General features: G+C 73.3%; 38 protein-coding genes. 11 read left to right on the top strand and 27 right to left on the bottom strand.

The window, feature by feature from the left end; all coding sequences use genetic code 11:
- Positions 1 to 135: 135 nt before the first annotated feature.
- From AC0682_RS12660 to AC0682_RS12650, 3 genes are all read right to left on the bottom strand, one after another.
- Positions 136 to 795 (bottom strand): HAD family hydrolase, encoded by a 660-nt coding sequence (locus tag AC0682_RS12660; RefSeq protein ID WP_478532686.1) that lies wholly within the window; start codon positions 793 to 795, stop codon positions 136 to 138.
- Positions 796 to 862: 67 nt separating this feature from the next.
- Positions 863 to 1,327 (bottom strand): DUF5709 domain-containing protein, encoded by a 465-nt coding sequence (locus tag AC0682_RS12655; RefSeq protein WP_478532685.1) that lies wholly within the window; start codon positions 1,325 to 1,327, stop codon positions 863 to 865.
- 78 nt (positions 1,328 to 1,405) lie between these two features.
- A complete protein-coding gene (locus tag AC0682_RS12650; protein ID WP_478532684.1) occupies positions 1,406 to 1,732 on the bottom strand; it encodes a plasmid stabilization protein in 327 nt (108 codons plus the stop codon).
- Positions 1,733 to 2,247: 515 nt separating this feature from the next.
- On the opposite strand from AC0682_RS12650, the gene AC0682_RS12645 reads away from it, so the two are divergent.
- Positions 2,248 to 2,472, top strand: coding sequence for a DUF5133 domain-containing protein (locus tag AC0682_RS12645; RefSeq protein WP_478532839.1), 225 nt, complete (start codon positions 2,248 to 2,250; stop codon positions 2,470 to 2,472).
- A gap of 18 nt (positions 2,473 to 2,490) precedes the next feature.
- Here AC0682_RS12645 and AC0682_RS12640 read toward each other — a convergent pair whose 3' ends face one another.
- The gene (locus AC0682_RS12640; RefSeq protein ID WP_478532682.1) at positions 2,491 to 3,222 is read right to left on the bottom strand and encodes a GAF and ANTAR domain-containing protein; all 732 of its coding nucleotides are present in this window, start codon (positions 3,220 to 3,222) and stop codon (positions 2,491 to 2,493) included.
- A gap of 209 nt (positions 3,223 to 3,431) precedes the next feature.
- Between AC0682_RS12640 and AC0682_RS12635 the strand changes: the two genes are divergently transcribed.
- Positions 3,432 to 3,950: an STAS domain-containing protein gene (locus AC0682_RS12635; RefSeq protein ID WP_478532681.1), complete on the top strand. Its 519-nt coding sequence runs from the start codon at positions 3,432 to 3,434 to the stop codon at positions 3,948 to 3,950.
- 504 nt (positions 3,951 to 4,454) lie between these two features.
- Entirely contained in the window at positions 4,455 to 5,183 is a 729-nt protein-coding gene (locus AC0682_RS12630) for a GAF and ANTAR domain-containing protein (RefSeq protein WP_478532679.1), read from the top strand.
- Between the two features lie 41 nt (positions 5,184 to 5,224).
- Here AC0682_RS12630 and AC0682_RS12625 read toward each other — a convergent pair whose 3' ends face one another.
- Positions 5,225 to 5,824, bottom strand: a complete 600-nt coding sequence (locus AC0682_RS12625) for a flavodoxin family protein (RefSeq protein WP_478532678.1) — start codon at positions 5,822 to 5,824, stop codon at positions 5,225 to 5,227.
- Positions 5,825 to 6,067: 243 nt separating this feature from the next.
- On the opposite strand from AC0682_RS12625, the gene AC0682_RS12620 reads away from it, so the two are divergent.
- Positions 6,068 to 7,342: a cation:proton antiporter gene (locus AC0682_RS12620; RefSeq protein ID WP_478532677.1), complete on the top strand. Its 1,275-nt coding sequence runs from the start codon at positions 6,068 to 6,070 to the stop codon at positions 7,340 to 7,342.
- Between the two features lie 12 nt (positions 7,343 to 7,354).
- Here AC0682_RS12620 and AC0682_RS12615 read toward each other — a convergent pair whose 3' ends face one another.
- The 4 genes from AC0682_RS12615 to AC0682_RS12600 all read right to left on the bottom strand — a co-directional run bounded on the left by AC0682_RS12615 (position 7,355) and on the right by AC0682_RS12600 (position 11,018).
- Positions 7,355 to 8,836 carry an aminotransferase class I/II-fold pyridoxal phosphate-dependent enzyme gene (locus AC0682_RS12615; RefSeq protein WP_478532675.1) on the bottom strand — a complete coding sequence of 494 codons (1,482 nt, stop codon included), beginning with the start codon at positions 8,834 to 8,836 and terminating at the stop codon, positions 7,355 to 7,357.
- A gap of 39 nt (positions 8,837 to 8,875) precedes the next feature.
- The gene (locus AC0682_RS12610) at positions 8,876 to 9,763 is read right to left on the bottom strand and encodes an SDR family oxidoreductase (protein ID WP_478532673.1); all 888 of its coding nucleotides are present in this window, start codon (positions 9,761 to 9,763) and stop codon (positions 8,876 to 8,878) included.
- A 125-nt stretch (positions 9,764 to 9,888) separates the two neighbouring features.
- Positions 9,889 to 10,083: a hypothetical protein gene (locus AC0682_RS12605; protein ID WP_478532672.1), complete on the bottom strand. Its 195-nt coding sequence runs from the start codon at positions 10,081 to 10,083 to the stop codon at positions 9,889 to 9,891.
- 98 nt (positions 10,084 to 10,181) lie between these two features.
- A complete protein-coding gene (locus AC0682_RS12600; protein ID WP_478532671.1) occupies positions 10,182 to 11,018 on the bottom strand; it encodes a pentapeptide repeat-containing protein in 837 nt (278 codons plus the stop codon).
- A gap of 235 nt (positions 11,019 to 11,253) precedes the next feature.
- Between AC0682_RS12600 and AC0682_RS12595 the strand changes: the two genes are divergently transcribed.
- On the top strand, positions 11,254 to 11,826 hold the full coding sequence (locus AC0682_RS12595; protein WP_478532669.1) for a PadR family transcriptional regulator: 573 nt from the start codon (positions 11,254 to 11,256) through the stop codon (positions 11,824 to 11,826).
- A gap of 84 nt (positions 11,827 to 11,910) precedes the next feature.
- On the top strand, positions 11,911 to 13,635 hold the full coding sequence (locus AC0682_RS12590; RefSeq protein WP_478532668.1) for an acyl-CoA dehydrogenase family protein: 1,725 nt from the start codon (positions 11,911 to 11,913) through the stop codon (positions 13,633 to 13,635).
- Positions 13,636 to 13,656: 21 nt separating this feature from the next.
- Here AC0682_RS12590 and AC0682_RS12585 read toward each other — a convergent pair whose 3' ends face one another.
- From AC0682_RS12585 to pgfA, 14 genes are all read right to left on the bottom strand, one after another.
- Positions 13,657 to 14,415, bottom strand: a complete 759-nt coding sequence (locus tag AC0682_RS12585; RefSeq protein ID WP_478532667.1) for an IclR family transcriptional regulator — start codon at positions 14,413 to 14,415, stop codon at positions 13,657 to 13,659.
- Between the two features lie 122 nt (positions 14,416 to 14,537).
- The gene (locus tag AC0682_RS12580) at positions 14,538 to 16,631 is read right to left on the bottom strand and encodes a neutral/alkaline ceramidase (RefSeq protein ID WP_478532666.1); all 2,094 of its coding nucleotides are present in this window, start codon (positions 16,629 to 16,631) and stop codon (positions 14,538 to 14,540) included.
- A 160-nt stretch (positions 16,632 to 16,791) separates the two neighbouring features.
- Positions 16,792 to 18,525, bottom strand: a complete 1,734-nt coding sequence (locus AC0682_RS12575; protein ID WP_478532665.1) for an alpha/beta hydrolase — start codon at positions 18,523 to 18,525, stop codon at positions 16,792 to 16,794.
- Between the two features lie 39 nt (positions 18,526 to 18,564).
- The gene (locus AC0682_RS12570; protein ID WP_478532663.1) at positions 18,565 to 19,923 is read right to left on the bottom strand and encodes a sensor histidine kinase; all 1,359 of its coding nucleotides are present in this window, start codon (positions 19,921 to 19,923) and stop codon (positions 18,565 to 18,567) included.
- A gap of 50 nt (positions 19,924 to 19,973) precedes the next feature.
- Positions 19,974 to 20,639, bottom strand: coding sequence for a winged helix-turn-helix domain-containing protein (locus AC0682_RS12565; RefSeq protein WP_478532837.1), 666 nt, complete (start codon positions 20,637 to 20,639; stop codon positions 19,974 to 19,976).
- A gap of 41 nt (positions 20,640 to 20,680) precedes the next feature.
- Positions 20,681 to 21,463 (bottom strand): FkbM family methyltransferase, encoded by a 783-nt coding sequence (locus AC0682_RS12560; RefSeq protein ID WP_478532662.1) that lies wholly within the window; start codon positions 21,461 to 21,463, stop codon positions 20,681 to 20,683.
- Positions 21,460 to 21,678 (bottom strand): Trm112 family protein, encoded by a 219-nt coding sequence (locus tag AC0682_RS12555; protein WP_478532661.1) that lies wholly within the window; start codon positions 21,676 to 21,678, stop codon positions 21,460 to 21,462. The genes AC0682_RS12560 and AC0682_RS12555 overlap by 4 nt, the downstream gene beginning before the upstream one ends.
- The gene (locus AC0682_RS12550) at positions 21,675 to 22,655 is read right to left on the bottom strand and encodes a hypothetical protein (RefSeq protein WP_478532660.1); all 981 of its coding nucleotides are present in this window, start codon (positions 22,653 to 22,655) and stop codon (positions 21,675 to 21,677) included. The genes AC0682_RS12555 and AC0682_RS12550 overlap by 4 nt, the downstream gene beginning before the upstream one ends.
- Before the next feature lie 4 nt (positions 22,656 to 22,659).
- Positions 22,660 to 23,448, bottom strand: coding sequence for a class I SAM-dependent methyltransferase (locus AC0682_RS12545; protein ID WP_478532659.1), 789 nt, complete (start codon positions 23,446 to 23,448; stop codon positions 22,660 to 22,662).
- Positions 23,445 to 24,746, bottom strand: a complete 1,302-nt coding sequence (locus tag AC0682_RS12540) for a condensation protein (RefSeq protein ID WP_478532658.1) — start codon at positions 24,744 to 24,746, stop codon at positions 23,445 to 23,447. The genes AC0682_RS12545 and AC0682_RS12540 overlap by 4 nt, the downstream gene beginning before the upstream one ends.
- The gene (locus tag AC0682_RS12535; RefSeq protein ID WP_478532656.1) at positions 24,743 to 29,164 is read right to left on the bottom strand and encodes an alpha-(1->3)-arabinofuranosyltransferase domain-containing protein; all 4,422 of its coding nucleotides are present in this window, start codon (positions 29,162 to 29,164) and stop codon (positions 24,743 to 24,745) included. Before AC0682_RS12535 ends, AC0682_RS12540 begins: the two co-directional genes overlap by 4 nt.
- Entirely contained in the window at positions 29,161 to 29,889 is a 729-nt protein-coding gene (locus AC0682_RS12530; RefSeq protein WP_254813092.1) for a class I SAM-dependent methyltransferase, read from the bottom strand. Before AC0682_RS12530 ends, AC0682_RS12535 begins: the two co-directional genes overlap by 4 nt.
- On the bottom strand, positions 29,886 to 31,055 hold the full coding sequence (locus AC0682_RS12525; RefSeq protein ID WP_254813093.1) for a glycosyltransferase family 4 protein: 1,170 nt from the start codon (positions 31,053 to 31,055) through the stop codon (positions 29,886 to 29,888). Before AC0682_RS12525 ends, AC0682_RS12530 begins: the two co-directional genes overlap by 4 nt.
- A 268-nt stretch (positions 31,056 to 31,323) precedes the next feature.
- Positions 31,324 to 32,307, bottom strand: coding sequence for a cell envelope lipid trafficking protein PgfA (gene pgfA, locus AC0682_RS12520; protein WP_254813094.1), 984 nt, complete (start codon positions 32,305 to 32,307; stop codon positions 31,324 to 31,326).
- A gap of 187 nt (positions 32,308 to 32,494) precedes the next feature.
- Here pgfA and AC0682_RS12515 point away from each other — a divergent pair, with 187 nt between their 5' ends.
- The gene (locus AC0682_RS12515; protein ID WP_254813095.1) at positions 32,495 to 32,647 is read left to right on the top strand and encodes a hypothetical protein; all 153 of its coding nucleotides are present in this window, start codon (positions 32,495 to 32,497) and stop codon (positions 32,645 to 32,647) included.
- Positions 32,644 to 33,852, top strand: a complete 1,209-nt coding sequence (locus AC0682_RS12510) for a PucR-like N-terminal domain-containing protein (protein WP_478532654.1) — start codon at positions 32,644 to 32,646, stop codon at positions 33,850 to 33,852. Before AC0682_RS12515 ends, AC0682_RS12510 begins: the two co-directional genes overlap by 4 nt.
- A 22-nt stretch (positions 33,853 to 33,874) precedes the next feature.
- Here the strand turns inward: AC0682_RS12510 and AC0682_RS12505 are convergent, their stop codons facing one another.
- Genes AC0682_RS12505 through AC0682_RS12495 form a run of 3 tightly spaced genes read right to left on the bottom strand, consistent with a single transcriptional unit; the run spans position 33,875 to position 37,455 of the window.
- Positions 33,875 to 34,660, bottom strand: coding sequence for a 3-oxoacyl-ACP reductase (locus tag AC0682_RS12505; protein ID WP_478532653.1), 786 nt, complete (start codon positions 34,658 to 34,660; stop codon positions 33,875 to 33,877).
- Between the two features lie 5 nt (positions 34,661 to 34,665).
- Entirely contained in the window at positions 34,666 to 36,060 is a 1,395-nt protein-coding gene (locus tag AC0682_RS12500) for an aldehyde dehydrogenase family protein (protein ID WP_478532652.1), read from the bottom strand.
- A 30-nt stretch (positions 36,061 to 36,090) separates the two neighbouring features.
- On the bottom strand, positions 36,091 to 37,455 hold the full coding sequence (locus tag AC0682_RS12495) for a glutamine synthetase family protein (RefSeq protein WP_478532651.1): 1,365 nt from the start codon (positions 37,453 to 37,455) through the stop codon (positions 36,091 to 36,093).
- A gap of 73 nt (positions 37,456 to 37,528) precedes the next feature.
- On the opposite strand from AC0682_RS12495, the gene AC0682_RS12490 reads away from it, so the two are divergent.
- From AC0682_RS12490 to AC0682_RS12480, 3 genes are all read left to right on the top strand, one after another.
- Complete coding sequence (locus tag AC0682_RS12490; protein WP_478532650.1) at positions 37,529 to 38,329, top strand: FadR/GntR family transcriptional regulator; 801 nt, start codon at positions 37,529 to 37,531, stop codon at positions 38,327 to 38,329.
- Positions 38,330 to 38,470: 141 nt separating this feature from the next.
- Complete coding sequence (eat, locus tag AC0682_RS12485; RefSeq protein WP_478532648.1) at positions 38,471 to 39,967, top strand: ethanolamine permease; 1,497 nt, start codon at positions 38,471 to 38,473, stop codon at positions 39,965 to 39,967.
- A 48-nt stretch (positions 39,968 to 40,015) separates the two neighbouring features.
- Positions 40,016 to 40,723 carry a gamma-glutamyl-gamma-aminobutyrate hydrolase family protein gene (locus AC0682_RS12480; protein WP_478532647.1) on the top strand — a complete coding sequence of 236 codons (708 nt, stop codon included), beginning with the start codon at positions 40,016 to 40,018 and terminating at the stop codon, positions 40,721 to 40,723.
- A 94-nt stretch (positions 40,724 to 40,817) separates the two neighbouring features.
- Here the strand turns inward: AC0682_RS12480 and AC0682_RS12475 are convergent, their stop codons facing one another.
- Positions 40,818 to 41,627 carry a hypothetical protein gene (locus AC0682_RS12475; protein WP_478532646.1) on the bottom strand — a complete coding sequence of 270 codons (810 nt, stop codon included), beginning with the start codon at positions 41,625 to 41,627 and terminating at the stop codon, positions 40,818 to 40,820.
- Positions 41,628 to 41,767 lie beyond the last annotated feature (140 nt).

Raw genomic sequence — 41,767 nt, 5'->3', positions numbered from 1 at the left:
TCGATCGCAGCATATGGGAGACGGTAGGCGCCGCTTTTACCATCGGCGTCACCCCCCCCCCCCCCCCCTCCCCCCGCCCCCCCCCCCCCCCCCCCCCCCCCCCCCCTTCCGGATCGGGCTCGGCGCACCGTACGTCTACGCGAACGGGCTCTCTTCCAGCCGGGCGTGCAGATCGGCCACGTCCCGGAAGACCGCGTCCGCCCCCGCCCGCTCCAGGTCCGCCCGGGGGATGCCGCCCGACAGCAGCGCCACCGACCGCACCCCGGCACGGCTCGCCGCCTCCATGTCCCACACCGTGTCCCCCACGAACACCGCCTGCCCCGGCTCGGCACCGGCCAGCTCCAGAGCCAGCTGTACGGGCTCCGGGGACGGCTTGCCCTCGTCCACGTCGTCCGAACTCGCCGTGTCGACCATGGCCTCGTCCGCGTCGACCGCCCGACGCAGGGCCGCCAGCTCCGGCCCGCTCGCCGAGGTGGCCAGCACCACGCGCCAGCCGCGCCCGGCCAGGGCGCGCAGCAGATCGCCCGCCCTCTCGAAGGCGGGGAGGCGGTCGAAGTACGTGCCGTAGAGCGTTCCGTGCGCGGAGCTGATGGAGGAGTCCTGGTCACGGTCGCGGTCCGGGCCGAGCAGCCGCTCGATCAGATCGCCCGAGCCGAGCCCGACCGCCCGGTGGATGTCCGGCATCGGCACGGTGTGCCCCGCCTGCCGGAACGCCTCCCACCACGCCACCACGTGCAGATGGTTGGTGTCGGTCAGAGTGCCGTCCACGTCGAAGACCGCCGCGCGCGCTGTCATGTGCACCTGATTCCTTGTTCCTTCGCTGCCGTGCCGTGTCCGTTCGCAAGGTCGGGGGGCCGGGGGTTCAGGTGCCCCCGCCGTCCTCGTCGGCCACGTGCACGGCCGCCTCCTCCGCCGACGCGGCCCCACCGTCGATGCCGACGTCCTCGGCGAAGATGTCGCTGTGCCGCCCGGTCGCGTCGTCCGCCTCGGTGAGCCGCCCGGCGCGGGCGTCGCCCTCGATCCGCTCCTGCGGTTCGCCCTCGCCCTGCGGGAGGTCGCCGATGCCGTCACCGGTCGGCGGCTCCACGTCCGCGACCTCCTGGGCGAGCCGCTGGTCGAGCGATTCGCCCTCTCGCTCCTCCGCGCCCGTGGTGCCGAACTTCGTCACACCCAGCGGACGCTCCGGCGGGGAGTACCCCTCTTCCATCCGGTCGTCCAGGCCTCGTTCGTCGAGTGTGTTCTCCAGATCGAGATCGTCGTTCGGGGGGTCCTGGCCGTCGTCCTGCTGCGGCTGGTACACATCGTCGCCGCGCGCCTGGTCACTCATGGAACTCCTCTGCTCAGGGGTGCTTCGGTGCTTCCCGCCGCTTCGGCGGGCGGGGGAGACCCCGCGGCCCGGGACGGGTCAGCGCCCGAGGGCCTTCTTCAACTCCGCCTTGTTCATCGAGGAGCGCCCGTCGATGTTCTTCTTCTTGGCCTCCTCGTAGAGCTGGTCCTTCGTCGGACCCTGCGCGCCTCGGTGCGAACGCTCGCCCCCGCGTTCGTACGCGGACTTCCTGTCCCGCGTCGACGTCCTGCTCGCCGTCTTCGACTCACCGGAGCGTGCCCGCTCCTTGTTCACCGTCCGGGCGGCGATCTCCTTGGCGCGCTTCTCGGAGGCGCCCCGCTCCTCCTGGCTCTCCTTGATGTGCTCGTACTGGCGTTCACGCTTCGCATTCGATCCAGCAGGCATGAGCTTCTCCTTTTCCGGGCTGCCCGCCCGCGCTCCCGGGGGGCCGCCACCCGCGTTTCCCGTACGAGCCCCAATAAACAGCGCGGAAGGGCGGGCGGCACGCCCGGCCCGTGGTCGCACGGCCACTGGAGTGACCCGCCTGTGCCCGCTTTTCCCGCCTAGGACCGGGCAGCGCCGGGGGCTGCTTTCCGAACCTTCCGGCGCCTGAGTTCCGCGTACGTCGGATACCTGCCAGGTGAGTACCCATGGCCCGGAGGCTAAACGTGTGAGGGCGAAGCTCCCACGCTTGCATGAATCGCACACGGCTGGGCACAGTTATATGGCTGGGTCAGGAAGCGGCCGACTCGATTCCGTCCGCGTTCCCCCAAGTGGGCCGTGTTGTCTCCGGGTCACTCCCGGCTATTTCTTTTCCTCCGCCGTACCCGTGCCGTATGCGTCATGCGCCGCCGAACGCGTGCTGTCCGTGTGCCCGTGGTTCGCCATGGGAGTCCGTCATGAGAGAAAGGCAGAGCACCATGCTGATGGCCCACCCCGCGGTACTCGAAGAGCTGCTGCGCCGTTACGAAGAACTCCGGACCCGGCACGGCGAGGGCGGCGAAGGGGCGGCCCGACGGCTGGAGGACGTCAGCTATACGCTCTGCGTCTCGACCGGGACCCGTGACATCGTCTCCGCGCTCACCGCGGCCCGGGAGCAGGTGCGCCGCTCCGCCCGCAGGCGGGACGACGTGGTCTCCGCCTGAGCGGCCGACCGGGACGGCTCAGGGGCGGGGGCGCAACGGGGGGCCGCCCGGCGGCATGCTCCCCGAGAGGGAACCCACGAGCTGCGCGCAGAGGTCGCGCAGCTTGACGTTGCGGTGCTGCGAGGCGCTTCGCAGGATCCGGAGCGCCTCCTCCGGGGTGCAGCGGCGCTGGTTCATGACGATGCCGGCCGCCTGGTCGATCACCGCACGCGACCGCAGCGCGGCCTGGAGGTCGGTGGTGAACGTCCGGGCGTCGGAGAGCCGCTGGGCCAGGGCGATCGCCCCCGTCGCCTGGGCCGCCAGGGCGCGCAGACCGCCGAGGTCGGCCTCCGCGAAGCCGTTCGTCTTGGGGGAGTACAGATTCAGGGCGCCCGCCGTGTGGGAGCGGGCGGCGACCGGCAGCGAGAGCGACGACCGGGTCCCGGCGGCGACGGCGAAGGCCGGATAGCCGTTCCAGCGGCTCTCCGCCGTCATGTCACCGACGCTGACCTCGTGCCCTTCCCGCAGGGCCTCCAGGCACGGGCCGTCGTCCTGCCCGTACTGCGCCTCGTCCAGCGGCGGTGCGCTCACCCCGGCGCTGACCACGGTCAGCGGCCGGTTCTCCCGCTCCAGGGTGATGCCGCAGCCGTCGGCTGCCGGCGCCTTGAGGAGGGCGCTCTCGGCGAGGACCTGGAGGAAGTCGTCCAGCGTGTCACTGTCGAGGAGAAGAGAGATCAGGTCGGGTGTCCCGGGGGTGAGGCCGTCGGTCATCGTCGCTCCCTTCCGGGCCGGAGCCCTCGCGGCCAGCATGGCACGATACGGGCGGCGATGCCGTAGCCCCCTTCCGTGCCGGTCCGTCCGCACCCGGCCCCTCGGCCGGAGAACGGCGGCGGAAGGGGTGTGGAGAGCGCGGGGGAGGGAAGACGCGCAGCGAGGTCAGGAAGCGGCCTTCTCTTCAGCCTGCTTCCAGGGAGTACGCGATGGTCCTGCTCAGCTACCACCTCGACGACGCCCACCTCGTCGTCGAACTGTCCGACGCCGTCGACCTCGACAACGAGGCGGCGATCGAGCGGGAGCTGCTGGGACTCGTGCCGTCCTGCGGCCCCAGCACCCTCATCGTGGACGTCGTCACCCCCTTGCTCACGGCGCGCGCCCTGGGTGTCCTGCTGCGGGTGCGCGCCGAGGCCGAGCAGCGCGGTGTGGCGATGGCGGTGGTGGCCAGATTCGAGACGGCCCGGGAGGTCCTCCGCGCCGCCGCGCTCAACCGGATCCTGCGCGTCGCGCACACCCTCGCGGGCGCGGAACTCCGCAGCCGGGGATGCCTGCCGGACGCGGAGGCACCCGGGGAGGACCGCCGTACGGGCGGGCGGCCCGGACGGCTGCGGCACGCCATCCGGACCGTGTACGGGGCCGCCGCCCCCGGCGCCCGCGCCGTCGGACCGTACGCCGCCACATCCCTGCCCCGCCTCCCCGGGCGCCGCACCCCCCGGCAGCGATGACGGCGCGGGCGGACCGGCGACACGGCGGACGGACGGCGTTCTCCGCTCGTCCCGCGGCGGCGCCTTCCGCCCACCGGGCGGGCCGGGCCGGGTGAGAGGGCATAATGGCGGGCTGGAGGTCAGGAAGCGGCCCTTGAGATTTCCTCCTGCCTCCGTGGAGTTCCCGTGAACCGCTCTCCCTTCCGTCGCCCTGCTGCCGCGGCCCCCGCCGCCGTCGCCTCCCGCGCCGCGTGTGCGACCGCCCCGACGGTCCCCGCCCGAGGCCGCCCGCCCGCCACCGGTCGCAGCAGAACCCCCAGCAGTCCTCTGAGCACGGCCGACGGCGCGCCTCCCGTACGGCGTCCGCTCATTCACCTCTGACCTCCCCCCACCGCACGCGCCGGAGCCCGTCCCAGGCACCCGTGCGGCGGTCGGACTCGCCCTGTCCCAGCGGCCCCGGACTGCGCCGCGCCAGCTCTGCCCCGCCCTTTCGGGAGGCGGGTCACCGCCCAGAACGAGATGAACATGACTGACAGGCCCGTGGCCGAGGCGCCGGACACGACCGCTCTGCTCCTGGAGACGGAGTCCCTGGACGACTTCCTCCAGGCGCTCGCCCGCAGCGCCCTCGCCCTGGTGGAGGAGGCCGACGGATGCGGCATCACGGTGCAGCGGCAGGGCCGCCCCGTGACCGTGTCCAGCGCGGGCGCCATCGCCACGAAGCTCGACGAGGCGCAGTACGGCCAGGACGACGGCCCCTGTCTCCAGGCGATGCGCACCGGTCTGGAGGTCAGCGTGCCCGACACGCTCGGGGAGAGCCGCTGGGCCGACTACCCCGCCTACGCGGCCGTCTGCGGCGCCCGGTCCTCGCTGTCGCTGCCCATCGCCCCGCACAGCCACACCGCCGGAGCCCTCAACCTGTACGCTCCCGTCCCGGGCGCCTTCGAGAACGCCGACCTGACAGCCCTGCGGCTGCTCACCGCCCAGGCCACCGGAGCCATCGCCCTGGCCCAGCGCATCGCCGACACCGAGGAGTTCGCCGCCGACCTGGAGGCCGCCCTGCGGTCCCGTACGGTCATCGACCAGGCGATCGGCGTGGTGATCGGCCAGCAGCGCTGCACCCCGGAGAAGGCCTTCGAGGTGCTCCGTACGGCCTCCCAGCACCGCAACGTCAAACTCCGCGACCTCTGCGCCGAGCTGATCGCGAGCATCACGGGCGAGACACCTCCCGAGGCGCGGTTCCAGCCCCGGGGGTGACACGGCGCCGGGTGGGCGTCCCACCGGACCAGGTGAGCGGATCAGGACGGGGAGTACGGGGCGTCGGCGAGCAGCCGGGCCAGATGGACGGCGTTGGCGGCGAGCGCCCGGGTCGTCGAGGCGACGGCCTCGGGCGTCTCGTCCAGATCCTGGTAGTCGGTGCCCTGCATCGCCTCGCCCACCCAGTACGTCACCGCCTGGGCGGCCAGCGAGAAGCCGACGTCGTTCAGCCCCTGGAAGACGTCGGCGCTCACCTTGTGCGCCCCGTCCTCGTTGCCCACGACGGCCACGGCGCCGACCTTGCCGTAGACGAGCGGGCGACCCTCGTCGTCGGTCTCGGACGACTCGGCGTTCAGGCGCTCCAGGACCCGCTGGCAGACGCTGGAGGGGTGGCCGAGCCAGATGGGCGTGGCGATCAGCAGGATGTCCGCCGCCAGGACCTTCTCCCGGATCGCGGGCCAGGCGTCGCCGTCACCGAGGTCCACGCCGATCCCCGGCCGCACGTCGTGGTCGGCCACCCGGACGATCTCGCCCCGCACCCCGTGGCTCTCGAGCTCGGTCATGACCTGCCGGGCGAGGTGGTGGCTGCTGGAGGAGGCGGGCGAGGCGTTGAGCGTACAGACGAGGGCGAGTGCGCGCATGACGAGGTGTCTCCTTGGACGAGGTGTGGGGTGTGCGGAACAGGGGTGCCGGTCGGGGCACGGCGGCACTGGTGCCCCGTCACCTCCCCTCGTACGCACGGCCACCGGGGAATTCCCCGAAAGGAAGTGGTCCGGCGTCCCCGGTGGCAGACGGGTTCCCGTTTGGACCCCGGCTCAGGGGTACACGGGGCAGAGCGTGCTCGCGGTGGTACGAGAGCGGATCGCGCGGGAAGGAGACCGGACGTGTCCATCACCACCGAAGGCGCGGTGTACGGGTGCCTCGGCATCGGAGCCTTCCTCGCGGCGGCGCTGCCCCGGCTGCTCTCCCGTCTCCCGGTCTCCGTGCCGATCGTGTTCCTCGCCGCCGGAGTGCTCCTCTACCTCACACCGCTGCCGCTGCCCGCGATCGATCCGGTCGCGGACCGGGTCTGGGCGCAGCACCTCGCCGAGCTCTGCGTGATCATCTCGCTGACGGGGGCCGGCCTCGCGATCAACCGCCCGTTCGGGTGGCGGTCCTGGGCCGCCACCTGGCGGCTTCTCGGCGTGACGATGCCGCTGACGATCGGAGCGACGGCGCTCGCCGCCTGGTGGCTGCTCGGCTGGCCGGCCTCCGCGGCGCTCCTGGTGGCCGCGGTCCTCGCGCCGACTGACCCCGTCCTCGCCTCCGAGGTGAGGGTGGGGGAGCCTTCCGACGACGCGGAGGACGAGGACGAGGTCCGCTTCGCCCTGACCAGTGAGGCCGGACTCAACGACGGGCTCGCCTTCCCCTTCGTCGCCGCCGCGGTCGCCCTGGCCGCGGCCGGGGACGTCTGGGCGGGGGGCTGGATGGTGCATTGGGTCTGGGACGACCTGCTCCTCCGCGTCGGGGTGGGCGTGGCGGTGGGGGTGGCCGTCGGGCTGTTGCTGGGGCGGGTACTCTTCCGGGCCCGGTCACGGTCGCTGCGGCTCGCCGAACACGGTGACGGCTTTGTGGCGCTGGCCGCGATGTGCCTGTCGTACGGCGTCGCCGAGATCCTGCACGGCTACGGCTTCCTCGCCGTCTTCGCCACGGCCTGCGCCCTGCGCAGGTCGGAGCACAGCCATGGTTACCACAAGGTGATGCACGCCTTCGTGGAGCAGGTCGAGCGGCTGCTGATGGCCGTGCTCCTGCTCGGCGTGGGCGCCTTCGTGGCGTCGGGCGGCCTGGCCTCCCTCACGTGGAGGGGCGCGGCGGTCGGGGTGCTGCTGCACCTTCTGATCCGTCCGGCATCAGGATGGCTCGCCCAGGTGCGCGGTCCGGGCACGCCTGCCGAGCGCGCGGCCACCGCCTTCTTCGGTATCCGCGGGATCGGCTCGTTCTTCTACCTCGCCTACGCCTTCGGGAAGGGGAGCTTCGGGCCCCACGAGGAGGAGATGTGGGCGGTCGTGGTCTTCGCCGTCCTGATCTCCGTGGTGGTCCACGGGGTGGCGGCCACCCCGGTCACCGCCTACCTCGACCGACGCGCGGCCAAGGCCGCGGACGGCAGCGGTAACTCCTGAAGCGGCGGGCCGTCACGGGCCTTCGCCCTCGACGCAGACCCGGATGCTCTCCAGCTCCGGATCGGCGGGATCGGGAACGTTCATGCCCGCGGCGACGCCCGAACGCAGGTAGCGCAGCAGCGGCTCGGTGATGCGCTCACCCGGCAGCACGGCCGGGATGCCGGGCGGGTAGGGCGTCATCATCTCGGCGGCGACGCGGCCCACCGCCCGCCCGGCCGGCACGTCCTCGGTGCGGGAGAAGTAGGCGTCGCGGGGCAGGCACACCTGGTCGGGACGGAGCTGGTCCGGTGTCGGGACGTGCACCTCGGGGGCGGGGCGCAGGGTGTGCGCCTCGCGTGACAGGTGGCGCAGGGAGGTCAGCAGCCGGGCCGCGGTGGACACGTCGTCTGCATGGGTGAACTGGGCGCTGATCCGGCGGTGGTCCACCAGGTGCATGTCGATACGGTGGTGCTCGCGCAGCCAGTCGGCGGCCCGGTAGCCGGTGGTGCCGAGCCCCGTGACGTCGATGATCACCGGCAGGGGATCGAACTCCGCGGACGCGTCCGGCCCGCAGAAGTCGTCCTCGCCGTTGACGTGCAGGCCCTCGATCTCCTCGATGCGCTCACGGACCGACCGGGTCAGTTCCAGCGCCCGGCCGAGCAGGTCGTGCCCGTCCAGGGCCATCTGGCGGCGCCAGCCGTCGATGCCCGCGTAGAGCAGCACGGAGGGGCTGGTGGTGCCCAGCAGGTCGGCACGGGAGGCGAGGGTGTCGTGGTCCACCAGGTCGCCCTGGAGGTGGAAGACCGAGCCCTGCTCAAGACCGCTGCCCATCTTGTGGATGCTGGTGACACAGACATCGGCGCCCGCGTCCATCGCCCAGGACGGCAGCTCCGGATGGAACGGCAGATGCGCGCCCCACGCCTCGTCCACGATCAGCGGCTTCGACCTGCGGTGGCAGACGTCGGCGATCGCCCGCAGGTCCGCCGCCGTCCCGTACGGGGTCGGGCTGGTCACCAGCGCGCCCCGGGCGTCCGGGTGCGCGGCGAAGGCCCGCTCCACGGCCTGGGCCGACGGCGGGTGCGCGAGGTGCCGCTCCGGGTCCCACTGCGGCTCCACCCAGACGGGCTCGACGCCCGACAGGATGAGCCCCGCGATCACCGACTTGTGGGCGTCCCGGCCGACCAGCAGCTTCTGGTGCGGGGCGGCGACGCTGAGCATGGCCGCCTTGACCGAGAGGGAGGAGCCGCAGGTGGAGAAGAAGGTGTGCTCCGCATGGACGGCGTCGGCCATCAGCTCCTCGGCCCGCCGCAGCACGGCCGACTTCTCCCGCCGGTCCTCCAGCCCGCCGGTCGCCAGGACGTCCCCGAGGAAGACGGCGTCCCCGAGCACGGCCCGTACGGCCGGGGAGGCGCCCCGGGCCTGCTTGTGCCCGGGCGGGGAGAACCCCACCTCGCCCCGGTCCTGGTAGGCGGCGAGGGCATCGAGAACGGGTGCTTCATGGTGGTTCAGGGGCATTCTCGAGGTGTTCCCGGCCGTGACGTCGGTCAACCAGGGTCACGGCAGCGGTGTGCCGCCCGTGGCGTTCATGATCTCGCCCGTGATGAACGACGCGTTGGCGGAGGCGAGGAAGACATAGGCGGGCGCCATCTCGGCCGGCTGCGCCGGGCGCCCCAGCGGGCTCTGCTTCCCGAACTCCGTGGTGTCCGGCAGGGTCGCGGGGATGAGCGGCGTCCACACGGGGCCCGGGGCCACCGCGTTGACGCGGATCCCGTCGGAGGCCAGCATCTGGGCGAGCCCCTGGGTGAACGTGACGATCGCGCCCTTGGTCATGGCGTAGTCCAGCAGGTGGGGACTGGGTTTGTACGCCTGCACCGAGGTGGTGTTGATGATCGAGCCGCCCGACGGGATGTGCGGCAGGGCGAACTTGGAGAGCCAGAACATCCCGTACAGGTTGGTCCGCACCACCCGGTCGAACTGCTCGGTCGGGATCGCGGAGATCCCGTCGGGCTGGGACATCTGGTACGCCGCGTTGTTGACCAGGACGTCGATCCGGCCGAAGTCGGAGACGGCCCGCTCGACGAGGGCCCGGCACTGCTTCTCGTCCCGGATGTCACAGGGGACGGTGACCGCCGTGCGGCCCGCCTCCCGAACCAGGCGGGCGGTCTCGCGCGCCTCCTTCTCCTCCTCCGCGAGGTGGGTCACCAGCACGTCCGCGCCCTCCCGGGCGAAGGCCAGCGCCACGGCCCGCCCGATACCGGAGTCGCCCCCGGTGATCACCGCCTTGCGGTCGGTCAGGAGCCCCGAGCCGCGGTAGGACTCCTCGCCGTGGTCGGGCGGCGGGTCCATGGGACCGGTCCAGCCAGGGGGCTCCTGGTCCTGCTGGGGGAGGTCGGGGCGGGGGTGGAGCCGGTTCGGGTCCTCGGGCTGTTCGCTCCGCGTCATGGCGGCCTCTCTGCTCGGGGGTGGCGTGGCGTGAGACGGTGTCCGGACCGGGCGGGGGCGGAGGGGGTGCCCGCTCGCCCGGCCCGGCCGGTCCGGTCGGCCGGACTGTCCCGGCCGCCGGGCCGCTACGGGTGGTCGGCTCGCTCCTCGGGCGGTGTGCCGCCGCCGGGCCCGCCACCCTTGCCGCCCTTGTCCGTACCGTGCGCGCGGCCGCTGCCCCGGGGTGTCCCCGGCTGCCTGGCCTTCAGCTCGGCACTGTCCTGGGGCGTGGCTCCGCCCTTGTCGCTGCGCCGCTGTTCCGGCTGTTGCGGGTTGGCCATGACGGACGCTCCCTCGCTCTGTGGGGTACGGATGGTCGCGCCGGACGAGTGCCCGTGAAGGTGAGACCGAAACACCCCTTTTCGCCGGAGCCCTCCTCTCAGGCGGCCCAGTGCCCCGGCCGCCGCAGACCGGCCGGGATCCGGGTGGCCGCGTCGCCCCGGGCAGCGTTCAGCTGCGGCTGGGTCAGGAAGAGGGCGCCGGTCAGATCGGCGCCGCACAGGTCGGCGTCGCGCAGGTCCGCGCCGATCAGGTCGGCCTGGCGCAGATCGGCGCCGGAGAGGTCGGCGGCGATCAGGCAGGCGCCGCGCAGGGTGGCCCCGCGCAGCTGCGCGCCGCGCAGCCGGGCGCCCAGGAGATCGGCGCCCCGGTGGTTCTTCCTCCGGCCCGGCACCGTGGCGCGGGCCAGCTCGCCGGCGCGCAGGAGATGGGCGTTCACCTCGGCGCGCAGGGCCGGTACGTCGACGGCGAGCAGGGTGTCGGCGCTCTCCCGGGTCAGGGCGTCGATCCGGGCGCGGGCCTCGCGCAGCTCCGGGTGGACCGCCTTGGCCGCGGGCAGGTCCAGGGCCTCGGCGGCGTACCGCAGCAGCTCGTGCAGCTGCCGCACCACGGGGAAGACCTCGTACATCGCCTGGGCCGAGCCCGGCTCCGCACGCCAGCTGCGCCCGCCGAAGGTGACCTGGGAGACCTTCTGGCCCGCCCCGAAGCAGTCGAAGACCGTGCAGCCCGCGTAGCCGCGCTCGCGCAGCCGGTCATGGGTTCGGCAGCCGAAGTCCTCCCGGAGGTTCCCGCACGGGGCCCCCGCCGCCTTGTCCGCGGCGAAGTCCGCCGAGCGGGCGAAGGGCAGCGCCACACAGCACAGGCCGAAGCAGCTGCCGCAGTCGGCCTGGAGGTCGGGGTGGTCGGCGTGTGGGGTCCGCGGGGGCGAGGGGGGCAAGGCGGTGGTGCTCCTGACGGACGAGCGGACGAGTGGACCGGCGGGCGGGTGCGGGGTGCCGGGGTGCGTGCCGGGTGCCGGGCTGGGCGTGCCGGTGCCGGGTGTGTGCCGTCCATTGTGCCCGGGGGGTGGCGCACCTTGATCGCGGGGCCACGGCCGGGGACACCGGGTGAGCCGTGTCTCACCGGGCCGCCGCGACTTGCCTATGCAACGAGTTGCATAGAAGGATCGCGGTATGGCGCTCGAACACGCGATCCTCGTCTCCCTGCTGGAGAAGCCCGGCTCCGGCTATGAGCTGGCCCGGCGTTTCGAGCGGTCCATCGGCTACTTCTGGACCGCCAGCCACCAGCAGATCTACCGTGTCCTCGCCCGGATGGAGGCCGACGGCCGACTCCTCGTGCGCGAGGTCGAGCAGCAGGGCCGGCCGGACAAGAAGGAGTACTCCGTCGCCGGGCCCGGCCGCGCCGCCCTCGCCGAGTGGCTGCACAAGCCGATCGAGCCCGAGAGCCTGCGCCACGACCTCGCCGTCAAGATCCGGGGCGCCGCCTTCGACGACCCGGCCGCCCTGGTCCGCGAGGTCGAACGCCACCATCAGGCCCACCGCGAGCGCCTCGCCCACTATCTGGCCGGGGAGGCGCGCGACTTCACCGGGCCCCAGGCGCCCGCCCCCCTCGACCCCGGCCAGGAACTCCAGCACGTCGTGCTGCGCGGCGGCATCGCGTACGAGCGCATGACGATCGCCTGGCTCGACGACGTACTCGACACCCTGCACCGGCTGGCCGGCCCACCGCCGGGCCCTGGCGCCTGACGGCACCGGCCGCGCCGCCCCCCCCGTGCCCCTCCCTCCGTACCGCCGAACAACCCGCAACCCTCTCTCCGGAAGGCGATCTCCATGGCCGAGCCCGCGTCCCTCCTCTTCAACCCGCGCACCTACGACCCCCAGCACTTCGACCCGGAGACCCGCAGGCTGCTACGCGCCACCGTCGACTGGTTCGAGGAGCGGGGCAAGCGCCGGCTGATCGAGGACTACCGCTCCCGCGCCTGGCTGGGCGACTTCCTCGCCTTCGCCGCGAAGGAGGGCCTGTTCGCCACCTTCCTCACCCCGGCCGCCGCCGCGAAGGAGACCGGCCGGCGCTGGGACACCGCCCGGATCGCCGCCCTCAACGAGATCTTCGGGTTCTACGGGCTCGACTACTGGTACGCCTGGCAGGTGACCATCCTCGGACTCGGCCCCGTCTGGCAGAGCGACAACGCCGAGGCCCGCGCCCGGGCCGCCGAACTCCTCGCCCAGGGAGAGGTGTTCGCCTTCGGTCTCTCCGAGAAGACCCACGGCGCCGACATCTACTCCACGGACATGCTGCTGACCCCCGACGGCGACGGCGGTTTCCTGGCCTCCGGCTCCAAGTACTACATCGGCAACGGCAACGCCGCCGGTCTCGTCTCCGTCTTCGGCCGCCGCACCGACGTCGAGGGCCCCGACGGCTATGTCTTCTTCGCCGCCGACAGCCGCCACGACGCCTACCACCTGGTGAAGAACGTCGTCGACTCCTCCAAGTACGTCAGTGAGTTCCGCCTCGCGGACTACCCGGTGAAGCCCGCCGACATCCTGCACACCGGCCGCGCCGCCTTCGACGCCGCGCTCAACACCGTCAACGTCGGCAAGTTCAACCTCTGCACCGCCTCCATCGGCATCTGCGAGCACGCGATGTACGAGGCCGTCACCCACGCGAGCAACCGCATCCTCTACGGCCGCCCCGTCACCGCCTTCCCGCACGTGCGCCGCGAACTGACCGACGCCTACGTCCGGCTCGTCGGGATGAAGCTCTTCAGCGACCGCGCCGTCGACTACTTCCGCTCCGCCGGGCCCGACGACCGCCGCTACCTCCTCTTCAACCCGATGACGAAGATGAAGGTCACCACGGAGGGCGAGAAGGTCATCGACCTGATGTGGGACGTCATCGCGGCCAAGGGCTTCGAGAAGGACGACTACTTCGCCCAGGCCGCGGTCGAGATCCGGGGCCTGCCGAAGCTGGAGGGCACGGTCCACGTCAACCTCGCGCTGATCCTGAAGTTCATGCGCAACCACCTGCTGAACCCGGTGGAGTACCCGGCCGTCCCCTCCCGCCTCGACGCGGCCGACGACGACTTCCTGTTCCGGCAGGGACCGGCCCGGGGGCTCGGCTCCGTACGCTTCCACGACTGGCGCCCCGCCTTCGACGCGTACGCGGAGGTCCCCAACGTCGCCCGGTTCCGCGAGCAGGCCGACGCCCTGTGCACCTTCGTCGAGACCGCCGCCCCCGACGAGGAGCAGAGCCGCGACCTGGACCTCCTCCTCGCCGTCGGCCAGCTCTTCGCCCTCGTCGTCCACGGCCAGCTCATCCTGGAGCAGGCCCGGCTGACCGGCCTGGACGAGGACCTGCTGGACGAACTGTTCGCCGTCCTCGTACGCGACTTCTCCGCGCACTCCGTCGAGCTGCACGGCAAGGACTCCGCCACGCGGGCGCAGCAGGAGTGGGCGCTCGGTGCCGTACGGCGTCCCGTCGTCGACGCCGGGCGTTCGGCCCGGATCTGGGAGCGCGTGGAGGCGCTGTCGGGGGCGTACGAGATGGCCGAGTAGACCCCGGACGAGCCCCCCGGGTCACTCCGGGATCGTCAGTCGGCGGGTGACGCGCAGCGCCGAGGACAGGAGCTGGTCCCTGACCTCGCTGGTCCGGTACATCCGGTCCGAGCGGAAGGAGATGCCGAGCGAGCCGACCTGGTCGCCGCTGTACACGCGCACGGCGATGCAGGTCGTGCCGCGGCGGTACTCCTCCCGGTCCCTGGCCAGCGGGGCCATCGGCGGCACCTCCAGCTCCCGGAGCAGCTCCTCGCGGCGGGTGATGGTGTGGGACGTGAGATCGGCCAGGGGGTGGCGGGAGAGGTAGTTGGCGCGGGCCTCCTCGTCCAGGCCGCCCAGCACGCTCTTGCCCAGAGCTGTGGCGTGTGCGGCGTCCTCGAAGCCGACCCACAGGTCCACCCGGGGCGCCCGGGGGCTGTCGACGATCTGGAGGACCCGGATCTCCCCCTCGTCGTACAGCGTCAGGTACGCGGCGGCGGACAGGTCGTCGCGCAGGGAGGTCAGCAGCGGGCGCAGGCGCTGGGCCCAGGTGTCGTCGCCGCTCGCGGTGAGCGGGGGCGGGCCCTGGTCGGGCAGGGCGTACGCCCCGTCGTCCAGCTCCCGCAGATAGCCGTCCTGGACCAGCGCCCGCAGGTGCTCCTCGGCCACGGGGCGCGGCAGCCCGGCATCCCGGGCCAGCCGCTCCGCGGGTGCGCCCGCCGGGTGCGCCCCCGCGGACTCCAGCAGCCGGAGGTCCCGCCGGACGGACTCGGAAGGCTCGGGGCCGGCCTGGTCACCCATGCCACCAGCATGGACCCGGTGCCGGGGCGCGGCATCCCGGGTAGCGGAACCCGCCGTGGCGGGTGGACGGCGCCCGGCCCACCCGCCACGGTCTCACCTCACCCCGTCACAGGGAACGCACCTCACCCGGTCACGGTGAACGCGGAGGACGTGCCCGTGAACGGGGTGATCTTCCCCAGCAGGTTCTTCGCGTCCCCGTGGTGCACGATCCGGTAGGTGCCGGGTGCGCTCCGCGCCCCGATCTTCCAGGTGACCGTGGCCTTCGACGTCCCCGTCAGGCCGTTGATCCTGGTCCAGCGGTACGTGGTCTCCCAGTCGCCGTCGTCCAGCACCCGCGTCCACCGCCCGTCGGCCTCCAGGCGCTGGACCTCCAGGAAGGTGCCGCCCCGGCGGAGGTTGTTCTTCGGGTGGCCGGTGGCGAACTCGACGGTGGCCGTGGAGCCGCGGGCGTAAGAGGAGGCCGGGGCGGTCAGGACCGAGCCGAACGACGTGCCGAGCGGCGGGTTGTCGTAGACCACGCCCGTCTGGAACGTGAACTGCCGGGCCGACTCGTCCGGCGGCAGCGTGCCCCGCTCCACCGGGGTGCCCCGGCGCAGGGCAGCCGCGACCCGGGCGTACTCCTGCTGGTACGCGGGGAGCGTGTGGCGGCCGTAGAGCGTGGAGCCGCCCTCGTAGTTCTGGGTGTCGTACTCCTCCGGCGTCGTCACGTACTGGCTGTAGGCGTTGGCGTACCCCTGGAGCAGCACCCGCTCCAGCGGTACCCCCAGCTCCTGGGCCACGGTCCGGCGGACCCGCAGCCCGGCGGTGATCGTGAACTCACCCGGCCCGGCCACCAGGTACAGCTCCCCGATCCGCATGATCTGGAGCGGCAGGATCCTCGGGGTCACCGGGTGGACGTTGCTCAGCAGCCCCGTCGGGATCAGGCTCGCCTTGGGGTACTGGCAGGTCGCGAGCCAGGACGGGGTGTCGAGGCGCAGCGCGTCGATGATGGACGCCACCGGGGTGCGCATCCCCTCCTCGAAGCCGGGGATCGCCGGGCCGTCCTCCACACTGCCCGCGAGCGTGGAGGCGCCCACGACGGCCGGACAGGTGCGGGCCTCCTTCCCGTCGCTCGTGTACTGACCGCGTACGGTGACGTTCTCCATGTCCACATAGGTGAGGCGGGCGTCCACCCCGCCGGAGACCGGCCGCGCGTCCCGGTAGACCTCGCGGGCCTTGTCGAGCTGGCGCTCACCGATGATGCGGGCGTTCTCGAACTCCTCCTCCGTGGGCCCCGATCCGGGCTCGAGGTTGAGGTTGGGGGACATGTCGCCCGCGTTGGTGTTGGGGAACGCGGCGACGAATCCGGGAGTGTTGTCGAGATAGCGCACGCCCTCGTGGTCGTGCTCCCACGCGTAGGAGGCATAGCCCTTGTTGTCCGGGCTGATCAGCGTGTTCTTGTTGGTGATCGAGGTGTTGTGGGTGGCGAACCAGCTGATCGCGCCCGCGTCCGTGTCGCCCTGCCGGAACCGCAGCACGGTCATCGCCGGGTCGATCCCGTCGGGGAAGGCCGCCCGGTCGGCCGCCGGGTTGCGGTCGAAGGCCTCCCGGGAGCGGTTGACGCTGGCGTTGGTGAGGGTGCCGGTGCCCAGGCTGATGGAGCCGGGCTTCAGGTCGTCGTGCGCCTTGGCCACGGACTGCGCGATGCCGTCGACGACCGCCCGGTAGGTGCCGTTCTGGAAGCCGAGCACGGAGAGGTTGTACGCCACGTGATGGGAGTACCCGCCGGGGCCGGAGTGGGTGTGGGTGGCCGAGAGGAGGACGTTCTCCTCCCCGTACAGGCTGCCGTACCGCTCCTGGAGGCGGGCGAGGACGCCCTGGCGCACCGACTGGAAGATCATCGCCAGGTCGGCGTTGACGTAGACCACACGCTTGCCGCTCGCCCGGTCCACCACGACGTACGCGCGCGACCGCTGGCGCTGGTGGACGCCGGATGTCTTCTGGTCGAAGCTGGAGTAGCCCATCATCCCGGTCTCGGCGGCCTCCCCGGTGACATCGGCGATGCCGCGTCCGACGAGGTACTCCGCTTCGGCGGTGGGGGCCTGCGAGGTCGAGGCGGCCTGCGAGGCCGCAGCAGGGGAGGGGGCGCCGAGCGTGACGGCTCCCAGGGCGGCGGCGAGCGCGAGGACGGAGAGCCTGCGGCGGGAGCGCGGGAAGCGGCTGAGGGGCGGTGGCATCGGACCTCCTGGGGCGGGAGACGTGCGGATGCCCGGGACCCGGTCGGCGGCTCACCGACATCGGCGGGGCCCGGGGCGCTGCCCCGACGGTAGAGGGGCACGACCTGCGCCGCATAGGCCTCTACCGACGGGTAGATGAACAAACCTCAGGAACGAGCCGTCAATTCTGGTCCTGCCCCTGATCCGCCCGGCAGCCGGTGCCGGGAGCGACCCGCTCCAGCTTCACCAGGTAGGCGTCGACCTTCGCGGTGACGCAGGCGTCGCCCCGGCCGTACGCGGTGTGGCCCAGCCCCTCGTACGTCAGCAGCATCCCGGCCGGGAACTGCTTCGCCAGGCTCACCGCCTCCGCGTACGGCGTGGACGGGTCGCCTGTCGTCCCCACGACCAGGACCGGCGGCACACCCTTGGCCGCCACCTCGTGGGGCCGCCGCTCGCCGGACGGCCAGTCGCGGCAGGTGAGTTCGGCGGTCACCCCGGCGGTGCCGTACACCCCGGCGGCTTTGTCGGCGGGGGCGAGGGCGTCCCAGTAGGGGCGGACCGAGCGGGGGTGGGGGACGTCCAGGCAGTTGATGGCGGTGAGGGCGGCGTCGCTGTTGTCGGCGGGGACTTCGGGGGTCCCGTCCTCCTCCGACGCCTCGGCAGTGGGGTCGGTGCCCTCGGACCCGGTCTCGGGCTCCTCCTCGTCGCCCAGCGCGCCCAGCTTCGTCGCGTCGCCCCGGTCCGCCTCCCGCAGCGCCTCCGACAGCGGCTCCCACTGGTCCTCCGGCGTGTACATCGCCATCGAGACCGCGTCCAGTACGGCGGTCGCGTCCATGCCCCCGTACTCCGCGTACGAACTGTCCTCTGCGACCGGCAGCGGCTCGCGCTCCGCCCGCTGGTAGAGGCGCTCGATCAGCGCCCGTATCTCCCCGGGGGTCCGGCCGGGACAGCGGTCACCGGCGATCTCCGCACACCGCTCGGCGTAGTCGTCCACGCTCCGGCGGAACCCGGCCGACTGGCTGATCACCCGCTGCCGCCAGTCCAGCGACGGATCGATCGCACCGTCCAGGACCATCGCGCGGACCCGGCGCGGGAACTGCTCCGCATACGAGGTGCCCAGGCTCGTCCCGTACGACCAGCCCAGATAGGTGAGCTTCCGCTCTCCCAGAGCCGCACGCAGGATGTCCAGGTCACGGGCGGAGTCGTCGGTGCCGACGTGACGGAGGATGGGGCCGCTGTGCTTCGCGCAGCCCTCGGCCGCCGTCCGGGCGCCCGCGGCGGCGGCCGAGCGGTCGGCCTCCGTACGGGGGTAGAGGGGAGCAGCGCCGCCGGGGGATTCTTCCGCCGCTTCCTCCCCGGTGCTCTCCTCCTCCGTCTCCTCCTCCGTCTTCTCCTCCGCCGGTTCGCAGGTGAGGGCCGGCACGCTGCCCCCGACGCCGCGCGGGTCGAAGCCGACGATGTCGAAGCGGGCCCGCACCGCCGGGCCGAACGACTCGTCCATCCCCTCCTCCAGGGCCCCGGCCCCGGCCGCACCGGGCCCGCCCGGGTTGAAGACGAGCGAGCCGATGCGCTGTCCCGGTCCCTTCGCGGCGGCGCGCGCCACCGGGAGCACGAACGTCCGGCCGTTCCCCGGCCGCGCGTAGTCCAGGGGGACCGTGAGCCGCGCGCACTCGTACCCGTCCGTCGCGCAGTCGGTCCACGCCAGCCGCTGGCCGTAGAACGGCTTGAGGTCGGCCCGGGAGACCGGGTCGGCGGTGCCCGGGGTCTTCGCCGCGCCCTGGTCCGGGAGGGCGCCGCCCGTACAGGCGGTGAGGGAGAGGGCGCCGAGGAGGGCCAGGGCGGTGGTGGTGGCACGGGTGGTGCGGTTCAACGGAGTGCTCCCTGAAGGGCGTCGGACGGGTCCGGCCCGAAGCATCCCTGAACGATGCTGAGGATTTGATGAGGCGCCGTACGGTCAGCCGCCGGAGGGCGGGCCCCCGGCGGGCAGCCGCAGCACGAACCGGGCCCCGCCGCGCCGTCCCGGCTCCGCCGTGAGGCCGCCGCCGTGGGCGTGGGCGACCCAGGAGGCGATCGACAGGCCCAGCCCCGTCGAGCCCGAGCCGCTGTGGAACCGGTCGAAGAGCGCGCCCGCCACCTCGGGCGGGAGCCCCGGGCCCGCGTCCTCCACCGTGACGGTCGCGGTGGTCCCCTCGCCGTCGACCGCGACCTCCACCTCGGCCGGCTCCCCGGGCAGGTGTCCGTGGACGAGCGCGTTGCCGACGAGATTGGCCACGGCACGGCGTACGAGGTCGGGGTCGGCGGCCACGACCACGGCCCCCGGAGCCCGTACCGCCACCCGCTGCCCCCCGGCGGCCGCCTCTTCCACGACGGCGTCCTCCACCACCGCCTCCACCAACTGGTCCAGCCGCAGCGGCTCCACCGCGAGCGGGGCCGTCTGGGACATCAGCCGGGCCCGGGTGAGCAACCCGTCGACCAGCGTGCCCATGGTCTCCGCCAGCCGGAGCGTGCGCCGGTGCACATCGGTGCTGTCCGTCTCACCGCGCAGCGCGGTCTCCGCGAGCGTCCGCAGCGAGGCCGCCGGGGTGCGCAGATCGTGCGCGGCGTCCGTGAGGAACGCCTCCTGCCGGTCCAGGACCTCCAGCGCCGGCCGGACCGCCCGCCCGGAGAGCAGATGCCCGACCCCGGCCGACAGCAGCACCAGCAGGGCGCAGCCCCCGGTCACCACCCAGGTCAGCCGCCGGTGGTCGGCCCGCTGGGCCGAGGCGTCCGCCACGGTGACCAGGGCCCCCTGCGGCAGCGCGTCCTCCTCCGCGTCCGGCGGATAGAAGGGCAGCGCGAACATCCGCACCGGCTCCCCGTCCACCGTCCGCCCGTCCCGGGACCGGGGCTCGTCGGCCCGTACGGCGGTCACGGCGGCCTGCCGGACAAGGGCGGTGGAGACGGTCAGACACGGCCGGCTCGGGGCGTGTTCGACGACCAGACCGCCGGGAGCGCCCGGCGCGGCGGACGCGGACGGCACGGTGAGCACGAAGAGCGGCGGGCACGCGGTCCCGGCGTTGTCGAGCAGCACCTCGGTGTCCAGCCGGCCGTCCCCGTCGGTCTCCAGCAGACCCAGCGCCCAGTTGGTGTCGGCGCTCATGCCCTGGTCCAGCTGTTCGCGCCAGCGGACACCGTCGCTGCGCACCGCCAGCACGGCCATCGCGACCAGCCCCGCCGCGCTGGTGAGCGCGAACAGCACGGTGATGCGCCGACGCAACCGCCGTACCCGCGCGGTCGGCGTCAGCGCCCGGCGCGCACGGAACGGATTCCGCACGCCCCGCGACGCACCGCCCCCGGACACACGGCCCCCCGTCCCACGCCCCCTCATCGGGTCGGCTCGTCGGCCAGGCGGTAGCCCACACCGCGCACGGTGTGCAGAACCGGCGGTCCGCCCAGCTTCCGCCGCAGCTGCGAGACCAGCACCTCCAGCACGTTGGACTGCGGCTCCGCCATCTCGTCCCAGCAGCTCTCGATCAGCTCGGCCCGCCCCACCGCCTGATCGGCGCGGGTGGCCAGCACCTCCAGGACCGCGAACTCCCGCCGCGTGAGGGTCAGCAGGACACCCGCCCGGCGCACCTGGCGCCGGGCGGTGTCGACCTCCACGTCCCCCACCCGCAGCACCGGCGGGGCGACTGCCGGGGCACGGCGGCACAGGCTGCGCACCCGGGCTACCAGCTCCGGCACGGCGAACGGCTTGACCAGATAGTCGTCACCGCCCCGGGCGAACCCCTCCACCCGGTCGGCCACGGTGTCCCGGGCGGTGAGGAACAGCACCGGAACGGCCCGCCCGGTCCGCCGCAGCTCCTCGACATAGGCGGCGGCATCCCCGGAAGGCAGCATCCGGTCGAAGACCACGCAGTCGTACCCGGTGACGAACAGGGCCTCGTCGGCCTGCGGCAGATCGACGGCCTCGTCGACCGCCAGACCGGCCGCCCGCAGCGCGGCGGCCACCCCGAACCGGAGGTCCGCGTCGTCCTCCACCAGCAGCACTCTCACGGCGCCACCCTAGATGACCTGCCGCGGACCGGCGTTCAGGGGCCGAGGTCCCCGCCCGGCGCCCTCGCCTCGGGAAGGAACAGCACCGAGTTGATGTACCGGGTCCGCCGTGGCACCAACGTCCGGCGCAGCAGCCCCTGGTGGACCAGGTGCTCCGTCCGCGCCTGGTGGGCGGGCAGGTCGAAGCCGGTCAGCGGGGTCCAGCGGCGGCCCGCCAGGACCCACCCCGCGTACCCGTGGCCGGTGAGCAGGTCGACCGCCGGGCCGATCGGGCCGAGCCGGCTCTCCAACTCGACCAGCAGCGCCGGGCGGTCCCGCCGCAGCAGCTCCGCCGCACCCCGCAGCGCGGCCACCTCCGCGCCGTCGACGTCCATCTTCACGAAGCCGACCCCCTCCAGGCCGAGGCTGTCGATCGTGAGGGACTCCACCTCGACGCTGTGCGCGTGGATGTCCCGGCGCTTCAGCGAGGAGATCCCCCGGTCGCCCTCGTCCCCCTCCGGGAGCCAGAGCCGGACCCGGTCGCCCGCCCGGTCCGTCGCCGCCCCCTGCACCACCCGGGCGTTGGGCGGCAGCGTGCGGCGCAGCCGGTCGGCCAGGTGCGGCACGGGTTCGACGGTGACGACCTCCGTGCAGCGCCGGGCGAGCCGGTGCGACCAGGGCCCGTACCAGCCGCCGACGTCCACGGCGGTGGAGCCGGGCGGGCAGAAGTCGGCCAGCCGGCGCAGCTCCGGTTCCCAGCGCGGGTAGAGGGCGACGGCGGCCCGGGCGACCAGGCCGGTCGGCAGCCGGGAGGCCACCGCCGCCGCGAACGTGGTCACGTGGCCGGGGCCTTCCGGCGTGCCAGGTACCTCTCGTGCTCGTCGGTGTCGACCTTCTGGCCCGAGGAGGGCAGCAGCTGGGGTATGCCCTCCAGGATGGGGTAGCTCAGGCGCAGACGGGGGTTGTAGAGCGCCTCCTCATCGGTGAGCAGGGTCAGCGGTCCCTTGTCGAGCGGGCAGGCCAGGATCGCGAGCAGCGGGTCGTCGGGGTTCATCGGGTCTCCCTCGGGGACGGGGGCGGACGGAGCACAGCGGTCGTACGGAGTACGGGGGTCGGGGGCGGGATCACGACGGTGCCGCCGCCGGAGGCGGGTTGTGGCGGGTCGTGGCGGGGCATGGCCAGCAGGACGGTCAGGGCGAGCAGCGTGCCGACCACCCGCAGGGCCAGCAGTAACGGATCGTCGGGGAGGGACTCGCCGAAGGCGAGCGTCCCGGCGACCGCGGTGAACAGACAGGTCACCGTGGTGCAGACGGGCACGAGGAGGGAGGCCCGGCAGCGCTGCAGGGCCGTCTGGGACATGACGAGACCGGCCACGGCGGTGAAGAGCAGCAGATACGGGTAGGGCGAGCCGAACAGCGAACGGGCCGCCTCCCCGAGGTCGGTGGTGGTCAGCCGGCTGGAGGTGCCCTTGACCGCCAGCGAGCTGACGCCGTACAGCAGTCCGACCGCCACCCCGTAACCGACGCCGCTGGTCGGCACCCGGTGGCGGTTGTTCGCCCGGCTCTCCACCCGCACGTAGAGCCAGACGCCCGCCGCCAGCGCCGGGACGCAGACCAGGAGCACCAGCATCCAGGGGGCACCGCTGCCCACCGCGTCCTCGCCCTCGCGTACCGAGGCGACGACCATGAGCAGCGCCACCAGCACCCCGCCCAGGGCGTACCGTTCGCGCCCGGTCGACTCCTCGCCCAGGACGGCCGAGGAGAGCAGGAGCAGCAGCACCAGGCCGGAGACGAAGATGCCCTGCGCCGCCGCGATCGGCAGCGCCCGGTAGACCACCAGCTGGGCCGCGAAACCGGCCGCGAGCGCCAGTGCGCCCACGATCCACAGCGGGCTGGTGAGCAGCACGAGGATGACGCGCAGCGGCCGGCCCGCGGAGAGCGCGGGCAGCTTGCCGAGCGCCCGCTTCTCCACCACGAACCCCACGCTGTACAGCAGGTTGGCCACGAGCGCGGCCCCCACACCCCACCACATCGCGCTATCGCCGCCGAGCGTGGGCCAGCAGGATGGACGCCGCTCCGGGCAACGCGCACGCCGCCCGGTCCACCAGCCGCAGCGGGCGCGGCACCCCGTGGAAGGGAGCGCCGGTGATCTTCACGTCCTCGAAGCCGGAGGAGGTGAGGAACGAGCGGAGCGCACGGGCGGTGTAGAGCCGCAGATGGCCCACCACCTCCGAGCCGGGGCGTCCGTGGATCCCGCGCAGGCTCACCTCGGAGAAGACCGGCTGCACCCCGGCCAGCAGCAGCGCCCGGTTGTACCAGGCGGCCAGGTTCGGGGTGGACAGCATCAGATGGCCGCCCGGCTTCAGGATCCGGCGCAGCTCGTCCAGAGCCTGGTCCGGGTCGACCAGGTGCTCCAGGATCTCGCTGAACAGCACCGCGTCCGCACATCCGTCGGCCAGGGGGAGCCCTCCGTGCTCCAGCTCGCCGCGGACCACCGAGCCCATCCGGGGGCGGGCCCGGCGCAGGGCGTCCTGCGACCAGTCGATGCCGATCAGCCGGTGTCCGGCCAGCAGCGGCGCGGCGGTGGCGGCGGCCGTTCCGTCGCCGCAGCCGACGTCCACCACGGTCCGGCCCTGCCGTCCGGCGAGTGCGGCGGCCAGCAGCCGGGCCTGGCGCAGGCTGCGCCCGTCGCCGGAGGCCACGGGGACGGCCGGGTTCTCGTAGAAGTCCCGCAGGCCGGGCGGAGGGGCGGCCGGGGTGCCTCTCCCCTGCGGGGCGGCGGCGGGCCCGGCGGCCGCCTGCGGGAGCGGTGCGGTGTCGGTCATACGGTCTCCGGGGAAGTCGCCGCCAGATGGCGGGTGAACAGGCCGAGCAGCTCCCGGCCGTCCTCGTCACCCAGCAGGGTCCGCGACCAGCGCAGGGCCAGATGGAGCCGACCGCCGGTGGACGCGGTGGTGAACGTGAGCCCTCGCGGGAGCCGGGCCGGAGCGGAGATCCACAGGGCGGTGGACCTCCCCGCGTCGCCGAAGTCCAGCGGGTACGGGATCCGCCCGACGTTGCTGAGCAGCGTCGTCGAGGTCCACGGCCCCGCCATCACCCGCAGCCCCCGGGTGTACGCCGCACGGGCGGCGACCGGGAGCAGTGGGGTGGTCAACAACGACACCGACCGGCCCAGTTGCGGACCGGGCAGCGCCTTCAGGGCCCGAGTGCGCTCGGCGGTCAGCCGCAGCAGTACGGGGATGTCCGCGCCGGGCGCCACCTCGGCCGGGTCGAAGCCGACCTCGACCAGCCGGGTGCCGTTGCCGATGGGCATCCCGGGCCCCCGGTCGCGGCCGTCGACCGGCATGGTGATGCGCAGCGGGCGCTCGGCCGCCCCCTGCCGCCGGTTCCAGTCGGCCACCGTCAGCGCGGTGGCCACCATGAGCTGGTCGTTCACCGTGTACGAGGCGCCCGACTCCCGCCGGGGCACCGGCAGTTCGACCAGGAGCTGGGAGTTGCCCGGGACCTTCCCCGGGGTGCCCGCCGCCACTCGGGCGGGCCGGGCGAGGGCCTGGGCCCGGGACCGCGGGGGCACCGGGGCGGTGGCCGGGCGGTCCGGGGCGGTCGGCACCGGAGCCGGTCGCCCGCTGTAGATCTCGGCGGCGGTGGCCGCCAGCCGCAGGCAGGCGGGCCCGTCCAGGGCGGTGTGGTGCACGGTGAACACCAGCACGCACCCCTCCCTCCCCGGCTCCTCGACCACGGTGACCCGCAGCGGAGGCGAGAGGGTGAGCGGCGGTGCGGCGGCGAGCGAGTCCGCCCGCGCCCTCTCCAGCGCACCGGGCGCGGCGGGCGGGAAGCCGACCGGGTCCCGGTCCGGGCCGTCGGTCAGCTCCCACTCGTACCGCCGGGCGAGCGGGCCGCGCGGCCGCTCCCGCATCAGCGCCCGCGGATGGCGGGCCAGCGAAGCGGCGAACGCGGCCCGCAGCCGGTCCTCCTCCAGCCGCCCGGGCAGATGGACCTCGATGTGGATCGTGCTCGGCTCGGCGTCCTGCGCGCAGTGCCGGTCCACCTCGTCCACGACGGGGAACGGAACCCGGGGCAGCCGCCCGGCCGCGAGCGGCCGGGCGGGATGCGTGGCGGTCATCCGTTGGTTCCTCCGCCGTCGGACGGGGAGGCAGGGGAGCCCGGGCCGGGGGTGGGCGGGTTTGTGGGCTCCTTCCCGAGGTGCGGCTTCCCGGTACCTGAGCCGGCGCCGGTGCCTGTGCCGTCCGGCTTACGGGCGTCGGCGGAGAGGGTCCGGCCGGACGGCGGCACCGCCTGCTGCGGGATCGTCGCCTCGGTGCCCCCACCGTCGGAGGCCACCGCCGAGGGCGCCGGTGAGCGGCCCGCCGCGCGTCGGCCCCGGACCGGTGCGGACACCGTGACCAGTGCGGCGAACAGGGCGATCAGCGCCAGGAGTTGGGCGGTGGCCCCGAAGGCTCCCTCACCCCTGGCCGGGTACTCCCCGGTGCCGATGGCGACGACCACCCCGGCCGCCGCCATGGAGGCGAAGGCGACGGGTGCCAGCCACGACGGTCGAACGTGGGCGAGCACCGCGAGGACGGGCACCACCAGGGCGACCGGACCCGCGATCACGATGCCCACCAGGGTCAGCGCCACCGTGCCCAGGACCAGCCCGGGACCCGGCGGAACAGGCTGATCCGCGTCAGCACCCTCGTACGCGCCCTCGGCACCACCGGAGTCCCGGCGGCGGCCGAACGCGAGCCCGGCCAGCACGAGGAACAGCACCGCGGCACCGATCAGCCCCGCCTGGTAGATCCGCGCGGGCCCGTACTCCAGGGTGACCGTGCCGCCCTCGCCCTCGGGAACCAGCCAGGCCTGCTGCCAGCCGTCGATGCGCAGCGGCGTCAGCTCCTTGCCGTCGAGCGTGGCCTTCCAGCCCCTGTTGTGGTTCTCGTGGAGCTGGAGGTACGAGGCCTCGCCCGCGCCGATGGTCAGCGTGCGGCGGTCGCCCTCGCCCTCCTTGACGTCGACCGTCCGGGCCGTGGCCGCGGGAGCCTTCGTCTCGCCCGCGGAGAGGGTGACATCGGTGATCGCGAGCGGACCGGCGTCACCGGCCTCCACCGTGTGGGTCGAGGCGCCCAGCTCCACCTTGCTCTGCTCGGAGCAGAGCGAGATCGCGATGGGGCGGCGCTGGGTCAGATCCCCGATCCGGCCCTCCGCCCTGGTCTCCATCAGCGTGCCGCCGATGGCGAGGACCGGGCCCTTGCCGCAGGGCAGGCTGAACTCCTTCTCCGGGTCCGGCTGCGGCGAGCGGAACGTGTCCAGCGCGGGGATGTAGACCTCGCTCAGCCCGACCGGCAGCTGCAACTTGTCGCCGGCGAACGGGTTGTGGACGGTGAGCGGTGCCGTGCGCGAGATGGTGATGTCCATCGTGTCGGTGGTGATGGGGGAGAAGCGGGCCATGCCGTTCTCGTCCACCGCCGCCACCGCCGTGCCGTCCGGCGAGCTGATCTGCACCTGCTCGGGCCGGGCGGAGATCCCGCCGGCCGCCGCGAACACGATCTCCCCGATCTGGGTCTTCTCCGGCCACGACAGGCGCAGTACGGGGCGGTCGCCCGCGATCCACGCCGTGGTGAGGTCGCCGTCGGTGAGGTTGCGCGCGGTGATGTTGGTGCCGAGCCGGGCCGTGGAGTCGGCCCTCACCAGGATCTGGTCGCGCTTGCCCGTCAGTTCGAACAGCAGCTCGTCCAGGGCGTCGCCCGGCACGGGCACCGCGCTCGCGGCGACCGTGTACTCCCCGGCCCGACCCGTGGTGAACTGCCGGTGCAGTCCGGTCTCCGCGGCCACGGCGGAGAGCCCGCCCGGGTCGCTGCCGCGCTTCAGCGCGTAGACCGTCGCGTCGGCACCCTCCCGCGGGGCGTCGGAGGGCAGCTCCAGCATCCGGGTCACCTGCACCCCGGGGACGGCGATGTCGCTGAACCCGGCACCGGTCAGACCCGGGCGCCCCTGCTGGGACTTGAGGATCGTCACCTTCAGCCACTGGGCCGGACCCTCGGGTGCGGCCACCTGCTGGAGGGAGCCGTCGGGGCGGAGCGGGCTGTCCTTGTGGCCCCGGTCCGTCTCGACGCGCACCTCGGTCGCCGCCGCCCGCACGCCGTTGCCGGGCAGGGGAGTGAGCTGGAGCGAGGCCGGGATCTCCTGCGTACCGGAGAAGTCGATCCGCACCCACTCGCCCCTGGGAGAGGCCGCGGAGCCCTCCGCCCACGCCGTGTCCGGGTTGCCGTCGAAGGCGTTGACCGGGTCGTACTGCGGCAGATGGAACAGCCAGTTGCCGATCGACGACGCGGTCACCGACTTCGCGCCCCGCAGCACCGCCGTGGTCTGGTGCTCCTTCCCCTCGGTCGGCAGGATCTGACGCGGCTGTGCCCCCGGGTCCTGCTCGGCCTCCGGCGCGTTGCGCTCGTTCGCCGTATAGGTGTGGGACGTATTGGTGTTGACCAGGCCGAAGCGGGTGTCGGCGCGGCGCAGTCCGTCGCCCGCCGCGTAGAGCGACGGCTTCCCCACGCCCGGGTGGGCGTCACCGGCCAGCACGGTGGGCCGGCCCTCCAGGACCCCGCTCGCCGCGAGCGGCAGCAAGGACTCCGGGCCGCCGCTGACGACGGCGGTCGAGGAGACGGGGACGGCCCTCGCCCGGCCGGGACGCTCGGTGCCGGTGGGCGGCTCGTAGATCTCCACCGCCTGCTGGCGCGGGTAGAGCCCCTCGATCTGCACCGGGGTGCCGGCCGCGATCCGGCCGCCGGTCATCACCGGGCCCTCGCTCATGACCCGCCGGTAGCCGGAGGCCTCCAGGGTGCGCTTGACCGTGGTGGTGGGGACGTACCCCAGCTGGTCCGGGTCCAGGTCGTTGCGGACCACGACGTAGTGGAGCCCCGCCCGGTTCAGGAACTCGCTCAGGCCGGGCACCTGCCCGCCGGAGGTGAGCGCCTGCTCGACCGCGTCCATCGCCCGCCGGTTGCCCGGCGTGCCGAAGGGGACGTAGTCGCGCTGTGCGTACGGCGTGTCGGCCAGCACGTCCAGCGGCTGGTCGATGGTGGAGCCCCAGGCGTAGATGCCGTGCGCGGTGGCCGGGACCACCAGGGCCCGGTCGTTCGGGGAGTTCTCCTTGAGCCAGTCCGCGGCCTTCGCCCAGTGGTCGGGGATCTCCTTGAACGAACCCGGCTGCAGGATCGATCCGTTGACGTACGGCCAGGCGAGTCCCGGCAGCACGAGCACGGCGGCGACCACGGGGGCCAGCCGGCGCGCCCGCACCGGCACCCGCCCGTCCTGCCCGCTCCGCCCGAGCCGCAGCGCGACCACGGCGGTGATGTGGGCCAGGCCGAGCGCCAGGGCCAGGGCCAGCCCCGTCTGGAACTTGTAGATGTTGCGGAACGGCACCAGCCAGGTGTCCAGCCACTCCTGCACGGTCCCGTGGAAGAGACCGCCCAGCGCACCGCCGTACCCGGCGAGCGTGACCAGCGCGACCGAGAGCACGGTCAGCACCAGCCAGCGGCGCTCGGGCAGATCGCGCCGGGCCAGACCGGCCAGACCCAGCGCGGCGGCCAGCGCCGAGCCCAGGATCGTGACGGTCGCGGTGACGACGGTCCACCCGGCGGGCAGCCACGCCTCGCCGAAGTTCAGATAGCCGACCCAGTTGCCCGCACCGCGCAGCGCCTCGGCAGCCGACATGGTCGTCGTCGTGGTGAACGACGACTCCACGTACGGCATGAAGTTCTCACCGTAGACGCCCAGCAGCAGCAGCGGAACGATCCACCACGCGGTCGCGAGGATCACGCCCGGTATCCACCACAGCAGCAGCGCCCGCTTGCGCGGACCCCCCGGCCGGGAGAGCAGATAGAGCCCCACCGGCAGCAGCGAGGCCAGCGTGGAGGCCGCGTTCACCCCGCCCATCAGCGGGATCAGCAGCGCGGAGCGGGCGGCGGCGATCCGCGGCGCGAGCCGCGCGTCCGTCAGCGGCAGCAGCACCCAGGGCAGCATCGCGCCCGGCAGGGCGGCGGCCGAGGTCGAGCCGATCACGATCGTGTACGTCGGCCAGAGCGCGTACACGAGGGCGCCGAGCAGCCGGGTGGCCGAGGAGCCCACCCGCAGCCGCTCCGCCAGCCGCAGCGCACCCCAGAAGGCGGTCGCCACGATCAGCGAGAGCCAGAACCGCTCCGCGAGCCAGGTCGGCACCTTCGCCAGCTCGGCCAGCCCGTAGTACGGCAGCATCGGCACGAGATAGCCGATGTACTGGTCGGCGATCCCGCCGAACCCGTTCCGGCTGTGCCACAGCTCGCCCAGGTCACCGAGGAACCGCCCGGGATCCACGACGACCCCGAGCTTGGTGTCGAACGTCATACGTCCCGGCGACACCGCCAGGAACGCCGCGAACACCGCGGCCCAGACCCCCAGCAGCCAGCGCCGCGAACGCGGCGCCGTACCGTCGGCCGGTGATCTGCCGGAGGGCGGCGGATCGCCGTCCTCCGGGGCCTGGTGGGACGGGAGGTGGACTGCGCTGGTCATGAACACCGCCGGAGAATGAGAAGGAGGTTCCAGGTGGCGAATTCCCGCACCCCGGGCACCCGGGTGACAAGTTCGGGCAGGACCGGCCAGTACCGCGACCGCGCGGACACGATGTCCACGTCGGTGCGGCCCCGCACATGCCGCAGCGTCGGGCCGACGCCGATCCTGAAGAGGTTCTCGCCGAGGCGGTGCTTGGCCGGCCGGCCGGTGCGCCGCTCGTAGCGGGCGCGGGCGCGCTCGGCGCCCACGTAGTGCCAGGGCGCCCACTCGTGGCCGCCCCACGGCGAGTACCAGTTGGTGAACGAGACGTAGATCAGCCCGCCGGGACGGGTGATCCGCGCCATCTCGCTGAGGAAGGTGTGCGGGTCCTCGACGTGCTCCAGCACATTGGAGGAGAACGTGACATCGGCCGCCCCGTCCGCGAGGGGCAGCAGATAGCCGTCCGCGACGACCGCGCTCCGCGGCCCCCGCGCCGACCGGTCACCCAGCACCCCGGGGTCCGGCTCGAAGAGATAGCTCTGCGCGCCGCGCCGCCGGAACTCCCGGGTGAAGTAGCCGGGGCCGCCGCCGACGTCGACGACGACCTTCCCCTCCAGGGGGACGTGCCGCTCGACCTGGTCCGCCGCGTCCCTGGCCAGCAGGGTGTAGACGGTCTCCGGGTCCTCGGGCTCGCGCAGGAAGGCGCGGAACAGCGCCAGGGACCGGCGGAAGGACGGGTCTTTCACGGGCGGGCACCCGTCGACAGGGACCGCGCACCGCTGATCGCCTCGGCGGCCACGGCCTCCAGCTGGGTCACGCTGCTGCTCCACCGGTAGGCGGCGGCCCGCTCGCGAGCGGCCTTGCCCATCGCCTCGCGGCGCTCCTCGTCCAGCGCCAGCGCGCACCAGGCCGCGGCGAAGGACGACTCGCCCCGGGCGAGGATGCCCGTGACCCCGTCCTCGACGGAGTCGCGCAGCCCGGGGACGTCGAAGCCGAGGGTCGGCGTCGACCGGGTACCGGCCTCCGTGACCACCAGCCCCCACCCCTCGACGGCCGCCGGGTGCAGCAGCATCCAGGAGGCGCAGAGCAGCCGGTGCTTCTCCTCCTCGGAGACGTGCCCGGCGAACTCCACGTCCGGACCGGCCATCCGCTCCAGCCGCTCGCGCTCGGGACCGTCACCGACGATCACGAGCCGGCCGCCGGTCACGGGCCGGACCCGCTCCCAGAGCTGGAGCAGCAGGTCGATGCGCTTGTAGTCGACCAGTCGGCCGAGCGCCAGGAAGAGCGGGGTCGCGGAGCGTTCGCTCTGCGGCAGCGGCTCCTGGACGCCGTTGTTCACCAGCCGTATCCGCTCGTCCGGAACCCCCAGCTCCCGCAGGGCGGTCGCGGTGGAGGGGGAGACGGCGATCATCAGGTGGTCCCGGTAGGCCCGGGAGAGCGCCCAGTGTTCGAGCTGGCGCCCGGCGCGGGCCACCGGCGCCGGGAAACGCATCTCCCACAGGTCGGTGTGGACATGGTTGACCAGGCACACCGTCGGACCCCGGTGCCACAGGGGCGCCAGGTACGGCATGCCGTTGCAGACCTCCACCAGCAGGTCGCAGCTGCCGACCTGCCGGGTGAACGCGGAGCGGGCGCCGAGGTAGTGCCCCAGCCGGGAGCCCGCGGAGACGACCCGGTAGGGCCGCCGCGCGGCCTGCCCGCCGCAGAGGAGGGTGACGTCGTGGCCTCGTTCGGTGAGGCCGAGGGCGAGCTGGTCGATGAGCAGCTCGGAGCCGCCCGCGGCCGGGTTGCCCAGGTCGCGGTGGGCGAGGAAGACGATGCGTCTCGGGGAGGCGGGAATCCTGGGGGAGACCGGGCCCTGACCCTGTGGCGCGGCTGCGTGGAGCAGCGGGGGAGGTACGTGCTGGGGCATGGGTGCTCCAACTCGGCTCGGGGAGCGGGGGACTCGGTGGGGCGGGGACGGGGTGGAGCGGGGACGAGCGGTGAGGGTTCCGGCGCCGGAGGGGCGGGGCGTACGGAAACGGGTTCGGGAACGGAAAGGGGAACGGGTGGAAACAGCGGTGCGGTGGGGCGCGGGATCAAGGTGTGACGAGACCGGGGGCCGTGCTTTGGTGGGGATAGACAGTTTTCGTCACGGGTAGGCGCCCGGCTACTCACCGATGCGACAACTTGCCGGTAACTCAGGTGGGCGAGTTCGTCATCATGTGAGTATTCGGGGCCTCCGGCTCGCCGCGGCGCCCCCGGACGACGAGCACGGTGCCCACCACGGCGAGCACCAGGCCGAGCGCGACCGCCCCGGCCGGCAGGGTCCCGCCGAGCAGCGCCAGCCGCCTGCTGTTCGCCGATGCCAGCTCGACCTGCCTCTTCTGGGTTTCCTCGGTGAACTCCACCCGCCTGCTCTCCAGCAGCGTGACGGCGTCCTTCGAGGAGCCCGGCGCCCGCAGCGTCTTCTTCGGGCCGATCGCCGCGTTGATGATCTGCCCGGTGCGACGGTCCACCACCAGCTCGATACCGCTGTTGGCGTACCACTCCTCGGCCAGGACCTGCGGTGTCTCCGGCTTGCCCACGAGGACCCCGGGCACCTGGCGCACCCCGGTCCTGGTCGGCTCGACCGTGCCCTTGAACAGGTACCCCTCGTACCCCTGGACCTTCCGCTCGCCCGCGTACTCCAGGCGCACGACGCCGCCGAGGGTGCCGTCCCACCAGCGGTAGGCACGCCTTTCGACATCGAAGGGGAACTTCAGATACGCCTCGCCGTCGAAGGTCGGGGACTCCTCGCAGCAGTGGACCGGCTCATTGGTGTACCGGTCGGTGACCCAGCGCTCCATGGTCCACTGCAGGGCGTCCCGCGGATCGGAGGCGGGCAGAGTGCCGGCGTGGTCCACCGACGTGGACACGTCCCACACGGCGTTGCCGCTCTTGAGGCTGTCGGCCACGTCCCCGCGCACCTGGCGGGTGATCGTGATCTCCTTGCCCGTGAGTGTCTTCACCTCGCCGGTGTCGAAGTAGCTGCCGGTCCCGGTGAAGACCGTGGTCGTGTCGATGTCGATCGGGGTGCGCTTGGCCTGCGGCTGGACGTACCAGACGAGCAGGGGCGCGAGGACGAGCAGGAAGACCCCTGCACCCAGTAGGAAAAGTGACAGAGGTGAAGCAGTGCGGCGCATCCGGGCACTCCTGGGTCGAATCTCTTCGCGGGAGGTGCACGGGCCCCGGGCCGGTCAGCCCTTGATTGGCGTGAACAGTAGGCAAGCCCTTGACGCCGTGTCAATGGACTGCCGACACTGTGTGCCAGCCGGAGGGGCCCGGCCGTACGGAGTGGGGATCGACTCCCAGCAAGGAGCTGACCCGACCATGCGCAGACTCATCACCGCCGCCGCCACCGCTCTGGTGGGCGCGGCGCTCGCCGTCGGCGCCGCCATGGGCATCGTGGCACTGCTCGACGCCGCGCCCGAGCAGCCGAACACCCCCCTGGTCAGCTACGAGACCGCGTCGGCGGGCTCGTGAGGTCTCACGCCTGGCAGGAGGTGCCCCGGTCGAAGGTGGAGCGGTTCGCCTCCATCGCCCTGGCCGAGGCGCCGGAGATGGCCCAGACGATCCTCACCGAGATCCGGCAGGACTACCCCTACCTCCAGCTCGTCGAGGACGAGTCCGGCGAGCCCATGGCGCTCGTCGGCATCCGCCGGGCCATCGAGGGCTTCGTACGCCACCTGGCCTCCGGCGCCGTCGACCCCCGGGTGCCCCCGGAGGTCTTCCAGGAGTTCGGCCGTGGCGAGGGGCTGCACGGCCGCAGCCTGGACTCCCTCCAGGCCGTCTACCGGCTCGGCGTCCGGCTCACCTGGCGCAGGTTCGCCGAGATCGGCCAGCAGGTCGACATCGCCGCCCCCGCCATGTACGAGCTGGCCGAATCGGGCTTCGAGTATCTGGACGGCCTCGTGGAACAGTCGGTCCTGGGCTACGCCGAGGCGGCGGCCCGCCGCGCCAGCGAGCGGCTGCGCCTCCAGCGCCAGCTGATCGACCTGCTCCTGGTGGAGCCCCGCGGCGACTCGGCCCGTACGCTCGCCGAGCGGGCGGCCCGCGTCGGCTGGGAGCTGCCGGAGACCATCGCGGTGGGCGTCCTGATGCGCCCCGCCCGGGAGGCAGTGGCGCCCGCGGTGGGGCAGGGGATCCTGCTGGAGATGGAGAGCGAGCAGCCCCGCGTCGTCATCCCCGACCCGGAGACGGCAGGCCGGGCGGAGACCCTGCGCCGGGCCACCGCCGGCTGGTCCGGCGCGATCGGCCCCTCGGTCCCGCTGGCCGCCGCCGCCACCTCGCTGCGCTGGGCGGAGACCGCCGTCCAGCTGATCAAGAAGAACCTGCTGCCCCAGGGCGAGGTGCTGCACTGCACCGAGCGCACCGAGGAGCTGGTCCTCCTGCCCTCCCGGGAGCTGATCGACGCCGCCGGCCGCCGCTGCCTCGCCCCGCTGGACGGCCTCGGCCCGACCGCCGCACGGCGGCTGGCCGAGACCCTCCTCGCCTGGATCGAGACGCCCGGCGGTGCCCCCGAGGTGGCCCAGCGGCTCGGCATCCACCCGCAGACGGCCCGCTACCGGCTCCGCCAGATCCGCGAGCTGTGGGGCGACGCTGTCGACGATCCCGACCAGCGCTTCGAGATGCTGCTGGTGCTCCGCTCGCAGCGGCTGAGGGGAGCACCGGCGCAAGGGGGCGAGTGAGCGGGCCCGCAGGCGTACGGGATCAGACCGGGGTGACGTACGCCCCGGCGATTCCGCCGTCCACCAGGAAGTCCGTCGCGTTGACGAACGACGAGTCGTCGCTCGCCAGGAACGCGACGGCGGCGGCGATCTCCGTCGGCTCGGCGAACCGGCCGACCGGGATGTGCACCAGCCGCCGCGCGGCCCGCTCCGGGTCCTTCGCGAACAGCTCCTGGAGCAGCGGGGTGTTCACCGGCCCCGGGCAGAGCGCGTTGACACGGATGCCGTCGCGGGCGAACTGCACCCCCAGCTCACGCGACATCGCCAGCACCCCGCCCTTGGACGCGGTGTACGAGATCTGCGAGGTCGCCGCCCCCATCCGGGCCACGAACGAGGCCGTGTTGATGATCGAGCCCCGGCCCTGCGCGCGCATGTAGGGGATGGCCGCCTTGCAGCAGAGGTAGACGGAGGTCAGGTTGACCTCCTGCACCCGCCGCCAGGCCTCCAGGCCGGTCTCCAGGATCGAGTCGTCGTCGGGCGGCGAGATCCCCGCGTTGTTGAACGCGATGTCCACCGAACCGTAGGTGTCGAACGCCGTCTTGAAGAGCGCCTCGACCTGCTCGGCGTCGGTGACGTCGGTACGGACGAAGAGCCCGCCCGCCTCCTCGGCGGCGGCCTTGCCGCTCACCTCGTCCACATCGGCGCAGACCACATGGGCGCCCTCGGCGGCCAGCCGCCGTACGGTGGCCAGGCCGATGCCGCTGCCGGCTCCGGTGACGACGGCGGTGCGGCCGACCAGGCGGCGGCAGACGGGGGAAGTGTCGGTCATGGTGCTCAGGCCTCCGTGCTGATGAAGACGTTCTTGGTTTCGGTGAAGGCGGCCAGGGCGTCGGGACCGAGCTCACGGCCCAGACCCGACTGCTTGAAACCGCCGAAGGGGGTCGAATAGCGCACACTGGAGTGCGAGTTGACGGAGAGGTTCCCGGCCCGCAAGCCCTGGCCGACACGGAGCGCCCGCCCGATGTCCCGGGACCAGATGGACCCGGCGAGCCCGTAGTCGGTGGCGTTCGCCAGGCGCAGGGCCTCCTCCTCGCCGTCGAACGGCAGGACCACGGCGACCGGCCCGAAGACCTCCTCCACGGCCACCGGAGCATCGGCCGCCACTCCGGTCAGCACGGTCGGCGGATACCAGAACCCGGGCCCCTCGGGGGCCTTGCCGAGGAGTGTCTGTACGGTGTCGGCGCCCCGGGCCCCGTCGACGAAGCCGCGCACCCGCTCCAGCTGGAGGGCCGAGATCAGCGGACCCATCTGCGTCCTCCCGTCGGCCGGATCGCCCACCACCACGGCCGCCAGCGCCGGGGCGAACCGCTCCAGGAACCGGTCGTACACCGGCCGTTCGACCAGGATCCGGGTCCGGGCACAGCAGTCCTGGCCCGCGTTGTCCAGGAAGGACATCGGGGCAGCCGCCGCGGCCGCCTCCACATCGGCGTCCGCGAACACGATGTTCGGGCTCTTGCCGCCGAGTTCGAGGGTCAGCCGCTTCACCCGCTCGGCGCACCGGGTCATGATGTGCTTGCCGGTCCGGGTGGAACCGGTGAACACGATCTTCGCGACTCCCGGGTGGTCGACCAGGGCGCTCCCGGCCACCGGCCCCTCACCGGGCAGCACCTGGAACAACCCCTCGGGAAGCCCTGCCTCCAGCGCGAGTTCGGCCAGCCGCAGCGCGGTCAGCGGGGTGGTCTCGGCGGGCTTGAGGAGGACGGCGTTGCCTGCCGCGAGCGCGGGGGCGAGCCCCCAGGCGGCGATGGGCATCGGGAAGTTCCAGGGGGCGATGACCCCGATGACGCCCAGCGGCTCCAGGACCGTGAAGTCGATGCCGCCCGCCACCGGGATCTGCCGGCCGAGCAGCCGCTCGGCGCCGCCCGCGCTGTAGTCGAGGAGGTCGCGGACGTTGCCCGCCTCCCAGCGGGCGTTGCCGATGGTGTGACCGGCCTCCCGGACCTCCAACCGGGCCAGTTCCTCGATGTGTTCGTCGACGGTGGCGGCGAAGCGACGCAGCAGCCGGGCCCGGTCGGCGGGCGCGGCGGCTGCCCAGGGGCGCTGGGCGGCGGTGGCGCGGGCGACGGCCGCGTCCACATCGGCCGGGGAGGCGGCGGGGACGGTGGCGATGACCTCGGCGGTCGCCGGGTTCAGGACGTCCAGGGTGGACGCCGCGGAGTGCTGTGACACGTACGGACCTCGATCAGGAAGAGGGGGCGGTCAGAGGCGTTCGAAGGAGCGGCGCAGCTCCCAGTCGGTCACCGCCGAGTCGTAGGCGGCGAGTTCGACCTTCGCCATGTTCAGGTAGTGCGCGACGACCTCCTCGCCGAACGCCTCCTTGGCGATGGGGCTGGCCTCCCACAGCTCGGCCGCCTCCCGCAGGGTCGTCGGCACCTGGTCGTAGGCGGAGGTGTAGGCGTTGCCCGTACACGCCTTTGGCAGCGGCAGCCGCTGCTCGACCCCGTGCAGCCCTGCGGCGACCAGCCCGGCCACGGCCAGATAGGGGTTGACGTCACCGCCCGGCAGCCGGTTCTCGAAGCGCATCGATCGGCCGTGGCCGACGACCCGCAGGGCGCAGGTGCGGTTGTCCACGCCCCAGGCGACGGCGGTGGGGGCGAAGGAGCCGGGCTGGAAGCGCTTGTAGGAGTTGATGTTGGGCGCGTAGAGGAGGGAGAAGTCGCGCAGGGCGGCGAGCTGTCCGGCCAGGAAGTGGCGCATCAGCTCGGACATGCCGTCCGGTCCGTCGCCCGCCATCACGTTCTCACCGTTCTCGTCGGTGAGGGAGAGATGGATGTGGCACGAGTTGCCCTCGCGCTCGTCGTACTTGGCCATGAAGGTCAGCGAGACACCTTCCTGGGCCGCGATCTCCTTGGCGCCGGTCTTGTAGACGGCGTGCTGGTCGCAGGTGGTCAGCGCCTCGTCGTAACGGAAGACGATCTCGTGCTGGCCGGGATTGCACTCGCCCTTGGCCGACTCGACGGTCAGCCCCGCCTGCTGCATCTCGTTGCGGATGCGCCGCAGCAGCGGCTCGACACGGCCGGTGCCGAGGATGGAGTAGTCGACGTTGTACTGGTTGGCCGGGGTCAGCCCGCGGTAGTCGCGGTCCCAGGCCTCCTCGTAACTGTCCCGGAAGACGATGAACTCCAGCTCCGTGCCGACCTGCGCGGTGCATCCGAGCGCGGAGAGCCGGTCGAGCTGGCGGCGCAGGATCTGGCGCGGCGCGGCCACGACCGGGCCGCCGTCGTGCCAGGCGAGATCCGCGATCACCAGGGCGGTGCCCTCGTGCCAGGGCACCGGGCGGAGCGTGGCGGCATCGGGAACCATGCCGAAGTCGCCGTAGCCGTTCTCCCACGAGGACATCGCATAGCCGTCGACCGTACGCATCTCGGTGTCCACGGCCAGCAGATAGTTGCAGCCCTCGGTACCGTGCTCCAGCACCTCGTCCAGGAAGAACCCGGCGGCGAACCGCTTCCCCTGGAGCCTGCCCTGCATATCGGGGAAGGCCAGCACCACCGTGTCTATCGAGCCCTCCGCGGCCCGTGAACGGAGTTCGTCGACGGTGAGCGGGGATGTGCGGTCTGCCACGGGATTCCTCCTTGGGTGAACCGGGAGGCTTAAGGTATGACAGGAAACCATTGCTTGGGAAGGGGATGCGCGGATGGTCACCAGGAGGAGAGGCGACGACACCCGTCCGGCGGCAGCGGAAGGCGCCCCGCAGGCGGTCGAGGGGGCGGGTGCGGAGGCGGCCGACGCCGGGCCGCTCGCCTCCGTCCTGCGGCCCGTCCGCGCGGGCAACGGCTTCGAGGAGACCCTGGAACAGGTCCTGCAGCTGCTCCGCCTCGGCCTCGTCCCGCCCGGTGGCCGGCTCCCCGCCGAACGCGAACTCGCCCAGCACCTGGGCGTCAGCCGCGTCACCCTGCGCGAGGTGCTCAAGGTCCTCCAGGACCAGGGCATGGTGGAGAGCCGGCGCGGCCGGTACGGCGGAACGTTCGTCCTGCCCCGCGCCACCGCCCCCGACGACAGCGGCGAACTCCGCCGCCGGGTCGCGGCGCTCGACGTGGAGGACACCCTGCGCTTCCGCGAGGTGCTGGAGACCGGGGCCGCCGGGCTCTGCGCCGACGGGCTCGCGGCGGACGGCGCCGACCGGCTGCGCGCCGCGCTGGAGGCCACCCAGGGTGCCCGGCTGGAGGACTACCGCCGCCAGGACACCCTGCTCCACCTCACCCTCGCCGAACTCTCCGGTTCCCCCTCGCTCGCCGCCCGGTACGCCTCCGTGCGCGCCACCCTCAACGAACTCCTCGACTGCATCCCCCTGCTGGTCCGCAACCTGGAGCACTCCCAGCAGCAGCACGCGGCCGTCGTCGAGGCGGTGCTGGACCGGGACGCGGAGGCGGCGCGCGAGATGATGCGCGAACACTGCGCCGGTACGGCGGCCCTGCTGCGCGGCTTCCTCTCCTGAACGGTCCCCGCGCGATGGATCCGCAACCACTCTTCAACGCGCGCCCCTTGCCATCCGCGCCGACGTTCCACAAAGGTGTGCGGAGGAACCTTTGAGTGACGGAATTCCGTCGACGGAGCAGACACACGTCTGGAGCACTTCATGGCCCAGGGAACCGAGACATCCGCAGGACCGCCCGAATCCGCGAGCCCGGGAACGAACCACGCCCCCGGCGCGGCCGACGCCTCCGCCACCGCCGCGTACCTCGACCGCCGCACCCTGCGCCGGGGCAGCGCCGGCTGGCTGCTGCTCACCGGGCTCGGCGTCGCCTACGTCGTCTCCGGCGACTTCTCCGGCTGGAACATCGGCCTCTCCAAGGGCGGCTTCGGCGGGCTCGCCGTCGCCCTGCTCCTGATGGGCGCCATGTACGCCTGCCTCGTCTTCGCCCTGGCCGAACTCTCCGCCATCCTCCCCACGGCAGGCGGAGGATACGGCTTCGCCCGGCGCGCGCTCGGCACCTGGGGCGGCTTCCTCACCGGCACGGCCATCCTCATCGAGTACATCCTGGCCCCCGCCGCGATCTCCCTCTTCATCGGTGACTACGTCGAATCGCTCGGCCTCTTCGGGCTCACCTCCGGCTGGCCGGTCTATCTCGCCTGCTTCGCGATCTTCATCTCCATCCACCTCTGGGGTGTGGGCGAGGCGCTCCGCTTCAGCCTGGTCGTGACCGCCGTCGCGGTCGCCGCCCTGCTCGTCTTCGCCGTCGGCGCGTTCACCGAGTTCGACGCGGGCCGCCTCAACGACATCCCGGCCGACACCACCGCCTTCGGCTCCAACTCCTGGCTGCCGTACGGACTCCTCGGCATCTGGGCCGCGTTCCCCTTCGGCATGTGGTTCTTCCTCGGCGTGGAGGGCGTCCCGCTCGCCGCCGAGGAGGCCAAGGACCCGGTCCGCTCGATGCCCAAGGCCTTGGCCATCTCGCTCGCCGTCCTGGTCTTCCTCGCCCTCATCACCTTCGTCTCCGCCACCGGCGCCCGGGGTGCCGACGCCATCAAGGAGGCGGGCAACCCGCTCGTGGTCGCCCTCCAGGGCGGCGGCGAGCCGACCGCCCTGAGCCGTTTCGTCAACTACGCGGGCCTCGCCGGGCTGGTCGCCTCCTTCTTCTCCCTCGTCTTCGCCGGCTCCCGCCAGCTCTTCGCCCTCTCCCGGGCCGGCTATCTGCCCCGCTTCCTCTCCCTCACCAACCGCCGCAAGTCCCCCTACCTCGGTCTCCTCATCCCCGGTGCCATCGGCTTCACCCTGGCCGCCTGGAGCGGCGACGGCGGCCGGATGCTCAACGTCGCCGTCTTCGGGGCCACCATCAGCTACGCGCTCATGGCCCTCTCCCACATCGTGCTGCGCCGCCGCGAACCCGAGCTGCCCCGGCCCTACCGCACCCCCGGCGGCGCGGGCACCTCGTCCGTCGCCTTCGTCCTGGCATGCTCGGCGCTGGTGGCGACCTTCCTGGTGGACCGGGACGCGGCGTTCATCGCCCTCGGCGTGTACGCCGTGGCGCTCGCCTACTTCGCCTTCTACAGCCGCCACCGGCTGGTCGCGGGCGCCCCGGAGGAGGAGTTCGCCGCACTGGCGGCGGCGGAGACCGAACTCAGGCGCGGCTGACCGCCCGCGCCACCGATCCGTCAGCGAGACAACCGAAGGAGCCGTCCCATGTCCCGGCCCGTCATCGGCATCAGCACCTACCAGGACCCGGCCCGCTGGGGCGTCTGGGAGATGCCCGCGGTGCTCCTGCCCGCCGCCTACCCCCGCCTGGTCCGGGCGGCGGGCGGACTCGCGGTGCTCCTGCCGCCGGACGAGGCCGAGGACGCGGCCCGGGAGGCCGTCGCCGCCCTGGACGGGGTGGTGATCGCCGGGGGAGCGGATGTCGAACCCGTACGCTACGGAGCCGATCCCGACCCCCGTACGGGACCTCCGGCCCGGGAGCGAGACGCCTGGGAACTCGCCCTGATCCAGGCGGCGATCGACCAGGGCGTCCCGCTGCTGGGCATCTGCCGGGGCATGCAACTGCTGAACGTGGCCCTCGGCGGCACCCTGCACCAGCACCTGGACGGCCACACCGGAGGCCACGCCGTCTTCGGCGGCCACCCGGTGGACCCCGTCCCCGGCACGGCGTACGGGGCGGCCGTCCCCGAACAGACCACGGTCCCCGCCTACCACCACCAGGCCGTCGACCGCCTGGGCACCGGCCTGATCGCCTCGGCCCACGCCCCCGACGGCACGGTGGAGGCGCTGGAGCTCCCGGACCGCGAGAGCCTGGTGCTCGGGGTCCAGTGGCACCCGGAGATGGGCGAGGACCTCCGTGTCATGACCGCCCTGGTGGAGGCGGCCCGCCGACGCCGGGAACGTACGCCGGTGTAGACCCCGCGGGCCCGGTCCGGCACCGGGCCGGGTCGGCGCGGGCGTCTGCGCCCGTGCGCTTCTCGGGGCCGTACGGGCGCGTGGTGACCGGGTGTCAGGTGCCCGGCGACCCGGGGCCCGAGAAACCCGGCCCGGTGAAGTCGGGGCGGGTGTAGGCGGGGCGGGTGTGGGCGCCGGGCCCGGAGAAGTCCGGAGCGGTGAAGTCCGGAGCGGTGAAGTCCGGGCCCGTGAACGCGGGCCGGGCCGGGCGTGGACCGCCGCCGGGGACCTCGTCCGTACCGTCCGCCGCCTCGGCCAGCTCCTGGAGCAGGAAAGGCCGGATCGCCCTGTCCCGCAGGGCGATGCGCCAGGCGTCCCGGGCACGGTCCAGATCCGCGGGGCGGTCCTCGCCGGGCGGCGGGCCGGGGGCCGACTGCAGCGCGGCGGTGCGGTAGAGGGCGACCAGGCTGATCAGGGAGGTGGCCGCCGCGATGGCCAGGCTCACCCACCCGACCCGCACCAGGGTGTCGGCCAGGTCCGTCAGGCTGTCGGTCAGCCGGAGCCCGTACCCCAGCAGGAGGAACGTCGTCGCGGCGACGGCGGCGAGGATCGGCGTCAGCACCCCGAGGACCGCCAGCACCCCGGCGCCCGGCCGCTCCTGGGCCCCGGGGCCCGACAGGGAGGGGCGCCCGCCGTCCGGGACCCGGTCGTGGTGGGCGCGCCGCAGGGCCGCGTACGCCCGGTACTCGGCGGCGGCTGCCGGGGCGGTCCGCGCCGCCGCGGCCAGGGCCCGGGTGCGCAGCAGGGCGCTGCTCACGCCGGACCGCTCCAGCAGCCGACGGATCTCCGCCGAGGCGAGCACCTCGTCGAGCACATCCGCGTAGTCGGATCTGTCCTCGTCCCCGAGCCGGGAAGGCCTGCCCATACTCTCCCTCGATCGATGTGTGGCCGTGGGGGGGGGGGGGGGAGGGGGGGGAGCAACCAAGGCCGCGCTAGGTGTCCGAGGGGGTGGTGGGGGGGGGGGTGGGGGGGGGGGAGGGGGGTCCTGGCTATCCAGATCTTCAG

The organism is Streptomyces sp. NPDC043746, assembly GCF_056436485.1.
The sequence above is the reverse complement of the archived record's forward strand: the minus strand, read 5'-3'. Positions and strand labels throughout refer to the sequence as shown.

What these genes read in the sequence shown, in the direction of transcription:
- AC0682_RS12650 (WP_478532684.1), bottom strand. Translation starts at nt 1,732, where the DNA reads ATGCCTGCTGGATCGAATGCGAAGCGTGAACGCCAGTACGAGCACATC.
- AC0682_RS12480 (WP_478532647.1), top strand. Translation starts at nt 40,016, where the DNA reads ATGTCCCGGCCCGTCATCGGCATCAGCACCTACCAGGACCCGGCCCGC.
- AC0682_RS12585 (WP_478532667.1), bottom strand. Translation starts at nt 14,415, where the DNA reads ATGGGTGACCAGGCCGGCCCCGAGCCTTCCGAGTCCGTCCGGCGGGAC.
- AC0682_RS12525 (WP_254813093.1), bottom strand. Translation starts at nt 31,055, where the DNA reads ATGCCCCAGCACGTACCTCCCCCGCTGCTCCACGCAGCCGCGCCACAG.
- AC0682_RS12635 (WP_478532681.1), top strand. Translation starts at nt 3,432, where the DNA reads ATGGTCCTGCTCAGCTACCACCTCGACGACGCCCACCTCGTCGTCGAA.
- AC0682_RS12580 (WP_478532666.1), bottom strand. Translation starts at nt 16,631, where the DNA reads ATGCCACCGCCCCTCAGCCGCTTCCCGCGCTCCCGCCGCAGGCTCTCC.
- AC0682_RS12625 (WP_478532678.1), bottom strand. Translation starts at nt 5,824, where the DNA reads ATGCGCGCACTCGCCCTCGTCTGTACGCTCAACGCCTCGCCCGCCTCC.
- AC0682_RS12640 (WP_478532682.1), bottom strand. Translation starts at nt 3,222, where the DNA reads ATGACCGACGGCCTCACCCCCGGGACACCCGACCTGATCTCTCTTCTC.
- AC0682_RS12595 (WP_478532669.1), top strand. Translation starts at nt 11,254, where the DNA reads ATGGCGCTCGAACACGCGATCCTCGTCTCCCTGCTGGAGAAGCCCGGC.
- AC0682_RS12590 (WP_478532668.1), top strand. Translation starts at nt 11,911, where the DNA reads ATGGCCGAGCCCGCGTCCCTCCTCTTCAACCCGCGCACCTACGACCCC.
- AC0682_RS12605 (WP_478532672.1), bottom strand. Translation starts at nt 10,083, where the DNA reads ATGGCCAACCCGCAACAGCCGGAACAGCGGCGCAGCGACAAGGGCGGA.
- AC0682_RS12515 (WP_254813095.1), top strand. Translation starts at nt 32,495, where the DNA reads ATGCGCAGACTCATCACCGCCGCCGCCACCGCTCTGGTGGGCGCGGCG.
- AC0682_RS12615 (WP_478532675.1), bottom strand. Translation starts at nt 8,836, where the DNA reads ATGCCCCTGAACCACCATGAAGCACCCGTTCTCGATGCCCTCGCCGCC.
- AC0682_RS12555 (WP_478532661.1), bottom strand. Translation starts at nt 21,678, where the DNA reads ATGAACCCCGACGACCCGCTGCTCGCGATCCTGGCCTGCCCGCTCGAC.
- AC0682_RS12610 (WP_478532673.1), bottom strand. Translation starts at nt 9,763, where the DNA reads ATGACGCGGAGCGAACAGCCCGAGGACCCGAACCGGCTCCACCCCCGC.
- AC0682_RS12540 (WP_478532658.1), bottom strand. Translation starts at nt 24,746, where the DNA reads ATGACCGCCACGCATCCCGCCCGGCCGCTCGCGGCCGGGCGGCTGCCC.
- AC0682_RS12660 (WP_478532686.1), bottom strand. Translation starts at nt 795, where the DNA reads ATGACAGCGCGCGCGGCGGTCTTCGACGTGGACGGCACTCTGACCGAC.
- eat (WP_478532648.1), top strand. Translation starts at nt 38,471, where the DNA reads ATGGCCCAGGGAACCGAGACATCCGCAGGACCGCCCGAATCCGCGAGC.
- AC0682_RS12545 (WP_478532659.1), bottom strand. Translation starts at nt 23,448, where the DNA reads ATGACCGACACCGCACCGCTCCCGCAGGCGGCCGCCGGGCCCGCCGCC.
- AC0682_RS12645 (WP_478532839.1), top strand. Translation starts at nt 2,248, where the DNA reads ATGCTGATGGCCCACCCCGCGGTACTCGAAGAGCTGCTGCGCCGTTAC.
- AC0682_RS12630 (WP_478532679.1), top strand. Translation starts at nt 4,455, where the DNA reads ATGACTGACAGGCCCGTGGCCGAGGCGCCGGACACGACCGCTCTGCTC.
- AC0682_RS12505 (WP_478532653.1), bottom strand. Translation starts at nt 34,660, where the DNA reads ATGACCGACACTTCCCCCGTCTGCCGCCGCCTGGTCGGCCGCACCGCC.
- AC0682_RS12550 (WP_478532660.1), bottom strand. Translation starts at nt 22,655, where the DNA reads ATGTGGTGGGGTGTGGGGGCCGCGCTCGTGGCCAACCTGCTGTACAGC.
- AC0682_RS12575 (WP_478532665.1), bottom strand. Translation starts at nt 18,525, where the DNA reads ATGCTTCGGGCCGGACCCGTCCGACGCCCTTCAGGGAGCACTCCGTTG.
- pgfA (WP_254813094.1), bottom strand. Translation starts at nt 32,307, where the DNA reads ATGCGCCGCACTGCTTCACCTCTGTCACTTTTCCTACTGGGTGCAGGG.
- AC0682_RS12535 (WP_478532656.1), bottom strand. Translation starts at nt 29,164, where the DNA reads ATGACCAGCGCAGTCCACCTCCCGTCCCACCAGGCCCCGGAGGACGGC.
- AC0682_RS12475 (WP_478532646.1), bottom strand. Translation starts at nt 41,627, where the DNA reads ATGGGCAGGCCTTCCCGGCTCGGGGACGAGGACAGATCCGACTACGCG.
- AC0682_RS12490 (WP_478532650.1), top strand. Translation starts at nt 37,529, where the DNA reads ATGGTCACCAGGAGGAGAGGCGACGACACCCGTCCGGCGGCAGCGGAA.
- AC0682_RS12655 (WP_478532685.1), bottom strand. Translation starts at nt 1,327, where the DNA reads ATGAGTGACCAGGCGCGCGGCGACGATGTGTACCAGCCGCAGCAGGAC.